The sequence below is a fragment of the Paraburkholderia caribensis genome (genome assembly GCF_002902945.1).
In the GTDB taxonomy this organism is placed as follows: domain Bacteria; phylum Pseudomonadota; class Gammaproteobacteria; order Burkholderiales; family Burkholderiaceae; genus Paraburkholderia; species Paraburkholderia caribensis.
On sequence record NZ_CP026102.1, the window covers coordinates 229,137 to 285,406 of the forward strand.

A 56,270-nucleotide genomic window follows, 5' to 3' on the forward strand; every position below is an offset into this window, starting at 1 on the left:
ATTCGCCTGCGATATCGGCGATGCGAGAAGCGTCGAAGCGGCAGCCGCAAGCGTCGAAGCAAAGCTCGGGGCAGCCGATGTGCTCGTCAACAATGCCGGCCTGTTGCGGCCGGGCGGTATCGAAGACATTGCGCTCGATGCATGGAACGCAATGCTGCAGGTCAATCTCACCGGCTACATGCTGTGCTCGCAGGCATTCGGCCGCGCGATGTTGCGCAAGGGCACGGGCAGCATCGTGCACGTTGCGTCGGTGGCTGCGCATCATCCGCAGACGTGGAGCGGTGCGTATAGCCCCGGCAAGGCGGCCGTCGCGATGCTGTCGAAGCAGATCGCGGCCGAGTGGGGACCGCGTGGCGTGCGCAGCAACGCGGTTTGTCCGGGGATGATCCGCACGCCGTTGTCGGCATCGTTCTACGAGCAAGGCGATGTCGAACAGCGGCGCAGCGCGATGACGGCAAGCCGTCGCATCGGGGAGCCGGTCGATATCGCAGACGTAGTGGCCTTTCTTGCGAGCCCGCGCGCGGGCTATGTGAACGGCACGGAACTCGTGGTCGACGGCGGGCTGGAATGCATGCTGATGGATCTGGTGCCGCGGCCCGGATTTGACGCAAAGGCCAATCCGGCGCGCTAGAGGCCAAAAGACATCTGGCAGGAGACAACCATCATGAATTCCAACACCCATTCGCCCGCGCCGTTGACGTGCGATGTACTCGTCATCGGTTCGGGCGCTGGCGGACTGTCGACGGCGATCACGGCGCGCAAGCACGGCCTCGATGTCGTCGTGATCGAAAAGGAAGCGTACTTTGGCGGCACGACGGCATTTTCGGGCGGCGTGCTGTGGATACCGGGCAACCGGCACGCGCGCGCCAACGGCGTGAGCGATACGCGCGAGGCCGCGAAGACGTACATGCGCAACGAAACAGGCGCGTTCTACGACGGAGCGGCCGTCGATGCATTCCTCGATACCGGCTCGCAGATGCTCGATTTCTTCGAGCGCGAAACGGAAGTCAAGTTCGTCCCGACGCTTTATCCGGACTATCACCCGAATGTGGGAGGTGGAGTCGATATCGGCCGCTCGGTGGTTGCTGCGCCGTTCGACGCGCGCGGGCTTGGCGATGACATTGCGCGCCTGCGCCCTCCGTTAAAGACAATCACGTTCATCGGCATGATGTTCAATTCGTCGAATGCCGATCTCAAGCATTTCTTCAACGCGACGCGTTCCATCAAATCCGCCGCCTATGTGGCGAAGCGTCTGGCGAGCCATCTGAAGGATCTCGCGCTCTACCGGCGCGGCGTGCAGATCACGAGCGGCAATGCGCTTGCGGCGCGGCTCGCTAAAACAGCACTTTCGCTGGGCATTCCGATTCACACGAATACGGCCGCGCAGGAACTCATGGTTTCGGATAAGCGTGTGACGGGTGCAATCGTCAAAGGACCGCAAGGTGAGATGCGTATTGCCGCGCGGCGTGGCGTCGTGCTTGCATGCGGCGGCTTCTCGCACGACGTCGCGCGCATTGCCCAAGCGTACCCGCATGTGAAGCGCGGCGGGGAGCATTGTTCGCCAGTGCCGAAAGGCAACACGGGCGATGGCGCACGCATGGCAGAAAGCGTCGGCGCTCGGGTGCCCATACGTTATCCGCAGCCGGCTGCGTGGATGCCCGTCTCGCGCGTGCCGATGCGCGACGGCACGTTCGGTGTGTTTCCGCATCTTCTGGACCGCTACAAGCCGGGCATTATCGGCGTGACGCGCAAGGGCAAGCGCTTTACGAACGAAGCGAATTCTTATCACGACGTTGGCGCGGCGATGATCGAAGCATGTCGCGACGAAAAAGATACGGCGATGTGGCTGATCTGCGATCACGCGACGATTCGCAAGTACGGGCTCGGTTATGCAAAGCCGGCGCCTGTGCCATTGGGGCCGCTGTTGCGCAATGGCTATCTTGTCAAAGGGCGAACGCTTGCCGAACTCGCGCAACGCGCGGGCATCGACGCCGAGGCGCTCGAAGCCACCGTGCGTATCTACAACGAAGGCGCGACACGCGGTGAAGACCCGGAGTTCGGACGCGGGTCGACATCGTTCAATCGCTATCTCGCCGATCCCGAATGCAAGCCGAATCCATGCGTCGCGCCGATAGCCCGTGGCCCTTACTACGCGCTCAAGGTCGTGATGGGCGACCTGGGAACGTTCGACGGCATCACTACGGCTGTCACGGGGGAAGTGCTGGATGCGCGCGGCGCGGTGATCGACGGGTTGTATGCAGTCGGCAACGACCGAGCCAGCGTGATGGGCGGAAATTATCCAGGCGCGGGCATCACACTCGGCCCGATCATGACGTTCGGCTACATCACGGGGCGGCGCCTTGCGGGAATTTCCGATAACGCGACGAGCGCGCAACAGAGGCGGCAATCCGAAACGGTATAGAGGACAGAACCATGAGTAGCGGCAAACCTTTTATCGACCATCGCATCTACACGATCCGGCCACGCGGCATGGCGGAGTTCATCGAGGTATTCGATCGACTGGCGATGCCCATTCAATTGAAGTACCTCGGCGCGCCAGTCGGATTTTATATGAGCGATATTGGCGCGCTCAACCAGGTCGTGCATTTGTGGGGCTACGAGAGCATTGGCGATTACGACCAGCGCCGCACCGCACGCGACGCAGACCCGGAATGGCCCGCATATTTGCAGGCATCGGCGCATCTGATCGTCGGGCAGGAGAGCAGGATTATCCGGCGCGTCGAATTCAGAACCCTTACCGCGTTGCGCTAACAGAAAAGAACAGGCAGCGACATCACAAACATGCGCGAGAAGCATCGGACGCATTCAAGGAGACACGCAATGCAGCAGCCCAAACACACCGTCGATGTGCAGGACTTTATCGACAGCCAACGCTTTTCGCCTTTTCAATGGACGATACTTGTCCTCTGTTTTCTGGTCGTCGCGGCCGATGGTTTCGACACGGCGGCGGTCGGCTTCATCGCGCCTTCGCTGGTGCAGGACTGGGGCGTTGCGCGCAGCGCGCTAGGACCCGTGATGAGCGCTGCGCTTGTCGGCCTGGGCATAGGCGCATTGGGCGCGGGTCCGCTTGCCGATCGCATCGGACGCAAAACGGTGCTGGTTTTATCGGTGTTTTTCTTTGGCCTATGGAGTCTCGCTGCGGCACGCGCGGATTCGATTGAGTCGTTGACGGCGCTGCGTTTCATGACGGGGCTTGGACTCGGCGCTGCAATGCCCAATGCGGTGACCTTGATGTCCGAATATGCGCCGGCCCGCATTCGCGCCGTTGCCGTGAATGCGATGTTCTGCGGTTTTTCGTGTGGACTTGCGATTGGTGGTGTCGCGTCCGCGTGGCTCATCCCGCATTTCGGTTGGCATAGCGTGCTCGTTGCGGGTGGTGTTGGGCCGATCGTGTTGACGCTCGTGCTCATTATGCTGCTGCCTGAATCTGCGCAGTTCATGGTGACGAGAAGGCGCGGCGACGCGCGCATCGCAAAGGTTCTTTCGCGAATTGCAAAGGATGTGCGCTTCGGTGAATGCCGGTTCGTTACGGGCGAGCCAGTCGCGGAACATCGCGGGTCTGCATTGCGCGTGGTGCTCTCGTCGCGTTTTCGCTTTGGTACGTTGATGTTGTGGCTCGCCTATTTCATGGGGCTGTTGATCTATTACCTGTTGACTAACTGGTTGCCCACGCTGTTTAAGGACACTGGGTTCTCGGGGCAAAATGCAGCGCTGATGACTTCGCTGTTTCCGCTTGGCGGCGTGCTTGGCAATCTGAGTGTCGGGTGGTTGATGGACAGGTTCAGGGCGAATCGTGTGATTGCGTGCACGTATGTCGTGGCGGCTGTGCTTGTCATGCTCGTGGGGCGCGGTCTTGGGCATCAGGTGTGGCTCGGTCTGCTGATTTTTCTGACGGGTACGGTTGTTACGTCGGCTGTTACGTCGATGTCGGCGCTGGCTGCGAGCTTTTATCCGACTCAAGGGCGGGCTACTGGCGTTGCATGGATGCTAGGCGTGGGGCGTATCGGTGGTGTCGCGGGCGCGCTGGTTGGCGCTGCGTTGATGGGGCTGGGTTGGCAGTTTGGTTCGGTGTTTAGCTTGCTTGCGGTGCCCGCGATGATTGCTGCGGTGGGGGTTTTTGCAGTGGCAGCGCGTGTGCGTGAGTCGGGTGTTGGAGCGGTCGAGTTAACGCCAGCGGTGGAGTGACGCAGTTTGGCGTAGTGTTTGTGGTTTTTTCCTGGCTTTCGCGTACTGTTTTCGGTGGCGCGGCCGGTTTGGTTTTTTGCGGTTTGTGCTGGCGTCTGCGAATTGTTTTTTGCTTTCGCGGACATCCGCGCATTGTTAGCGTGGTTTAGGCGTGGCCGGTCGGTGTTTCGGCCTTTGCTTTTCGCTGGCATCCGCGAATTGTTAGCGTGCTTCAGGCGTCGCCCCTGTGCGGGGCGGCACCTACTTTTCTTTGCCGCCGCAAAGAAAAGTAGGCAAAAGAAAGCGGCTCACACCGCCAATTCTTGACGTTTACCCACGGGCCCCCGACGTCCCCACACTTCACGCGGCAGTGCCCTGGTTGGCGCCCGTTGCCAACGCTTCGAACAGGTGCCTCACCCGCTTCGAATACCCGTACCCGGGCAAACGGCAGCGAATGGTATGCGCCGCCCAGGTGGCAAACTGTGTGTAGGTTTTCCCGACGTACACGTTCGCGCTCTTACGGGGTGGAGCGCGTGCTCAATCGGTCTGGAGTGAAGCATGTGGAGCACCGAGGGCCTACACACAGTTTGCCACCTGGGCGGCGGCGAACTGTCTGGCGCGGCATGCTGAAACGCGGGTGCGTGAAGCGGGTGAGGCGCTTAGCAAGAGCGCTGGCAACGAGCAGGAATGATGTGATTGCCGTGTGAAGCGTAAGACCCTTTGGGGGCCCTCAGGCAAGAACATGGGCTGGCGGTGTGAGCCGCTTTCTTTTGCCTACTTTTCTTTGCGGCGGTGTACAGACTGGAGACATCGCTGACAGGTGTACAGGGACATCGTTGACACTTTCGGGTAATCAAACGCCCGGATTTTCAACCATGCCCTGGGATGTAAAAGACATCATGAATCGCCGCGAAGATTTCGTCCGTGAGGCCGCCACACAGGCGCTCGCGTTCAGCGAACTGTGCCGCAAATACACGATCACCCGCCAGACCGGCTACAAGTGGCTGGCCCGTCACAGGGCGGAAGGCATCAAGGGCCTGGCCGACCGCTCCCGCCGCCCGCATCACAGTCCCAAACGCTCAGCGCAGACCATCGAGGCGCGGGTGCTCGAAATGCGCCAGGCGCACGGCTGGGGCGGGCGCAAGATCGCCCAGCGCCTGCGCGATCTGGGCGAAACACAGATTCCCGCGCCCGCCACGATCACTGAGATCCTGCGCCGTCACGGGCTCATCGATGAACAGGCGTCGCGCCAGCGCCAGCACTGGCAGCGCTTCGAGCACGAGTATCCGAACTCGCTGTGGCAGATGGACTTCAAGGGTGACTTCCCGACCCTGGAGAGCGGACGCTGCGCGCCATTGACGGTCATCGATGACCACTCGCGCTACAACGTCGTGCTGAGCGCCTGCTCGCGCACCACCACGCAGGTCGTGCAGGAAGCGCTGGAGCGGGCGTTCCGCTGCTACGGGCTGCCTTCGTGCATCAACACCGACAACGGCGCGCCATGGGGCTCGCCCAGCGCGCCGGGCCAGCTCACCGAGCTCGCGGTCTGGCTGATCCGGCTGGGCATCCATGTGAGCTATAGCCGGCCGTATCACCCGCAGACCAACGGCAAGGATGAACGGTTTCACCGCTCGCTGAAGGCCGAAGTGTTGCAGCGGCATGCGTTCACCACGCACGAGCACGTGCAGCGGGAACTGGATCGCTGGCGGCAGGTGTACAACACCGAGCGTCCGCACGAGGCACTGGGAATGGCGGTGCCGCTCACCCGCTACGCGTGCAGCCTGCGCAGGATGCCTGGGCGGCTGCCAGAGCCCGAATACCGCTGCGGCGACGCGGTTTTACGGGTCAACTCAAGCGGCGTGGTGCGCGTGCGCGGCGAGAAACTGAAGCTCTCGATCGCACTCAAGGGGCTGCAGGTGGCCGCCCGCCCGAGCGAGGACGAAGACGGTGTGATTGACATCTGGTTCGCCCATCAGCGGGTCGCAAAACTTGACCTGAAGGCAGCAAAACCCTGACCATCATGTGTCAGCGATGTCTCTGTACATGTGTCAACCATGTCTCCAGTCTGTACACGGCGGCAAAGAAAAGTAGGTGCCGCCCCGCACAGGGGCGACGCGTGAAGCACGCTAACGCATCGCGGATGCCAGCGAAAGCAAAGGCCGAAACACCGAACGGCGACGCCTGAAGCACGCTAACGCATCGCGGATGCCAGCCCAAAACCCAAAACCCAAAACCCAAAACCCAAAACCCAGAACAGCAACTCAATCACAAAGAAGCATCAACCCCAATCACCTCCACAGCCTTGCGCCGATACCCCCCCGTCGCGAGCAGGAGGCTGCGTGAATACTCACTCTCAACCTGCTGCGCGCGAACGCGCCCAATATCGAGTTCCTCAACAATCTCACCATTACGCATAATCGCGACCCGCGAACACAAAAACCCGACCACCGCGAGATTATGACTAACAAGAATCATCGTCAGATTGCGCTCCTGATGCAGGCGCTTAAGCAGGTTCAATATCTCGGCCTGCACGGAGACATCAAGTGCCGAGGTCGGCTCATCGAGCAACAGCACACGCGGCTCAACAATCAACGCGCGCGCAATCGCAACCCGTTGCCTTTGCCCACCCGACAACTGATGCGGATAGCGAAACCGAAACGACGCATTCAATCCCACTTCACGCAGCGCATTGACGATCCGCTCTTCATGCCGATCAATTCCACTGATACGCAACGGCTCGCGCAATGTCTGATCGACGGTGAAGCGCGGATGCAGCGACCCATACGGGTCCTGAAACACCATCTGCACATCGCGCTTTCGCGCCGCTTGTTCGTGCTGTGCAATACGCATCGTGCCTTGCGCAATCGGCGTAAGCCCACTCAATGCTCGCAGGATCGTCGACTTGCCGGAACCTGACTCGCCAACAAGACCGAACACTTCGCCCTGCGCAACATGAAAGCTGGCATTGCGCACCGCATCGACGGCGCCTGCAGCCGTCTTGAACCGAACCGTCACCGCATCGACGTCGATCATGCGGATGCTCCTTGCACGTCGTTGAGCCAGGCGGGATCGCGCGAGAGAACCGGCAACTCGTCGGGCGGATTGGCAAGCGGCGGGTTCGCAGCCAACAAGCCACGCGTATAAGGATGTTGCGCATGAACGAGATCGCGCGCCGCGCAGGTCTCGACGACGCGCCCCGCGTACATCACCACGACGCGGTCGCAGAACGACATCACAAGCGGCAGATCGTGGCTGATGAAGATGAGGCCAGTATCATGTTTCGCGATCATCTCGTCGAGTACGGCGAGTACCTGCATCGATACGAGCACGTCGAGCGCACTGGTCGGTTCGTCGGCGATCAACAGGCGCGGCCCCGTCGATACCATCATCGCGATCATCACACGCTGCCCCATGCCGCCCGAAAGTTCATGAGGATACGAATCCACCACGCGCTCCGGGTTGCGGATATGCACGGCTTCGAGCGCGGCGATGATCTTCTCGCGCATCGCGCGCCGGCCAAGCTTTGGCTCGTGCAGCGCAAACGCTTCGCGCATCTGCTGCGCCACGGTCATCACCGGGTTCAGCGAGTATTTCGGATCTTGCAGGATCATGCCCATCTGCTGGCCACACAGCTTCCGGCGCTGATCAGCACGCATGTCGAGCAGATCGCTTCCGTCGAAGCGCATCGTCTTCGCCGTGCAATGCGCGGCGGGCGGCAATAATCCCAGCAGTGCGCGACCCGTCAATGATTTACCCGAGCCAGATTCGCCGACAATGCCGAGCCGCTCGCCCTTGTTCAGCGTCAACGAAAGGCCGCGCACCGCTTCGTTCATCGTGCCGTCGTGAGCGCGGAACGCAATGCGCAGATCGTCGATTTCGCACAATGCGCGCGTCGTGTCGTGCGTGCTCATGTCAGTCTCCATGGCGCGGATCGAAAACGTCGCGCAATCCGTCGCCTAGCAGATTGAACGCGAGGCTCACGAGCAGAATCGCAAAGCCTGGAATGGTGGCGACCCACCACGAATCGAGCAGCACGTTGCGGCCCGAAGCGACCATGAAGCCCCATTCGGGACTCGGCGGTTGCGCGCCGAGTCCGAGAAAGCCCAGGCCCGCGACGGTCAGAATAATGCCCGCCATGTCGAGCGTCGCGCGCACGATCACCGACGACGAGCAGAGCGGCACGATATAGCGCAGCAAAATGCGCAGATTAGACGCGCCTTGCAGCCGCGCAACGTGAATGAAGTCGGTCTGTACGAGCCGCAATGTCTCGGCGCGCGCGAGGCGCGCATACGCGGGCCATGCGGTGATCGAAATGGCGATCACCGCATTGAACACACCCGGCCCCAAAGCCGCCGCGAACGCGAGCGCAAGCACGATCTTCGGAAAGGCGAGTGCGATGTCGGTCACGCGCATCAGTACGTTGTCGACCCAGCCGCCGAAAAAGCCCGCCGTCGTGCCGATCAGAAGTCCGATGGGCACGACGACCACGACGACGAGGATCGCTATGGAGAGCGTCAGGCGCGACCCGTAAATGATGCGCGAAAGAATATCGCGGCCGAGCTGATCGGTGCCGAGCCAGTGAGACGCCGAGCCGGGCGGCAACAGCCGGTCGGACAACACCTGCCTGAGCGGGTCGTGCGGCGCGATCCACGGCCCGATGATCGCGACGATCACCAGCAGCACGAGAATCGAAAAGCCGAACACCGACAGCGGATTGCCCCTGAAGCGCCGCCAGCGCCGGTATGCGAGGCCGAGCGCCGCCTGCCGGCGCGATGCGGGCGTGTCGGTCAGCAGCCATTCCTTCAAGGTCGGACGGGGCGTATTCATCGGCCAGTCCGATGTAGAGCGGTCAACAGGAGGTCGCACGTCGATAGTCTCCGTTGCATCAGCGGGCGCGCGGATCGAACACGCGATAGAGCGCGTCGGTCAGCAGATTCAACGCGATGAAGGTGATGCCGATCACGAGCGTGCTGCCAAGCACGGCATTCATGTCGGCGTTGAGCAACGCACCCGTCAGATACGAGCCGATGCCCGGCCACGCGAAGACGATTTCCGTCAACACCGAACCTTCGAGCAAGAAGCTGTACGAGAGCGCGATGACCGTGAGCAGCGGCACCGCGATATTGCCGAACGCATGCACCCACACGACGCGCCGCTCGGACAGGCCTTTGGCGCGCGCTGTGGTGATGTACTCCTGATTCAGCTGGTCGAGCATGAACGAGCGCGTCATCCGGCTCAGATATGCGACCGAGTAGTAGCCGAGTATCGCGGCAGGCAATGCGATGTGCGACAGCGCATTGAAGAACACATCCCATTCGCCCGCCATCAGCGAGTCGATCAGCAGGCTGCCCGTGCGCGGTTCGACCATGCCGTCGAATACCGGGTCGAGCCTGCCCGGTCCCGATACCCAATGCAGTTTTGCGTAGAACAGCAGCAGTCCCATCAGGCCGAGCCAGAACACCGGCACCGAACTGCCGATCAAGCCGATGAAACGCGCCACGTGATCGATCCAGCGGTTGTGCCGGACGGCCGCAATCACGCCGAGCGGCACGCCGACCAGCACGCCGATGATCGTCGACAGTGTCGCGAGTTCGAGCGTCGCGGGGAACACGCGCTTGATGTCGTCGATCACGGGGTTCGCAGTCAGCAGCGATACGCCGAGATCGCCGTGCAGCACCGCGCTCACATAAATAAAGAACTGCTCGGCGAGCGGCTTGTCGAGACCGAGCTGGATGCGCGCGGCCGCGTAGGCGCTCGCCGACGCGCGGTCGCCGAGTATGGCGAGCACGGGATCGATCGGCACCTTGCGGCCGATCACGAAGGTCACGGCCAGCAGGCCCGTGAACGTGATCGCGAGCGTGAGCACCCAGCGCAGCACGCGCAACGTCCAGCGCAAGCCCGCGCTGCGCGCGGACGCAGCGCGGATCTGGTCGATGGGAGTGATCGGTGTCGACATATCCGCCGTGCGCCTATTGCTTTTTCACGTGCAGATATGACACGAGATCGTTGATCGGGCCGACCTCGAGTCCCGACACGCCTGGACGCATCGCCACCTGCGAGACCTGCTGGAACATGATGACGAACGGCGACTTCGCGAGCATTTCCTTCTGCATCGCTTGATAGAGCTGTGCGCGTTTGCCCGGCGACGATTCGGCGAGTGCCGCGTTGGTTTCTTTCGTCAGATCGGGAATGTCCCACGAATTACGCCACGCAAGCATCTTGTACGAAGACTTGTCGGAGTTATCGGGATTCCACGCGTAGCCTTGCGCATTGCTGTGCGGATCGATGTAGTCCGCCGACCATTCGCCGATATAGATATCGTGCTGGCGCGCACGGTACTTCGCGAGCGTCTGCTTGTTGTCGCCCGGAATGATCTCGACCTTGATGCCGCCTTGCGCGAGATTGGCCTGCACGGCCTGCGCAATTTCGTTGTACGGATACGCGCTGCGTACGTCCATGGTCACGTTGAAGCCATTCGGCAAGCCGGCTTTCGCAAGCAACGCCTTTGCTTTGGCCACGTCCTGATGATACGGGTTGCTGTTCAGCGCACCGAGAAAGCCTTCCGGCAGGAACGTCTGATGAACCTTGAAGGTGTTCTTCGTCACGTTCTTCTGGATGCCGTCGTAGTCGATCAGCCATTTCATGGCTTCCTGCACTTCCGGCTTTGCGAGATTCGGGTTCTTCACGTTCAGGCCGAGGTAGAGCAGCGTGGCCTGCGGCACGGACGTCACCGTCACCTTGTTGCCCTTGGTGAGCGTGGCGAGATCGTCGGGGCTGAGATTGCGCGCGACATCCGCGTCGCCGTTTTCGAGCAGCAGGCGCTGACTCGACGCTTCCGGCACATGGCGCATCACGATGCGCTTCATTGCCAGCGGCATGCGGTAGCCGTCGTACTTTTGCAGGATGATGCTGTCGTTTGCCGTCCATTTGACGAGCTTGTATGCACCGGACCCGGCTTCGTTCGTGCGCAGCCATTCGTTGCCGAAATCATTGCCCTTCTGGTGCGACAGCAGCAGCTTCTTGTCGAGCACAGATGCGGGCCACGCGCCAAGCACGTTGAGCACGAAGGTGGGCGCGTACTTCTGGTCAGTCGTAATGCTGACGGTCGAATCGTCGATCTTCTTGACGTTTTGCAGCGCGTTGTCCTTCGTCAGGCCGATGCCTTGCAGCACGGCAGCCGCACCCTTGTCGAGCAGCACGCAGCGCTGGATCGACCATGCGACGTCGTCGGCTGTGAGCGGGTTGCCTGAATGGAACTTGAGATCCGGGCGAATCTTGAACGTGAACGTCAGTCCGTCCGGGCTGACCGTCCACGACTGCGCGACGTCGCCGTTGAATTTCGAGGGGTCTTTCAGATCGACGCGCACGAGTCGATCGTACGTGTTGGCGACATATTCCTCGGGCACCAGCTCGTACACTTCGCCCGGGTCGAGCGTCGAGAATTCGTCGAGCGTGGTGGCGATCACCAGCATGTCTTTCGGGGTGGCCGCCAATGCGGTGCTTGTTGTCGTCATCGTAAGCGTCAGGGCCGAGACAACGGCCACTGCCGCTAGCGCATTGCGCAGAACCAGATTCATACTCGCTCCGTATCGAGAGGGAACATGCGTGGGAAGGCTGAAAAAAGCGTGGATTACATCAGTTTCAACGGGCCGCTTTCGCTGTTGTCGATAATGGGCAGCGCGCGCGAACCGGGTATTTCGTAGTGCCACCACTCGCTGGCAATATGCGTGAAGCCGGCCGCGTGCATGATGCCGAGCAGCAGCAGGCGGTTGCGCTGCACATGCTGCGGCAGTCCGTTGTGAAAATGCTCGGATTCCTTGACCATTGCGTCGAAGCCCGTGCCCATATCGAGCGCTTCGCCGTGGCTGTCGATCAAGGTCAGATCGAGCGCCGTGCCGCGGCTATGATTCGAGCCGCGCCCGAGCTCCGCGATATAGGTCGGGTCGGGCAAGAAGTCCCACAGGACCTGTTGCGCTTGCGGCGGGCGGTACGCATCGAAGATACGCAGCTTCATGCCGATGCTGGCCGCGAGTTCGACCGCCTTGCGCAAGCCGGCTTCGGCGGGCGCGAGCAACAGGCAGTGCGCTTCCTTGTAGATCGGCTTGCCGGTGAAGTTATCGGCGGTGGCGTAGGCGAGGTCGAGTTCGACGCCATGCGTTTCGGGCGTGATGTGAATCAGTTGTGGGGTATCGGTCATGAGAATCAGAGGTCGAATTGATCGAGTTCGCGCTGCAACTCGCGGTTGCGCGCAACCCGTTGATCGATAGCCGGACCCAGTCGTTCGACAATCGACGTCAATAACAGATTGAATAGGCACGTAAGCGGCGCAAGCGAATCCCAGAACTGGCCAACGTCCGTCTTCACCTGAATCAGGTCGCAGGGAAACTCGCGCGCCCACGGGCAATAGAGATCGGTGACGAGTGCAAACGGCAATTCGCGCCGCGTCGCCGCTTCGCAATAGCGTCGCGCGATGCGCGAATAGGCGCGCGTGTCGGTGACGATCAGATATGGCGACGCGAACTCCGAATTGAGCGAATCGACATATGAGCCGGACATGCCGTCGGAATAGAACACGCGCGGACGCAGGTACTCCAGGTAGCTGTAGAACGCGTTGGAAATACCGCGCGTCGATTGAATGCCGAGGATGAATACAGCATCCGCCTCGGCAATGCGCTGCGCGATGCGGGCGAAAATCTCGCCTTGCGCCAGTTGATACACGTAGCGGATGGCGTCGAGTTCGAGATCGAGCGAGCGCGCGGAGGGATCGCCCGCGTCGCCTGCAGCGTTGCCGTTCGCGCCGTTGTCGTTAATGTCGTCGCGCTCGCTGCGGTAAGCGTCGAGCCGGTCGGTGATGAACCACGGGCGCGATTGCGCGCCGCGCAACTCGCGCTTCAGGTCGTCGAGATTGCGATAGCCGACGCTGCGCAGAAATCGCCCCACCGAGATCCCGCTCGTGCCCGTCTGCTGCGCAATCTGGTCCGCCGTTTCGAGGCCGAGGCGTTCGAGGTTCGCCAGCATGTAGCTGGCGATGCGCTTGGCCGTGGGCGTAAGCGTCGCGAAGCTTGCTTCGACTGTGTGGGCGAATGCGGTGGACATCGAGTGTCGTTCGGCGTTTTCTTGGTTAGTTATCTGTCATGGTCCGGCAATCTGGTATGTATATGACAAGGACAATAAAGCGAGCGCTAACTTAAAATTTTTATCGGATCTCGCAAGCTCATAGCACTTTGACCCGGAGCGCATGGAATGTCCCTCATCCGTCATCGCTTCCGGCAGCCCATCTTGCACGCGCCGCATGTCGTGCAATTCAAGGTCTGCCCCTTCACTGCCTGCTTGTTCGAATGGCGCTAAGATCGCTTCCGCAGCAACCGGTCCGTGCTTTCCGGGCACCGCGCGGGCCGGCATGACGACGGCATGACCGTCCCCGATTTCGCCTCCCGAGACAGCGGTTGCCTATCTGCCATGGCGACCGCAGTCGCTGGAAATCCCACAGTACGATCCGGTGGCGCGTCCCCGGAGCTTCCCATCAGTGTTGGAGGGCTAGACGTGAACAAACTGACGACCGCTTTTGGCGCACCCGTTGTAGACAATCAGAATATCCAGACAGCAGGGCCGCGCGGCCCGGCATTGCTGCAGGACGTATGGTTCCTCGAGAAGCTCGCGCACTTCGACCGCGAAGTGATTCCCGAGCGCCGCATGCATGCGAAGGGCTCGGGCGCGTTCGGCACGTTCACGGTCACGCACGACATCTCGAAGTACACGCGCGCCAAAATCTTTTCGCAGATCGGCAAGAAGACGGAACTGTTCGCGCGCTTCTCGACGGTAGCGGGCGAGCGTGGCGCAGCCGATGCCGAGCGCGATATCCGCGGCTTCGCCGTGAAGTTCTATACGGACGAAGGTAACTGGGATCTCGTCGGCAACAACACGCCCGTGTTCTTCCTGCGCGATCCGCTGAAATTTCCGGACCTGAACCACGCGATCAAACGCGACCCCCGCTCGGGCCTGCGCAGCGCCGAAAGCAATTGGGACTTCTGGACGCAACTGCCCGAAGCGCTGCACCAGGTCACGATCGTGATGAGCGATCGCGGCATTCCGAAGTCGTTCCGTCATATGCATGGGTTCGGCAGCCATACGTTCAGCTTCATCAACGCCGACAAGGAACGCTTCTGGGTGAAGTTCCATCTGCACACGCAGCAGGGCATCCAGAACCTGTCGGATGCCGAAGCCACGGCGCTGGTCGGCGCAGACCGCGAAAGCTCGCATCGCGACCTGTACGAATCGATCGAACGCAACGAATTCCCGAAGTGGACGATGTACGTGCAGGTGATGCCCGAAGCGGATGCTTCGAAGACCTCGTACAACCCGTTCGATCTGACCAAGATCTGGCCGAAGAAGGATTACCCGCTGATCGAAGTGGGCGTGATGGAATTGAACCGCAACGCAGACAATCATTTCGCCGATGTCGAGCAGTCCGCGTTCAATCCCGCCAACGTGGTGCCGGGCATCAGCTTCTCGCCGGACAAGATGCTGCAAGGCCGCCTGTTTTCATACGGCGACGCGCAACGCTATCGCCTGGGCGTGAATCACAGTCTGATTCCCGTGAACGCGCCGAGGTGCCCCGTGCACAGCTATCACCGCGACGGCTCGATGCGGGTCGACGGCAACATGGGCGGCGCGACGCCGTACAACCCGAATACGCGCGGCGAATGGCTCGATCAGCCGGATTTCAGCGAGCCGCCGCTGTCGATCGAAGGCGCCGCCGATCACTGGAACCATCGCACCGACGACGACTACTTCTCGCAGCCGGGCAATCTGTTCCGTCTGATGTCGCCGGAGCAGCAGCAGGCGCTGTTCGACAACACGGCGCGTGCGTTGGCGGGCGTGTCGGAGCCGATCCGGAAGCTGCACATCGAGCACTGCACGAAGGCCGATCCCGCGTATGGGCAAGGCGTGGCGGCTGCGCTCGAATCGGCGGGCACAGCGGGTGCGACGCCCAATCGCGCGCTGTGAGATGCGTTTTGCGTAGCGTTTGACGGCTGTTGCCGGTCGCGCTGAAGCTGCCCCGAAGGTCGAAAGGCCTTCGGGGTTTTTATTTCGACTGCGCGAGAGAATCCGGCGCGGAGGCGTCTTGCGACGATGATTTCCAGTCGATCGCGCATTGATCGACGAACCACGCGATGCGCGACTGACAGAACTCGAGATAGGTCCGCACGATCGCGGAAGGATGCCGATGCGACGGATACAGCAGATTGACCTGCTGATCCGGCAGCGGGTACGCGGGCAGCAGCGGGACGAGCCGCCCTTGCCGGATCGAGTCGGCGGCGAGAAAGGGCGGAATCTCGGTGACGAACTCGCCGTTCAGCGCGCGATGACGAAGCTGTGCGTAGTCGTTGGTGGTCAGCACGATATGCGGTTCGACCGTCGTCTTGCCTAGCTGCCATGTGTTGGCGTCATTGGGCGCGCGGTTCCAGAGCGCGCAGGGCAGGCGGCTGAGCGCCGCCGGTTCGCGCGGCATGCCGAAGCGCTCGATCAGTTGCGGACTTGCAACCAGCACATGACGATACGACAGCATGCGCCGCGCAACCATCGCTTCATGCGCAATCGCGCCGACGCGCAAGGCCACGTCGATGCCTTCCTCGATCAGGTCGACGCGCCGCTCGGTCGTGTACACATGCAGCCGGATGTCAGGGTAGCGGCGCTGAAAGTCGTGAAGCAGATCCCACCAGATGTCGAACGCGGGCGGCAGCGAAATGCGCAGCCGGCCTTTGAGCATGGCCTGGTCGGAGACGACGGCTTCCTCGCCGTCTTTGAGAATTTCGACGCCGAGACTTGCGTGCTGGTAGAGCCGGGCGCCCGCATCGGTGAGCCGGGTGCCGCGCGCCGATCGCTCCAGCAACTGCACGTTCAGCTCTTTTTCCAGCGCGCGAATGCGCCGGCTGATGGTGGCGAGCGGCACGCCCATCCGGCTGGCCGCGTTCATGAGACTGCCAGTCTGGACGACGCTGACAAAGATGCGGACGTCGTTGAGGTCCACCGCGTTTCACCCGAAGAGACGATGTGACCGCGATCTTAGTTCAAACGCCTGGTACTGGGGAAGAGGCGGAACCGCCAGGTGACCGGATTTTCAGTGCAGCGATGCGACGAAAATCCGCGCGACTTCTTCCAGCCCGCGGCGGTCTTCGTCGTCGAAGCGGGCCAGCACCGGACTGTCGATATCGAGCACGCCGACCAGTTCGCCACTCGCCTTTTGCAGCGGAATCACGATCTCCGAGCGCGACGCCGAATCGCACGCGATATGCCCCGGAAACGCATCGACATCCGGCACGACCTGGGTCTCGCGCGTTTCGGCTGCGCGGCCGCATACGCCGCGGCCCATCGGAATGCGCACGCAGGCTGGCTTGCCCTGAAACGGGCCGACGACCAGCTCGCCGTCGAGTGCGAAATAAAAACCCGCCCAGTTGAGCTCCGGCAAGCTGTGAAAGATCAGGGCCGACAGATTGGCCGCATTGGCGATCTGATTCGATTCGCCTTCGAGCAGCGACCGCGCCTGCGACGCCAGTTCCCGATAGAACTCGGCCTTGGGCAGCGCGGTATTGATGGTGGCGTCGAACATCGGTTGCTCTCGTGTTGGTTTCAGGAAAGCATGATTTTCGCATCAATGCGCGAAACGCGACGGCGGCCTGCTTTCATGCATGCGCTTTCATCGATCGCGGTACAGAATACGGTTGCCGGATCTTTGAAAGTCATCGCAGTCGTATTGGCAACATGAGCGGCCCGGCGCGGGCCAAAAGGACAGCTGATGCGTACACCGCTTGCGAAGTTCTCCGTGGCGCTGGGAGCCATTGCCGCGCTCTTCATCGCGCTGACGGCCGATGCGTGCACCCGCGCGCTCTATGTCGGCGACGGCAATCTCGTCATCACCGGCCGGTCGATGGACTGGTCCGAAGACATGATGTCGAACCTGTGGGTGTTTCCTGCGGGCATCGAGCGCGATGGGCGCGCCGGGCCCCGCTCGCCGCACTGGAAAGCGAAGTATGGCAGCGTGATCGTGTCGGGCTATGAGATCGGCAGCGTCGACGGAATGAACGAACGCGGACTGGTGGCGAACGCGCTCTATCTGGCGGAGACGGATTACGGCAAGCCCGACCCCGCGCGGGCGCCGATGTCGATCAGCCTGTGGGCGCAATATGCGCTCGACAACTTCGCCAGCGTCGCCGAGGCCGTCGACGTGTTCGGCAAGGAGCCGTTTCAGATCATTGCGCCGCCGCTGCCGAACGGCAAGCCGCTCACCATTCACCTGTCGCTCTCCGATGCGAGTGGCGACTCCGCGATACTCGAGTATCTGGACGGCAAGCTGGTCATCCATCACGGCAAGTCGTACAGGATCATGACGAACTCGCCCATCTACAGCGAGCAGCTTGCGCTGGACACGTACTGGCGCGGCGTCGGGGGCCTGACGTTCCTGCCCGGCACGAACCGCGCGGCCGACCGTTTCGTGCGCGCGTCGTTTCTGCTCGATGCGATTCCGAAGCAGCTCGATCCGAACTACATCGCCGGCGTGCCGAACCGTTCGTATGCGTATCAGGCCGTCGCGAGCGTGATGAGCGTGATGCGTTCCGTCAGCGTGCCGCTCGGCATCAGCACGCCGGATCAGCCGAATCTGTCGTCGACGATCTGGCGCACGGTCGCCGATCAGAAGAACCTCGTTTACTACTTCGATTCGTCGACGCGTCCCGATACGTTCTGGATCGATCTGCACAAGCTTAACCTGAAACCGGGCGCGCCCGTGCTCAAGCTCACCATTGACAAAGGCCAGGTCTATTCGGGCGAAGTTTCGGGGCGATTCGTGCCGACACCGTCGTTCAACTTCATGCCTGCGATGGGGTCGTGACGGTTTCTACTGTGATAGTCAGACGCCGATGAACTGCGCGAATTCGTCCAGCGGCGTGCGCTGCGAGCGCCACTGGTTGATCGCGGCATCCGTATCTTCGTAGCCGATCGCCATGCCGCTGAACAGCATGCGGTCGGCGGGCAGGTCGAGGAACGCGCCGATCGTCCGCGGATACTGCGCCCAGCATTCCTGTGGGCAGCTATGCAGCCCTTCTTCGCGCAACAGCAGCATGACTGTCTGCATGAACATGCCGAGATCGGCCCATTGCGGCGGGCCCATGCGCCGGTCGACGGTGCAAAACAGGGCGAGCGGCGCATCGAAGAAAGTGAAGTTGCGCGCGAATTGCGCCAGGCGCGCGGGCCGGTTTTCACGCGCCACGCCGATGCTGCGGTAAAGGTCTTCGCCCACCTGAAAGCGCCGCTCGCGATACGGCGAGTGAAGGCGAGGCGGATAGACGTTGTATTCCATCTCTTCGCCGTCCGGCGCATCGGCGACGCGTTCGCGCATGATGTGCTTGAGGCGCGCGAGTGCGTCGCCGCCTACCACGTGGATATGCCAGGGCTGCAGATTGCCGCCCGACGGCGAGCGCGCGGCGGTGGCGAGCACACGGCGGATCGCGTCGGGCGGGACAGGCGTCGAAAGGAACTGGCGAACGGATTTGCGGCTCGTGACGGCTTCACTGACGTTCACGCTGTGCTCCTCGAAGGCGTTGCATTTTGCTGGTGCGCGGTGGCGCGGATCGACACAGACCGATGATACAGGCGGCGGACATGCGGCCATTTGCCTGTCGCGCTAAAGCTTCTGTAAGACTTTGCCGTTAATGCGGGCGAAATCAGAACGACCACATAAAACGGGGAGTCGCGTTTGAACACGATGAAGCTGGCCATATCTTTCGCGGCGGGTGCCGCATTCGCGACGTTAGCCGGGTGTGTGACTAGTGAGCAGCAGATCGCCGCAGCGCCCGCGCGGCCGAGGCCGCAGCCTGCTGTCGTCGCCGTGCAGGCGCCGCCGCCACCGCCGCCTGCCGTTGTCGTGCGTGCGCCTGCGCCTGCGCAACCTGTCTATGTGTCAGCGCCGAGCGATGTTTATATTGCGGGTGTCGTGGATCGCGATGTGGTGTTTGTCGGCGGCAGCACGTATTTGTGGGTGGTGGGCCCGGATGGGAAGCGTCATCGGCATTTCTATGCGCGTGGCGACCGGCGTGCTGAAGTGTTTCGACGGCGCGAGCATTTGCGTGTGGAGATGGCACGTCGCGGTGGGCATCCGCCTGTGCATGCGGTCGTGCCGCCGCATCGCGATGAGCATCGTGCGAGGTCGGGGCCGGCGCGGGTGGCCACGAAGAGCGGGCACGATGCGGCGCCGCATGACCGCAAACATCCGCCGCACGTTGATGAGGCGCAGCAGCCGATGCATCGGCAAGGACATGCTGGGTGAGGGGCGAGGATGGTTTGGTTTTTTGCGGTTTGAGGCTTTGCGCTGGCATCCGCGAATTGCTTTTGCTTTCGCGGGCATCCGCGATGCGTTATCTAGCTTCAAGCGTCGCCCCTGTGCGGGGCGGCACCTACTTTTCTTTGCCGCCGCAAAGAAAAGTAGGCAAAAGAAAGCGGCTCACACCGCCAGTGCTAATTCTTGCCTGAGGGCCCCCAAAGGGTCTTACGCTTCACACGGCAACCACATCATTCCTGCTCGTTGCCAGCGCTCTTGCTGAGCGCCTCACCCGCTTCACGCACCCGCGTTTCAGCATGCCGCGCCAGACAGTTCGCCGCCGCCCAGGTGGCAAACTGTGTGTCGGCCCTCGGTGCTCCACATGCTTCACTCCAGCCCGATTGAGCACGCGCTCCACCCTGTAAGAGCGCGAACGTGTACGTCGGGAAAACCTACACACAGTTTGCCACCTGGGCGGCATATGCCATTCGCTGGCGCTTGCCCACGTACGGGTGTTTGAAGTGGGTGAGGCGCCGATTCGGCGCGCTGGCAACGGGCACCAACCAAGGCGCTGGTGTGTGAAGGATGGGGACGTTGGGGGCCCGTGGGCAAACGTCAAGCGCTGGCGGTGTGAGCCGCTTTCTTTTGCCTACTTTTCTTTGCGGCGGCAAAGAAAAGTAGGTGCCGCCCCGCACAGGGGCGACGCTTGAAGCAAGCTAACGAATCGCGGATGCCAGCAAAAGCAAAAGCAAAAGCAAAAGCAAAAGCAAAAGCAAAACCAAAAACCCCGACCAGCAACGCCTGAACCACACAAACAATTCGCCGCTGCCAACCCAAACACACGCGCATGCGCCAAGACGTCAGGGAAGGGCATCCGCTGACATCTTCATGCCCGGCTGCACGTTGCCGCCCAATACCGCACTAAACCGCCGCATATGCACCGCCACGCGGCGCGCATACCCTTTCCCGCCGCCGCTATAGCGCCACAGCGCGGCATCGATATCGCCGTCCGCAGCATCGAGATAACCGCGCAGAATCGACGAGCCGATGCGCACGTTGATGGCGGGATCATCGAGCTCTTTCACGTTGGAAAAAGCACGCGGATGCGCGGCGGGCAGCACCTGCATCAGCCCGCGCGCACCGAGCGTGCTCACGGCGCGCGGATCGAAGCCCGATTCGACCGCCATCACCGACAACAGCAGCACGGGCGACATCGAATAGCGGTTGGCTTCAGTCAGAACGGCTTGCGCGATCGTCAGCGCATCGGTGGCTGAAACGCGGAATTGCGCGCGTAAGGTGGCGACGATATCGGCGGGAGAGGGAAGCGCGGGCAGATCGGCGCCCTGCGTTGCCGACGACGCCTGCGGCGCGGTTTCCGCTTGTGCATGGCCGAACGGCAGCGCGCTGCATAGCGCGAGGCTCGCGGCCATCAACGCGAGCCTGATCAGCGTGTACCGCCACCGTCCTTTGGCCAGATTGTGTTGTTCCTGCATATCGTCTGATACGAGCCCGGATGCAAGCACTCTACGAATATCGCCGTCGAAATTTTCAAAAGAAACGCACAGTGCGCGTAAAAACCGCGTAAAGGCAGGTTCGCCGTGCGGACTCCGCTATAGTTGCGATTCAATCGGCAAGATGCTCAAAAACCAGATACCGGCCTTGCGCATTGCCGACACATCCGGCTCGCTATCGAGTACTTTCACCGTGCCGTCGGGCGCCGTGTCGACCCACACGATACCGCTCGTGCCGTTCGCTTTCGCGCGCAATTCGAGCCGCCATGCAATGCGATCGAGGTTCGGCTCCAGCGTATCGACAACCTGCGCGGCGGCTGGCGCGCTCTCGCAGTACACGCCAATCTCCGTGTTGAGTTCGACCGAACGCGGATCGAGATTCATCGAGCCGATAAAGATGCTGTCGCGGTCGAACACGTATGTTTTCGCATGCAGCGACGCCTTTGACGAGCCGAACAGATGCTTCTTGTCTTCCGTTTTGTCTTCCGCGACGGGTTTCAGTTCGTAGAGCCGCACACCTGCTTCGAGCAGCGCCTTGCGGTAGCGCTGATAGCCGGCATGGACGGCGGCGACGTCGGTGGCGGCGAGCGAGTTGGTCAGCACCGTGACGCGCACCTGCTTTTGCGTGAGTCCCGAGAGCCACGCGACACCTTCTTTTCCAGGCACGAAATACGGCGAGACGACGAGCATCTGTTGCGTCGGCTGCAAGTCGAGCGCCTTGAGTTGCGTCATCAGTTGGCCTTGCGAGTCGCCCGGCGCGCGCGCGATCTTCGCGGGATCGTCGTAGAGCAAAGTGGCTTTGCCCCATGAAAACACGGCATCCTGCGAATGAATGACCTGGGTGAGCCGTGCGCGCGCGTTCACGACGTAGGGGTTGCTTTCCTGCGAAGCCAGATACGCGTCGAGCTGTTTGCGTACGTCGGCCAGTGCCGCAGGGTCCGCCTTGCGGCCCATTAGCACGTCGATCGGATACGCGGCCTCGGAGTTCCAGAAAAGGTCGAATGCCGACGACACGTCATGCACGACAGGTCCATGCACGAGCACATCGAGATCGCCGAACGCGACGTCGTTCGAAGCGCCGAAGTACTCGTCGCCGATGTTGCGCCCGCCGAGTATCGCGCCCTGGTTGTCCGCGATCATCGACTTGTTGTGCATGCGCCGGTTCACGCGAAAGAACTCGGCGGCCATGCCGAGCTTCTTGAACGTACGATTGGCGACGGGGTTGAAGAGACGAATCTGCACGTTCGGATGTGAGTCGAGCGCGAGCAGCAGATTGTCGTCGGCATTGGTGCCGAGATCGTCGAGCAGAATCCGCACGCGTACGCCGCGATCGGCCGCGCGCATCACGGCAGCCGCGAGCCCGCGGCCCGTCAGATCGTCATGCCAGATGTAGTACTGCAAGTCGAGCGTGCGGTCGGCCGCTTCCGCGAGCACGAGCCGCGCGACGAGCGCATCGACGGCATCGGGCAGCAGGTGGAACGCGGTTTCGTCGGGATGCCGCTGTTCTTGCGGCGCGAACGCGATGGCGAGCCGCGTGTTCTGCGTGTCGGTGACGGCGTGCGTCTGGATGCGATCTGCCTGCGGCGGCAGACTCGCGCACGAAGTCAGCAAGGCGACGGTGAAGGCCGCGAGAAGACTTCGTAACTTGATCATGGGCGCGCTCCGCAACGGCGATGCGCGTCAGATTAACGGGACGGAACGGCCCTTACAAGTGGCGTCGCGCGGCAGTTACGAATGATAGTACCCGCGCTTCAACGCGGGCATGGCCAGCAGCGTCGAGAGGATGTCGACGACCGTCAGCGGATCGACGGGCTTTATGCATACGCCGTCGAAGCCGCCGGCGCGCAACTCGGCATAGTCATCGCCCGTTTCGCAGGCGGTGTAGGCGAGCAGCGGCACGCTCGCCATTTCAGGCAACGCTCGCAGTGTACGCGCCACCGCAAGCCCCGACAGGCCCGGCATTGCGATGTCGAGCACGACGCTGTCGGGGCGCCATTCGTTGGCGATCTTCAACGCGTCGCAGCCGTTGTACGCCACGCGTGTGTCGAAGCCGCTGTTGGCAAGAAACGCCGCGAGTGCATCGGCGGAATCGATGTAGTCGTCGACGACCAGCACACGCGGCGGCATCGAATGCGCGGCAAAGCGCGCAGCCGTCCATACGCGGCTTCGGGTTGGAGTGAAGGTTCTGTTGTGCATGCTGTCCCTCCTGCTCTTCTGGCACGGTTTCGGAAGTCTTATGGAGAAGACAGCAACAGGCATTCCACACGCCAAGCGGCGGCATTTGCATCAGATCGACGGTTGCAACGACTGAAATGGAGTGCGCCAGCGTGCAATACAACGTAAAAGGGAGGACCGAGCACGCGATTTGCCATGCTACGATTGATTCATCCGCCGGGAGAAACCCATGCCCGGATTGCATCGCACTTTCTTCGCTACAGGGGGTTTGCCGTGCATTTCGACTACAAGGGATTTCACATCGACTGCCGGGCCAGGCACGACGAGGACGGCCACTATGTCGCCCAAGCCAAGCTCACTCGCGGGGCGACGGCCAATACGCCCGCTGAAGTGCACCACTCGGGCGATATCGATTCATTCGTCGACGAATCCGACGCCATGACATGTGCGCGCACATGGGCGATCGAGTGGATTGACGAAAACTGGGATTGATCTTCCCTTTCACGAAAACCCATAAGGCACGCGTTTTGCCGCCGCACCGGCGGCGCGCAGGCGCTGCCCGTTTTACCCTTTGTTTCTCGCCTACTGAGTACTTTGGCAGGGGCATCCTGCCGATTCCCGCTCGCGTCGATTGAATGCCTGCGTAAAAACCCTAAATTGTTAAATATTGGAAGGCGGAAGCCGATATCCAGTAAATCGGAGCGAATCGGCGCGCAGAACCCGTAGACAGCGCGCGGACACCGCACGAACAACGCCTGAAACCTGAGAGCAGGCGTTTTTTTGCACAAAAAAGATTCATTGCGAAAACAGATTTTGTCGGTAAAAACCCGGGGGCCAGTAATGAAAAAGAACTTGACCATCAAGACAAGGCTGTTCGTCGGTTTTCTGTCCATGGCGGCCATCGCCGTTGTCATTTCCGTTGTTTCGCTATTCAGCCTTGCCAGCACGACGCAGGCATTCGGCCAGTACGTGCATGGCATCGACGCGCGCGCGCAGGTGGCGGCCGAGTTGCGCGCGGCCGTCGATCGTCGCGCGATCGCCGCGCGCAATCTGGTGCTCGTCACGACCCAGGCAGATTTCGACCTCGAGACGGCCGCGGTGAAACGCGCGCATGAGGATGTCGGCATCAAGCTCAAGCAGCTGAACGACATGATCAACAGCGCGAGCGACACGAGCGAAACCGCGCGTTCGCTGGCCGCCGAAATGAATCGCGTCGAAGGGCTTTATGGGCCCGTTGCGCTTAACATCGTGGGCCTCGCGCTGAACAAACATCACGATGAGGCGATCAGGGAAATGGACGACCATTGCCGTCCGCTGCTGGCCGCGCTCGTCAAGGCAACCGACGACTACGCGAGCTACACGAAGAAGCGCCAGGGCGAGATCGTGCAGAACTTCGAGGAGCGCTATGCGATGCTGCGCAACGCCATTCTCGGCGTGAGCGCGCTGGCGATACTCGCATCGCTCGTGCTTGCCATACGCATGGTGCGCTCGATCACGCAACCTATCACGCGCGCCGTCGAAGTCGCGCGCACTGTTGCGACGGGCGACCTGACAAGCCGTATCGTCGTCGACCGCGATGACGAAGCAGGCGAACTGCTGAAGGCGTTGCGCGACATGAACGACCGGCTCACCGAAACGGTCGGCCGTGTGCGATCGAGCAGCGCAAGCGTCTCCACGGCGACGAACGAGATCGCCACGGGCAACAGCGACCTTAGCCGCCGCACGGAGGCGCAGGCTGCATCGTTGCAGGAGACGGCGGCGAGCATGGAACAGTTGACCTCGACCGTCAAGCAGAACGCCGACAGCGCGCAGCATGCGAAGTCGCTGGCGTCGAACGCGTCGGAGATTTCCCAGCGAGGCAGCCACACCGTCGAACGCGTGGTGACGACGATGGAAGCGATCAGCTCCAGCTCGGGCAAGATCGCGGAGATCACCGGGATCATCGAAGGCATTTCGTTCCAGACGAACATTCTCGCTCTGAACGCTGCTGTCGAGGCGGCGCGCGCAGGCGAGGAAGGCCGCGGCTTCGCGGTGGTCGCAGGCGAAGTGCGCAGTCTCGCGCAGCGCTCGGCGCAAGCGGCAAAGGAGATCAAGGAACTGATTGCACGCTCGGTGCAAGAGATCCAGAGCGGCGCGTCTCTCGCAGATGACGCAGGCCGTACGATGGCCGATGTGAACCGGGCTGTCGCGCGCGTTTCCGAAATTATCGCGGAGATCGCTGCGGCTTCAGAAGAGCAAGGGCGAGGCATCGAACAGGTCAACCAGGCGATCTCGCAGATGGACACGGTGACGCAGCAGAACGCGGCGCTGGTGGAACAGGCTTCGGCTGCCTCGCAATCGCTGCGGCATCAGGGCCGCGAACTCGACGATACCGTTTCTTCGTTCAAGCTCGCCGTGGCTTGAACGCGGCCTTTACTAAAGCTGGACGCGACAGCTTGCAAGCGGCGCGATTCATTCGCGCTGCTCGCGTATTCGCGCAGATATCGCATCACCAGGCGATGAATGATTTCCGGCTTCACGTTTTTGCCCAAGCGACAACCGGTAAATCATCAAGTCATATATGCACTTTAGTTTCCATTCGATGTGAAAAAGAAATGCCAGGCGTATCCGTATTGCAAACAGGTTGCAGTGCGGTATAAACCTACTATGATAGGAACAACGCGCCGGTCTCGATCCAGATGCCCATAGCGCCTTGTATGACGGCGTTTCAAAGGGTTTTGTGTTGCCGAGGCCCGCGTGTCGAAGGCCGCCGGGCCGCGTCATGTGCACGGCTTGTCGGCGAATAAAGCGGCATTATCCCGGCGTCAATATTGCGCGATGAAAATCGCGTCGTTATATTTTGCGCCGGAAAACCATGCGCGGTCGTTTGATGTACTCAATTCAATCGCGCTTAACAGATGTGCACGGATGCACCGCTTTGCAGTGCGATCCGATTGCACGCGGAACCTGAGAGAGCAAACGCCGCAGCGGGCGGGGTTGAGCCATGGCGTTTTAGCGGAGAGGGCACGATGAACGCGGCATTGACCATTGAATCGTTCTGGAAGGCATTTTGCGCACGTCAGATTTCGCGTGGGGTATCGCAGGCGCAGCTTCGCGAGTCGAAGACGGCGTTCTATTCGGGCGCGGTCGCCATGTACGACATCATGATGACGGTCACCGATCCCAATCTCGATCCCATAGAAGCACACTCGATACTCGCCGCGCTCTACGACGAGCGGGAAGACTTCCTGCGCATTCACGATATGGCGGCCATCGACCGCTAGCCAGCCGTCAGGCATGACGCGCGGCATCGCGCCGCACAATCATGAATCGCTTTATTGCGCAGTTTGCTGGCGCTGGTACTCGTTCTTCTTCATCTGCAGGTACGCTTGCCTGTCCACTTCGTGCAATTGACGCGGATATTGCTCGGTCGCATCGAACCACGTGGCGAAACGCTGATCGACGCGCTTGTCGGCGGGAAGCGCAAGCGAAGCCAGGTAGGCGTCGATGGCGAGGTAATAGCGCATCGTGTTGCGTTCCACCAGCCCGCGCACTCCGCCCACATAGTCGCCCGACGCTTTGGTGAATCCCACTTTCGCACTGCCTATCGTCGCGAGATACGTCTTCATCGCGATGCGTCCTGCCGTGCCGAATCCATATGAATACGTGAGATGCAGGAACGTGTGTCCTTTTCCGATATCGACGGCTTCGAGCACGATGCGATAGTCCCTCGTGCTGAGCGGTCCCGTTGCCGCGCTCAGATCGACCTGGAAATAATCCGGGTTCGTCGCCACTGACCTGTAGTTGAATTGCACGCGGTACGTGTCGCCGAGTTCCTGCTCCGTCTTCTTGCCCACGTTCATGCTGATGGTCGCGCCGTTGCCGCTGGCGGAGGCGCGGCAGTACTTCGTGTTCAGATGCAGGATCAAGACTTCGCACCAGTTGGCCGGGCCTTGCTGCGGGTCGTTGAAGGCTCGGTTGACGGTGGCGAACGGGTAATCGACGACTGCATAGATGTCGCCCTTCAACGTGTTCGAGGTCTCTTCCGAATCCAGATGGATCGGCCGGTTGAACGCGTTCGACTTGAGTTGCGGCGCGAGCGCGTCGTATTTGTCCTTGAGCGCTGTCGCGTTGTCGTCGGCCCAGCTCAGCGCGCCGAGCGTGAGGCCCATTAGCGCGAACACAACCAGTACGAATCGCCTCGTTATCCGCATGATCCCGTGAGTGCTCATGGCACGCGCTCCCGCTGACGGCGCTGTTATTGGGCAAACGTCGCACGAATATAGCAGAGACAGCGCACCACGCCGGTCAGCCGATGAGCCGTTCGAGCATAAACGTGATTTGAACCAGCATTCACCGTAGCAACGCACGTTCCTAGAATGACTTCCATGCGCTGACCCAGTCGCGCAACGCAAAGACCTCATCAACATATGGAGAACATCATGGAACGTCTGAATCGCCAACCCGTCAGCGAAGCAACCGGCCAGGCAGCAGAACTCTTTACAGGCATCAAGCGCGCGGTCGGCATGGTGCCGAACGCTTATGCGGCCATCGGCTCGAACAGCCCGGCTGCGCTGCAGATCGTGCTCGCCACGGGCGATGCGCTCGGCAAGGGCGCGCTGTCGCGCAAGGAAGTCGAAGCAATCAAGCTCGCGATCAGCGGCGTCGCGGAGTGTGACTACTGTCTCGCTGCTCACTCGCTGGCGGCGAAGAAGGTGGGCATCGCGGCCGACGATCTCGTCGCGCTGCGCGAAGGACGCGATGCAGCCGATGCGCATCTGAATGCCATCGCCACGTTCGCGCGGACCGTGTTCACGTCGCGCGGCACGGTGCCGGCGGCAGTCGTCGATGCCGTGAAGGCGGCGGGTTACAGCGATCAGCAGATTACGGAGACGCTGCTCGCGATCGCCGACATCACGTTCACCAACCTGTTCAACCGGGTCAACGACACGACTGTCGACTTCCCGAAGATCTGAACGCGCGGCGCGTCAACGCTTCGAATCGCGGCTTTTCCCGCGGCGGGTGTTGTCCCGCCGCGGGAGTAGCCGTTCCAGGCGCACAGCGCCTGGAATCGCGCAATGGCGTAGTGCGCACGTATTTGTAGCAAGTTGATTCAGGTCTCCTGCCGCGCAGCGACGATCCGCTAGAATGAGGCTCGCTATTCACACCAAGGAGATACGCGTGAAATCAGTTGTTGCCCTGCTCGCTGCGGCCGCGCTCGCATCGGTGTCGCTCACCGCAAACGCTGCATCGACGGAGAAGTTGCCCTCTGGCGTCGTCGTCGAACACCTGACGCAGGGAAGCGGCCCGCAACCCACGGCGGCCGACGTCGTGCGCGTCAACTACCGCGGCACGCTCGCCAACGGCACCGAGTTCGACAACTCGGCCAAGCATGGCGGCCCCGCAGAGTTTCCGCTCGGCCGCGTGATCCCCTGCTGGACGCAAGGCGTCGCGACCATGAAAGTGGGCGAGAAAGCCAGGCTGACCTGCCCGGCTGCGACCGCGTATGGTTCGCGCGGCGTCGGCGTGATCCCGCCGAACAGCGATCTGACGTTCGAAGTCGAACTGCTCGCGATCGTCAAGTAACAGTAACGTTTCAAAAAAGCCGGTCTTTCAGACCGCGCAACGCCATGCGCAATCCGGCCGCCGAACGGCCGGGTTGCCCCGCCTGGCGCGCCACACCCGGCGCCCCCGTCACGCTGGCTCGACCCGGCAATTGGGACCAGACGCCTGATTATCGTTAACGCTGGCTGGCTGAACGCAAATTGGCGTGATACCTAAACGGTCTTGCGGCGAATCGGTTGGACGATTGGGATTCTGTCACCAATATGAAAAACTGTGCGCTCAGAATCCCGCTAAAAATAAAATCTGCATGACGGGGTGTAGGGTGACCAGAAAACAAAGAGTGCTGTTCCTTTGCAGGGACAACGCGACGCTCAGCATTTTGGCGGAAGCCTTGCTACGCGAGCTGGACGGATTGCATTTCGACGCATTCAGCGCAGGTCTCGAACCCGCCGACAAGGTTCAGGCGGCGGCCATGGGCGAGTTGCGCCATGGCTTTTCCAGTCTGGAGCTGCTGAATCCGAAAAGCTGGCTGGAATTCACGAGCGAATGGGCGCCGCAGATGGATTTCGTGGTGACGTTGTGCGACGAGTCGGCACGCGTCGACGCGCGCGCGTTCCATGGTGCGCCCACCTTTCGTCACTGGACGCTCACGCCGTCCGCGTACGGCGCTGCGGGCGCCGTCGAAAACGCGTTCTGGCAGATATTGAAGCGCGTCGAAGACTTCATCGCGGCCGAGCGCCGCCCGTGGCCATCGCTGAAGCTGCCCGCCGTGGCGGGCTGCACGCCGGACGCCTGCGACCTGCTGCTGAGCGGGCAGTGAGCCGCAACGCCGTTGCGGTATCGCGCGCCGCAGCGGACGCAAGCCGACGGCACATCAAGGCAGCAGGTCCCTGAATTGCTTACTCGGTCATGACAGACACGCCAGGTCAGCAACCCATTCAGGGAACGCCATGAAAGACGACACACGGACTGCGCTGCCGCACGATGGCAACGCGCAAGCCCATTTCTCGCACTACGCCGCGCCGCTGATCGACAATGCGCTAGCCTGCGCCGCTGCATTGCGCGCGGATCCCGATGCCGAAGTCCTGCACAAGCTGCGCGTTTCGCTGCGACGCCTGCGCACGTTGCTGTGGGCGTACCGGCCGCTGCTGAACGAGCAGTTCGACAACCAGCAGCGCGCGCTTTTCAAGTTCTACGCGAGCGCTGCGGGCAAGACGCGCGACTGGGACATCCTGATCGCGTTGCTCGATGATACGAAAGACGCCCCAAAGCAACCGCGCGACGCGATGCGCGCCGCCCGCTCGAAATCGCTCGACTCGAGCCGCGAGACCCTCGAACAGGCCGACGTGAAAGGCGCGTTGCGCGACACGCTCAAGGAAGCGAACCGGGAACTGAACACCGCGCACGAACGCACGCCGCTGCCGAAGTTCGCGCGCAAGCGTATCGGGGCGGCGCAGAAGTCGATGGCGAAGCGCATGAAGCGCGCCGCGCGTGCCACGCGCTCGGACTATGCGTCGTATCACGAGGTCCGCAAGGCGGGCAAAAAGCTGCGCTATCTGACCGAGTTCTTCGAGCCGATGCTGCCCAAAAAACAGCTGAAGGCAATCAAGCCGCTCAAGAAACTGCAGAAGCGCTTCGGCGCGTTGAACGACGTCGTGGCGAGCGAGCAGTTGCTGCGCGACAACCAGGCGCTGTTCGCCGACGATGCGGCCGCCGTGCACGCACTCGATGTGCTCGCGAAAGAGCGCAAGCGCCGCATGCGTGCCGCCGCGAAACTATTGTGACGCGGATGGAATGCGCTGTGAGGCTGGAACCTTACCGCCGTGACGCCGTGCGCGAGCGCAAGGTCTCGCGCACCCGCTTCGCCGCGAAGAGCGGCACATAGTCGAGGATGCGTGCGTCGCGCTCATAAGCCTGCACGGCATCGGTGTACATCTGCGAGACGACTTCTTCCGGGGCATCGGTGGATTCTGCGATTTCGTGCACGATCTTCTGCGAATCTTCCGTCTTCATGCAAGGCTCCTTGGAGTCAGTCGGCAATCTCGGTAGTCGGAACCTTGAATTGAAGGACATGCGATGCGAGTGCGCCAATAGAACTTCGCAATCGGTGGAACCGCGCGGTGGGAGGATCGGGGGCACGTGCAAGGAAAGCCTGTTTGATCATACAGATAGCGCGTGCACCCCAAACTTTTCCACAGGTCTTTCAACAGAAATTGTGGATAACATGAGCGCAATTCGGCCCCGACGGGCGCAGGGCTATTGAAGCCACTTGCGTACGTCTTTTTCCCATTCGGGGTCGCCGCAGCCCTTCGGATTTTCCGGGCCGAGCACGGTGATATAGCCTTTGCTCTTCATGCACGACTCGTAGGCGCGCACCTTGGTGCACTGCCCCGGCCCCGCGTTGCGCGAGACCGTCTTGCACTGCGCGATGGTGCGGTCCATCGGGCCGAAGTCCATGTCGTTCGCGTTGGTGGTCATCGGCGCGTCGGCGCCTGACAGCGAGAACTCGACCGGGCCGGTGTGAGTGCAGGCTGCGGTCAGCATCGCGAGCGAGGCCGCCGCGACAAGAACAGGCGCGCGCAAAATCATGTTTCACTTCCTTGTTGGTGTTGTGCGTTGAAATGTCATTCGCCGATCAGATGCAACACGATATCGCGCTCCTGCGGCCGCGCGCGATGCTCGAACAGATAAATGCCTTGCCACGTGCCCAGCGTCATGCGGCCATGCTCGACGGGTATCGACAATTGCACCTGCGTCAGTGCCGTGCGCAGATGCGCGGGCATGTCGTCGGGGCCTTCCGTGTCGTGCTCGTAGCGCTTGGGATCTTCGGGCGCGAGCATCGCGAAGTGCCGTTCGAGATCGCGCTGCACCGAAGGGTCCGCGTTCTCCTGGATCAATAGCGACGCCGACGTGTGCCGGCAGAACACCGTCAGGATGCCCGTGGCGATCGACGCGTCGCGTACGAAAGCGGCGACCTCCGTGGTGAAATCGAACAGTCCGCGAGCGCGCGCCCGCACGTTCAGATGGCGAATGGCCTGGCGCATATATCGTTCTCCGTTGTGCGATATGAAATGACGGCTAACGAAGAGTTTACCGCGAGCCGCGCTGCCGATCCCTTGATGCAAAACCGGCTATGCTGATGCTTCTGCGTCATCGCACACACGAGAAAGGAAGGCCATCATCATGGAACGCGACGAATTCATCAATGCATTGAAGCGCGAAGGCTACGCGGAAATCGCGACCGCCACGCGCGACGCGAACGGCACGGTCGACGATCATGTCCACTCGTTCGAAGCGAAGGCGTTGATTCTGCACGGCGAACTGGCGATACGCGTCGGCGCTGCGGAGCAGGTCTATAGAACGGGCGATGTATTCCATCTGCAAGCCAATGAAAGCCATTCGGAACGCTACGGGCCCGAAGGCGTTCAGTATCTGGTGGGCCGTAAATAAGCGCGAAGGTAAGCCTGAACCCAGGCAGACCGCCAGCAAGTTTCTCGTCTACCGGCTACCATTTTTTTTCGAAGCTTCGACGCGATGTACACGCGTCGATGCCAGATCGCTCATTCCGTCATCGAGGAGGTTTTGAATGCCCACGTCCACGACGCCCGTCTGGTTCATTACTGGCTGTTCAACCGGCTTCGGCAAGGAACTGGTCCGCGCGGTGCTCGAACGGGGCTGGCGCTGCGTGGCGACGGCGCGCAACGTCGCGTCGCTCGCCGATCTGGCCGAGCCCGGCAGCGACGCCGATGGGCGTCTCGCCCGCGTGAAGCTCGACGTGACGGATGCCGCGCAGATCGCCGCTGCCGTCGAGACGGCGCAACAGCGCTTTGGCGCGATCGACGTGCTGGTGAACAACGCGGGCTATGGCTATCAGTCGTCGGTCGAAGAGGGCGACGAAGCGGAGATACGCGCGCAGTTCGACGCGAACGTGTTCGGCCTGTTCGCGATGACACGCGCGGTGCTGCCGGGCATGCGCGAGCGGCGCAAGGGGCATGTGCTGAACATCACGTCGGTGGCGGGTATCGCGGGCTTTCCTGGCTCGGGTTACTACGCGGCGAGCAAGCACGCTGTCGAAGGCTGGTCCGACTCGCTAGCGACGGAAGCCGGGCCGCTCGGCATCCGCGTGACCTGCGTCGAGCCGGGCCCATTCCGCACCGACTGGGCAGGTCGCTCGCTCAGGCAGACGCCCAACCGTATTGCCGACTACGCGGACACGGCGGGCAAGCGCATGCAGGCGACGGCGCAAAACAGCGGGCATCAGGCCGGCGATCCCGTGCGTGCTGCTCAGGCAATGATCCGCATCACGGAGACCGACCAGCCGCCGCGTCATCTGGTGCTGGGCGCGTTTGGCGTCGATGCCGTTTCGAAGCGCCTGCATTCGACACTCGCCGATATCGAAGCGTGGCGCGACACGAGTGTCGGCGCGGACTTTCCGGACAGCGGGAAATAAGCTTCAGCCAGGCCGTGCAGCGTCGGGATAGTATTGCGGCGCTTCGCGGCGGTCGAACATGCCGTAGTCGCGCACCACGCGCACGCTGCGCAGCCGTGCGCCATCGGGCAATGCGAGCGCGTCTGCAAAGGCCTCGGCGGCTTGCGCATCGCGCCATGCAGTGAGCAGAACGACGTCGCCCGGCGTCAACACAGCGTCGAACGCATCCCAGGATACGAGCCCCGTTGTGTCTTCACGCAAGCCCAGCTTGCCCGCGACTTCGCGCGCGCCCGCCTGTTTCACCCAGTCCGGGTCGCGTCGCGCGTCGATCAGCACGATCGTGGTCGCGTCGCCCGTTTCTGTTTCGTCGAGTCGTTGCTCGTGCAACGTGTGACGGGCGGGCAGGCGCGTGTCGCGCGTCACCTGCCCCACGCGCAGCCGATAATCGCTAAACGTCTGCGTGCGGCCTTTTTCCTGCACGCCGTGATGCGTCGCCTGCGTGCGCCATCTCACCAGCGCTTTCTCGTCGCGCCAGCCGGACAGCGACAACAGCACGCCCTCGCGCGTGAGGCTGCCGTAGCGGACGTTATCGACGAAGCCGTCGATCTGCTCCAGTTCCGGCCTCAGCAGCTTCGCGTAACCGAGATACGCATCCCAACGGTCGGCGCGCGGTTGCACTTCGAACAGCACTGAAAACATCGTGTCCTCCACGTGAGCGAACGCGGTTCAAATCGCCGCAATGCAATCTATTTCGATGTCGAAGCGCCCCGGCCACGCGGGCACGCAGACAAAGATACGCGCCGGTGGATCGTTCGGAAAATAGCGCGCGTAAATCGCGTTGACGGCCGCGAACTGCTCGACCGACGTGCAATAGACATGGCACTTGAGCACATTGTCGAGCGACGAACCCGCCGTCTCGACGCACAGCTTCAGCTGTTCGAGCACGAGCTCGGTCTGCCGTTCGAGTGGCACGTCGGCGACTTCGCCTGTCTCGGGATCGAACGGCGGCAGGCCCGACACATAGATCGTGCCGCCGTGCCGCGTGACGGCGGAAGTGGGCGCCTTCCAGCGTTCCAGCCAGCCCGATAGCGGTTCGACCCGGATGATCTCGCGTTTCATTGCAATGCTCCGTTTGCATGATCTGGCTGTCATCGTAGCGCCGGGCGCCGCGCCGACGTTTCAGGCTGAGACGAAATGACGGTGCGAATGCGCAAATGCGCTGCTCATTTTCCTCTCATTCTTCGAGCTTACGATTCACACATCGAAAGAACCTGCAACGCGCCACACAACCCGGTGCGCTGCTCATAGAGGGGAACATCATGAACAGGTCATTCGTTACAGCATGTGCTTCGGCGCTCGTCGTCTCGCTCGCCTTGAGCGGCTGCGCAACCTTCGACGGCTCCGCCAACGTCTACAGCGCGTCGCAGGCCCAGCGCGAGGCAACGGTGCGCTTCGGCACCATCGAAGGCGTGCGCCCCGTCACCATCGACACCAGCAACGGCCAGCCCGGCTTTCTCGGCGCGCTCGGCGGCGGCGCGCTCGGCGGCATCGCCGGCAGCGCGATCGGCGGCGGACGCGGCTCGATCCTGACGGGCATCATCGGCGGCATTGCGGGCGCGGTGGCGGGCAACGAGGTGCAGAACCACTTCGAGAAGAAGCAGGGCGTCGAAATCACCGTGCGCCTCGACGACGGTTCGCTGCGCGCCATCACGCAAAGCACCGACGGCCCGATGTTCTACGCGGGCGAGCGCGTGCGGTTGCTGTCGGAAGGCGGCGTGACGCGCGTGACGCTGTAAGCGCGGCAACGCGGGCAACAAAGGCAAAGGAAGAAGGAGAGCATCATGTTCATGCGCGACGACGTGATCTACGAGTTTCATCACATCGGCATTCCGACCAGCGACGTGCGCGAAGGCGAACGCTACAGCCCGCAGTACCGGATGTACACGAGCGACAGCGATTGCAAGCTCGCGCGCATCCAGTACCACCGCTTCGAAGCCGATAGCCCGCTGCACGAACTGATGCGGCGCATGCCGCACCTGGCGTTCAAGGTCGACGATCTCGACCGCGCGATCGAAGGCAAAGAGGTCCTGCTTGCCCCGTATGAACCGATCGACGGGTTTCGCGTGGCCGCGATCATCGACGGCGGCATGCCCGTCGAACTGATCCAGACCGTCCTCGACGACGAAGAGATCTGGACCCGCGCGGTGACGGGCAGGCACGCGCGGCTGTACGCCGCGCAATACGAAGCGTGAGTTTCAGGCGGCGCGCTGCAGCCACGCGCGCCAGCCGCCGTATTGCGTGATATCGACGGCGCCTTCGAGCCCGTACGCCTCGCAAACGAAGCCGGTTTCCCAGCGCCCGTCAGCAAGCTCGACCTTGCCGAGCGCGAGCGGCGCCGGAATGCCCGCGAGGAAGGACCCTGCTTCGCTGGCGGGCAATTCCCATACTTCGACTTCGATTGCCGCGCCGTTCGCCGCATCGCGCATCATGCCGGGCCGCTGCGTTGCGCCGCCGCCCGCGAGCGCATACAGCCGGTAGCGCGGCGCGCTGGCCGTCTTCTCGACGAGCCGCGCGCCACGTGCGATCAACTGCCCGTTCAGCGCCAGCCCTTGCAGATGCGCGCCGCACACCACGAGCTTCATCCTGTCATGGCGGGCTGCATTCGAGGGCGCATTCGCATCCTGTTGCGCGCCGCCGATCAGCGGCACATTCAGCTTGCGATGCAGCGCATCGGCGACGCTCAGCAGGTATTGATCGGTGAACGCGCGGCCGAACAGCGTGACGCCCCACGGCAGCCCATTGCGCATGAAGCCGGCAGGCGTCGCGACGGCGGCGTAATCGAGCAGGTTCATGAAGTTGGTGTAATACCCGAGCAGCGAGTTAGGGCCGATAGGATCGCGCTCCAGTTCGTCGAGCGTGACGGCGCGTGGAATGGACGGCGTCAGCACGCAATCGAGTTCCGCGAGCACGGCGTCGCAACGCTGCTTCAGCGCCTGGAGCCGGTATTGCGCGCGAAATGCATCGACGGCCGTCGTGCCCGGCGCCTTGGCGAGCACGTCGCGAATCACGGGCAGCACGGCGTCGGGTTGCGATTCCATCAGCGCGCCTGCCACGCTGTAGCGCTCGGCAACCCACGGTCCTTCGTAGAGAAGTCGCGCCGCTTCGACGAAGGGCGCAAAGTCGATCTCGACGGCCTCGCCGCCGATCCCTTCTAGCGCCGCGCGCGCCTGCGCGAACAGCGCGGGGCTCTCGTCGCAGCCCGCGAATTCGAGCTGACGCGGCACGCCGAAGCGAAAGCGCGTGACGGCGCCGAACGCGGTCGCGTCGTTCCATTGCGGATTCACGCGGCTATAGGCGTCGGCGGGATCATGGCGGGCGGTGAGCGCGAGCAGTTCGCTCGCCTCGCCGGCTGTCGCGGTGAAATACGTCACGCAGTCGAGCGTGCGGCAGGCGGGCACGACGCCCGCCGTCGACAGCAAGCCCTTCGTTCCTTTGGTGCCGACCAGGTTGTTCAACGCGGCGGGCACGCGGCCCGAGCCGGCCGTATCGGTGCCGAGCGCGAAGCTCGCGACGCCGAGCGCCACCGCCAGCGACGACCCCGCGCTCGATCCGCCCGAGGGATACGCGGCATGCACGCTGTTGCGGCACTTGCCGTATGGCGAGCGCGTGCCGTTGAGGCCTGTCGCGAACTGGTCGAGGTTCGTCTTGCCGATCGGCACCGCGCCGAGCGCGATCAGTTGCGCGACGAGGGTTGCAGACTCTTGAGGCGTATACGCGAATGCAGGGCACGCGGCCGTGGTCGGAATACCGGCGAGGTCGATGTTGTCCTTCAAGGCGAACGGCACGCCGTAGAGCGGCAGCGAATCGGCATCGCGCCCGTCGAGCGCCGCGAGATAAGGCTCGATCTCAGCGTCCGACAGCAGATGAATGAACAGGTGATAGTCCGGGTTCAGCGCGGCGGCGCGCTCGCGCAATGCGCCAAGCAGCGCGCGCGGCGTCACGCGGCCTTCTCGATACGCGGCGCGCACTGCGGGAAGACGCAGATCGAATGAAGCCATGTCGGATGGTTCCTTAATGCGTTGAAGTGAGTTGTCTCATGCATGCTGTTCGATCACGACGACGCGTTGTCCCGCGCGAACGGGCGAACCCGGCGCGACGTGAATCTCGCCGACGGTGCCCGCGCAAGGCGCGATAACGGATATCTCCATCTTCATCGATTCGATCACGAGCAGCACGTCGCCTGCTTCGACAGTCGCGCCGGGCTCGACGCGCACTTGCCACAGGTTGCCGGCAATTTCGCTATCGACGGCGATCTGGCCGTCGGTGAGCGGCGCGATTTCCGCGTCGGCAGTGACGGGAGGCTCCAGCGCGTCTTCGTTGCTGCCCGCTTCGTGCCAACGCTGCCGCTCGGCCTGAAACGCGGCTTGCTGACGCGTGCGGAATTGCGCGATGTCATCTGCTTCGCGTTCGAGAAACGCCTGATAGTCGGCGAGCGACAACTCGGTCTCTTCGATCTTCAGCGGATAACGGCCAAGCGGAAACGCTTCGCGGATGCGCAGCAGTTCGTCGGCGGAGACTTCGTAGAAGCGGATCTGATCGAAGAAGCGCAACAGGTACGGACGTCCAGCGAAATCCGCGACTTCGCGATAGCGGTTCCACATCTGCAGCGTGCGTCCGACGAACTGATAGCCGCCAGGTCCTTCCATGCCGTACACGCACAGATACGCGCCGCCGATGCCGACGGAGTTCTCGGCCGTCCACGTGCGCGCCGGGTTGTACTTCGTCGTCACCAGCCGGTGACGCGGATCGAGCGGCGTCGCAACGGGCGCGCCAAGGTAGACGTCGCCGAGCCCCATCACCAGATAGCTCGCGTCGAACACGATGCGCTTCACGGCATCGATCGAATCGAGGTCGTTGATGCGGCGGATGAACTCCAGATTGCTCGGACACCAGGGCGCGTCCTTGCGCACGGTGGTCATGTACTTGTCGATGGCGAGCTGGCACGCGGGGTCGTCCCACGACAGCGGCAGATGCACGATACGCGACGGCGCCCGCAGATCTTTTTGCAGCAGCACGCGCTGCCATGTCGCCGCGACGTGATCGAGCAGCGTCGCAAGCGGCAACTGCTCCGGCTGATAGTGGACCTGCAGCGAACGGATGCCGGGCGTCAGATCGATCACACCGGGCAACTGCAACGCCTCGAGCGATTGCATCAATGCATGGCCGCGAAAGCGCAACACGAGATCGAGTTCGGACGGGCCGATTTCGAGCAGCAGATGCGTGTCGCCGGACAGTCGCGCGACGAGCCGGTCATCGCCTTCACCGACGTTGAGCACGATGGGCGACTGCAACGCCGCGCGTTCTTCGCCGGCTTGCGGAGAGCTTGCGTGCGCGGCGAGCGTGACTATTTCTTCGATACGTGCGCGTGCCGCTGCGCGCGCGGTGGCGATATCGACGGGCACGAAGCGCACCTTGTCGCCTGCCTTCAACTGGCCGATCTGCCACAGGTCCGCTTCGATCACCGTGACAGGACACACGAAGCCGCCGAGACTCGGGCCATCGGGGCCGAGAATGACGGGCATGTCGCCCGTGAAATCGACTGCACCGACGGCATACGGATTGTCGTGAATGTTCGACGGATGCAGCCCCGCTTCGCCGCCGTCGGCGCGCGTCCATTCGGGCTTCGGGCCGATCAGCCGCACGCCTGTGCGGCTCGAATTGAAATGGATCTCCCAGTCGGTGTCGAGAAACTGATCGATATAGGGCGCGCTGAAGTATTCGGGCGCGCCATGCGGGCCGTAGATCACGCGCAGCACGCGCACATCGTCGAGGCGCTGGGTGAGCGCAGCAGGCATTGAAGCGCCCGCATTGCGATCAGCGAGCGGATGAAGATGCAGCACGTCGCCCGCCCGCAGCGCGCGTCCGCCGTGGCCGCCGAACTGCCCGAGCGTGAAGGTGCTGCGGCTGCCCAGATACTGTGCGACGTCCAGCCCGCCGCGCACGCACAGATAGGCGCGCGCGCCAGCGCCGCGGATCGTGCCGAGCGCGAGGGTCGAACCGGCTGCGACGAGGAACGTCGTGTTCATCGGCTGCGGAATCTCGTCGAGCATGACGGGCAATGTCGCGCCCGTCACGGTGACGACGGCATCCGTGTTGAACCGCAACGTGGGCCCGCTCATCGTGATTTCGAGCGCGGCGGCCTGTGCGTCGTTGCCGAGCAGACGGTTGCCGAGGCGCAGCGCACGGTCGTCCATCGGTCCCGAGGGCGGCACGCCGACGGCCCAGTAACCCGGACGGCCCGGGTAGTCTTGCACGGTAGTCTGCGTGCCGCCGCTGAGCACTTCGAATGTCGATGCGCGATAACGCAGGCCTTCAAGGCAACGCGTCCACGGATGGCCGCTCGCGAATGGCGTGTCGGCAAGAATCTGCCGCAGATAGTCACGGTTCGTCTCGACGCCGTAGATGCGCGACGCTTCGAGCGCGGCGTCGAGCGCGTGGCGCGCCGCATCGCGGGTCGGTTGCCAGGCGATCAGCTTCGCGAGCATCGGATCGAACCACGGCGGCACCTCGCAACCGGCCTCGATCCATGTGTCGATGCGCAGCGCGCGGCCATCGGCAGGCGGGAACGACACGTCGGTCAGCAGCCCGGGGCAGGGCTTGAAATCGCGGCCGGGATCTTCCGCATAGAGGCGTGCCTGGATCGCGTGGCCTTGCGGCCTCAGATCGCGCGCCAACACGTCGAGCGGCGCGAGCGTGCCCGCCGCCAGTTCGATCATCCAGCGCACCAGGTCTACGCCCCACACCTGTTCGGTCACGCCATGCTCGACCTGCAAACGCGTGTTCACTTCGAGAAAGTAGAAGCGCGCAGCATCGCTGTCGTAGACGAATTCGACCGTGCCCGCCGAGCGATACGACACCGCTTGCGCGAGCCGGATCGCCGCTTCGCATAGCGCGGCTTCGACGCCGTCGGGCAGGTTCGGCGCGGGCGTTTCTTCGAGCACCTTCTGGTTGCGCCGCTGCACGGAGCAGTCGCGCACGCCGAGCGCAATGGCCGCGCCCTCGCCGTCGCCGAATATTTGCACTTCGAGATGCCGCGCTTTCTCGATGTACTTTTCGAGGAACACGCCGGCATCGCTGAAATTGTTCTGCCCGAGGCGCTTCACGTTGTCGAACTGCGCCGCCAGTTCCTCTGCCGAGCGGCACACGCGCATGCCGATCCCGCCGCCGCCCGCCGTGCTTTTCAGCATCACCGGGTAGCCGATGCGTTGCGCCGCTTCGAGCGCGGCGTCGAGCCCGTCGAGCAGGCCCGTGCCTTCGAGCATCGGCACGCCTTGTTCGGCGGCGATCGCGCGGGCCGTGTGCTTCAGACCGAAGGCGCGCAATTGCGCGGGCGTCGGCCCGATGAACGCGATGCCAGCCGCTTCGCATGCTTCGGCGAACGCCGCGTTTTCGGACAGGAAGCCGTAGCCCGGATGGATCGCCTGTGCGCCTTGCGCGCGTGCGATTTCCAGAAGCTTCGCGATGTCGAGGTAGGTGACGCTTGCCGCGCCGTCGCCGAGACTGCATGCCGTGTCGGCGAGGCTGACGTGACGGCTCGCGCGGTCCGCTTCGCTATAGACGGCGATGCCTTCGACGTTCAGTTCGCGCAGCGTGCGCAGAATGCGGCAGGCAATCGCGCCGCGATTCGCAATGAGGACTTTATCGAACATGAGTGGATGTTCAATGCGTGGGCGGGTCGTCCCGCCACGTGGGCATGCATGCCGAGGTCGTCCACGGCAGGTCGCTTCGTTTCAGTTCTTAAAAGCGGGCTGGGTGCTTCGTGTATTCCATAGCGCCGTCGATGCGCAGCAAACGCCCGGCGCGTACTTTCATCACCGTGTAGAGCCACAGACGCAGCGTGCTCAGTTCCATATCGTCAGCTCCGCGGGAGTGGGGTTATATGCGTTGCACGGATTGTTCAGTTGCGGGCAGTTCGAAATCAGCACGATCACGTCCATTTCCGCGCGGACTTCGACGTATTTGCCGGGCGCGGAAATGCCGTCCTCGAATGTGAGGCCGCCCTCGGATGTGACGGGCACGTTCATGAAGAAATTGATGTTGGCGGCGATGTCGGTTTTCGACAGACGGCCGTCGTGCGCGCAGGCGCGCAGGTAGTTGTCGCGGCAGCTGTGCATGTAGCGCTTTTCGAGCGCGTAGCGCACGGTGTTGCTTTCCTGCGCGCATGCGCCGCCGAGCGTGTCGTGACGTCCGCAGGTGTCGGCGACGATGGTCAGCATGGGGTTGCCGAGGTTCGAATAGAGCACGGTGCCCGTGGTCAGATAAAGGCTTTGCTGGCGGCGCAGCGTGCGTTGCGCGTCGTAGCGCTCGCGCGGATCGGCGAGGCTGTAGAACAGCGTGTCGATTGCCTGATTGCCTTCTACGTCGCGAATGCGCAGCGTCTGGCCGGCTTTCAGTTCCTTGAGCCATGGCTCGCCCGCAGGCAAGGTCTCGCGAAAGATCGCGTCGGCGGGGTCGAGCGTGCTGGTCGTGAGGATGGATGTCGTCATGGCGCGCGTTCCGCTCAGAGAAAGAATCGTTCGGTGTTGATGAAGCCGCGCGCGTTTTCATCGCACGACGTGCGGCAGATTTCCGCGACCTGGCTGTCGGCGGCGCGCAGCGTGAGCTTCACGGGTTTCGGTGCGTACTCGGGGTTCGGGTCGAGCGGATGCTGGATCGCCGTCAGCACGACGAGCGTGTTCATCGGCGCATATAGTTCGATGTAGTCGCCCGTTTTCGAATTGCCTTCGACGAAGCTGAGCGCGCCCGCATCCGTCACATCGACGCGGGTGAAGAGATTGAGCGTCATCAGCAGATCCGACACGCCGAGCCCCCACTTGCCGAGTTCGACGAGCAGGTTGTCGGTGCCGTTGCGATAGAACGCGTTGCGCAGTTCCTGATAGCGGCCTTGTCCGTACTTCTCGAACACTTCCGCCGCGTTCGATACACCCGCGAGACTGTCGTGCCAGCCACACGTATCCGCGACGATGGCAGCGAGCACGCGGCCCATGTCGGAATACAGGCAATGGCCTTTGGTCAGTTTGGCCGTGTGCTGGCACTTGAGCGTGTCGGGCAGATTCAGGCGCTCGCTTTTTTCGGCGGCATTGAAGAGCAGCATCGCGACGTTCGCGCCGCCGCGCGGATCGGTGATGCGCAGCAACTGTCCGCGCTTGACGATCAGCGATGCATGGCCGCCGCCGGGCACGGTTTCTTCGAGCAATGTTTCGTTCATGTGTTGTGTCCTTTCCATCATGCAGGCACGGCGAGCAGCGGCGGAATCGTCGTCGCCGCGTGCGGTTCGCGCACGCCGTTGCGTTCGAGGGGAATGTCGTAGGTGATGCGCGCGCCGTACGCCTGCGGCGCTTGCGGATCGATGCGCACCTTGTCGAACACCAGCACGCGGCTGCCGAGCGTGAAGCCTTCCTTCAGATCGTGCGTGACCATGAAAACGGTCAGCTTCGCCTCGCGCCACAGGCCCGTCAGCAGTTCGTGCATGTCGCGGCGGATGCCGGGGTCGAGCGCGCCGAACGGCTCGTCGAGCAACAGCACGCGCGGCTTCATCACCAGCGCCTGAGCGAGCGCGAGACGTTGCTGCATGCCGCCCGACAGTTGATGCGGATACTTGTCGAGCGAATCGGCGAGACCGACGCGCGCGAGCATCGCCACGGCTTCATCTTTTGCAAGGCGGCGGCGCGCGCCGAACAGGCGCCCCGTGAGCGGCGCATGCGGCAGTTCGAGGCCGAGCATCACGTTGCGCAGCACGGTGAGGTGCGGAAACACCGAATAGCGCTGGAACACGACGCCGCGATGCGGGTCCGGCTCCGGCGGCAACGGTTCGCCATCGAGCAGGATGGCGCCGCGCGTCGGACGTTCCTGGCCGAGCAGCAGGCGCAGGAAGGTCGACTTGCCGCAGCCCGACGCGCCGACCATCGAGCAGAATTCGCCCTCCGCGATGCGCAGATTGAGCCGCTCCAGCACGACCTGATCGTCGTATTGTTTCCACAGGTTGCGGATCTCGATCATGCGCGGCCTCCGTTGTACCAGGGGAACGCCCACTGCGTGAGACGGCGCAGCGCTTCGTCGATCAACCACGCGAGCAGCGTGATCCACGCGACGTACGGCAGGATCACATCCATCGCGAGATAGCGGCGCACGAGAAAGATGCGATAGCCGAGGCCATCCGTCGAGGCGATCGCTTCCGCCGCGATCAGAAACAGCCACGCCGACGTCAGCGCCAGACGCAATGCGATCAACAGACGCGGCAACAGTTGCGGCACGATCACGCGCAGAATCAGCGTCCAGCTCGATGCGCCGAGCGTTTGTGCCTTGATCCATAGCTCTTCGGGAATTTCGCGCGTGCGCTGTTGCAGATCGCGGATCATCATCGGCGTGATGCCGATCACGATCAGCACGACTTTCGACAGCTCGTCGAGGCCGAACACGATGAAGAGAATCGGCAGCACCGCAAGCGGCGGGATCATCGATATCACCGTGATGAACGGCGACAGGGTGGTGCCCGCGAGCGGAATGCTGCCCGTCACGATGCCGAACACCAGCGCGATCGCCGCGCTCGCGGCCAGCCCGATGCCGAGCCGCTTCATGCTCGACACCGTGTCGTCCCACATCATGTATTCGCCCGTGCGCTTGTCTTCGGAGAACGCGTACTCGTGCAGTGCGTCCTTCATCTGCGTGGCGCTCGGCAGCAGCTTGTCGTCGGGATTGGCCTGCAGCCGCAGCGACGAGCCGGTGAAGTACACCGCGATCAGCACGATGAAGGGTAGCAGCAACAGCATGAGACTGCCGGTGCGGCCGGGATGTCGGTTGATGAGCCGCATGGGCCTCTCCTTCAGAACGCAGCCGCGCTCACAGCTTGCCTTGCGCGGCGAGGCGCACGTACGTCGGATCGAAACGCAGCTTCAGGTTGCTCTTGCTGCCGACCACCACGTTGTTGTCGAACGCCATGCCCACTGCGCCCGCGTTCGGTGCGCCCTTGCCGAGCAGCCCGTGATCGAACGAGAACTGCGCGACGCGCGTCATGATCTTCGGCATGTTCGGGCTGGTGGCGAAATCGAGCGCCTGTTGCGGCGTGTAGAAGAGCGCCGTGGTCGAGAGTTGCGCCTTGTAGCCGGCGAGGTCGGTGCCCGATGCTTTCGCCATCTCCGTGAGCGCGGCCTGGCTGTCGGGCGACGTGCCGTGCATCGTCTGCATGATTTCGAACCATGCGCCCGTCAGCGCTTTGCCGAGCGCGGGGTTGTCATGCAGCGTCTTCGTGTTGACGACCATCATGTCCATGATCTCGCCCGGAATGCGGCTCGAATCGAACACTTCGGTGACGTTCGGTTTCGCCTTCAGATCGGCGAGCATCGGGTTCCACGTGACGGCGTTGTGCACGGCGGGCGTCGCGAACGCGCCGGAGATGTCGGCATCCGACGTGTTGACGGTCTTGATGTCGCGCTCGCTCATGCCTGCCGATTCGAGCGCGCGCGCCAGCAGATAGTGCGAGACGGAGAGTTCGACGAGATTGACGGGCTGACCCTTGAGGTCGGCGACTTTCTTGCCCACGCCCTTGATGAGCACGCCGTCGTTGCCGTTCGAGTAGTCGCTGACGATCAACGCCGTGCTGTCCACGCCGCCCGTGGCGGGAATGGTCAGCGCGTCCATGTTGGTCATCGCGCAGCCGTCGAACTTGCCGGCCGTGTACTGGTTGATCGATTCGATGTAGTCGTTCAACTGCACGACATCGACGTTGATGCCGTACTTCTTCGCCCATTTGGACATGATGCCTTGCGTTTTCGCATAGCCCCACGGCATCCAGCCGGCGTAGATGGTCCAGCAGACCTTGAAGTCCTTACGGGCTTGAGCGAATGAAGGCGTGGAAAAACACAGGGAGAGAGCGACGGCGGCAGCGGCTGCAAAACGAAGCTTGCGCATGAGGTTGACCTCGCAGGGACGGTTATCGACGGCAGGAGCGGCGCGACGCATCGCGTTCTCTCCCGGGCTTTTATCCCGCCGTGTAACCTCATCGAGGTCGACAACTCTCGGACCAGCGTCGCACACCGGATGCTTGCGTTCGCATCGATGCGGACCGGAACCCTAGTCGTCCATTTGCCAGATTGTGACTGCTAAACCGGATGCTGCACCGGCTCCTGCCTGTCACTAAGCGATAAGCATGCCATTGCCGTCTTTACTTGGATTCGGCGCTTGTCGCATGCGGTTCGTGCACAAGGTTGAAGCGCGATCGCGATCTGCGCGCGCGCGTGCGCACCAGTCGGGTGCTTCGCAAACAGGTCATTTGCCCAGTCGTTCCGCCAGCGCATAGCGGCGCATGCAGCGCTCCATGCTGTCGAGAAACGCGTGATCCGCCGCATTCATCTTGCGCTCGCGATGCCACAGCAGATGCACGTCGACATCGACGAGTCCTTCTTCGGGCGGCAGACGCCACAGGCGCTGCTGCGCGATGTCGTCGCGCACGATGTGCTCGGGCAGGCAGCCGATGCCGAAGCCCGCGAAGATCAGCCGCCGCACTTCATCGAGACTCGGCGACGACGCGACGATGCGCCCCGTGAAGCCCTTCTGGTCGCGAAACACGGTCAGCGGCGACAGGCTGTCGCCGATCTGGTCGCTCGTGAACGACACGAAGTTTTCGGCGAGCAGGTCTTCCATTGTCAATGGCGACTTGCCGTACAGCCGGTGATGACGGCCGCAGAAAATCGCATAGCGTTGGCGCAGGAAGCAGCGCATTTCCAGTTTGTCGTGCGGCGAGCGGCACAGGCCGAGGCCCGCCGTCGCCGTTTTCTGCAGCAGGGACGAGATGATGTCGGACGAGCGCATCACTTCGATCTGCAAGTCGATACGCGGATACGCGCGATGAAAGTCCGCCAGAAACTCGTCGTACACGGGCGACTCGATGCGGCTGATGGTCAACAGGCGAATCGACCCGCTGATGTCCTCGGTGCGGTCGTCGATCTCGGTTTCGAGCCGCGAGATGTTGCCGTAGATATCGCTCGCAATGCGATAGACCTCTTCGCCCGCCTGGGTCGGCGCGAAGTACGGGCCGCGCCGGTCGATCAGCTTGCGCTCCAGCGTTTCCTCCAGCCGCCGCAACGCCTGGCTCACGGCCGGCTGCGTGACGTGCAGGCGTGCCGCGGCACGGCTCAGGCTGCGCTCCTGCATGATGACGAGATAGGTGCGCAGCAGATTCCAATCGAGCCGGTCGTTCAGAAAGCGGGCGATGTCGGTACGCATCGAAGGCAACTATAAGTTGAATTTATGCGCAGAATAATAACTCGAAATTTGACTAATGTTTTCTGGCCGCCGATAAACGTCACATGCCGTGGCGCGCGACCGCCCGGAGAGAAGGGCGGCATATCCATCCCAACACCGCGCGCGAAACCACGGGTTCAACCCACGTCAGACGTGTATCAGGAGCCAGCATGACCCAAGCCATCAGTACCGCCCGTCAGCCGGGTCGCGCCGCAACGGCCGCGTTCATCGGCACGATGATCGAGTGGTACGACTTCTATATCTACGCGACGGCCGCCGCGCTCGTATTCGGCGAGCTGTACTTTCCGTCGGGCGACCGCTTCGTCAGCACGATGGCGTCGTTCGCGACCTTTGCCGTGGGCTTTTTCGCGCGGCCGCTGGGCGGCATCGTGTTCGGCCATCTTGGCGACCGCATCGGCCGCAAGAAAGCGCTGATGACCACGCTGATGATGATGGGCATTGCGACCGTGTGCGTCGGCCTGCTGCCCGACTATTCAAAAGTCGGCATGCTCGCGCCGGTGTTGCTCGTGCTGCTGCGCGTGGTGCAGGGGATTGCGGTTGGCGGCGAGTGGGGCGGCGCGGTGCTGATGGCGGGCGAACATGCGCCGCAAGGGCGCCGAACGTTCTTCGCGTCGTTTGCGCAGCTAGGCAGCCCGGCGGGACTGATTCTGTCGCTGATCGCGTTTCGCGCGGTGACCTCGATGGACAAGGCGGACTTCATGTCCTGGGGCTGGCGTCTGCCGTTCCTCGCCAGCTCCGTGTTGTTGATCGTCGGTATCGTGATCCGTCTCGGCGTGAACGAATCGCCGGAATTCCAGCGTGTGAAGGAATCGAACCGCACGGCGAAGCTGCCCATCGCCGAAGTGTTCAGCTCGGCATGGGGCCTCGTGCTGCTGTGCATCGGCACGAATACGATCGGTATTGCGGGCGTGTACTTCACCAACACGTTCATGATCGCGTACACGACGCAATACGTCGGCGTGACGCGCTCGCTGATTCTCGATTGCCTGTTCGCCGTCGCGATCATCCAGTTCGTGTCGCAGCCGCTCGCCGCGTGGCTGGCAGAGCGCATCGGCGGCGCGCGCTTCCTGAAGATCGCCGCCTTGCTCGCGATGATCTCGCCGTATCCGATGTTCATGCTCGTGCAAAGCGGCTCGGCCGTGCCGATGGTGATCGGCATCGCGATTGCCGTGGTCTGCATGGCGAGCTTCTACTCGGTGATCGCAGGCTTCGTCAGCGGCATCTTCCCGACGCGCGTGCGCTACTCGGGCATCTCGCTCGCGTACCAGGTGTGCGGCGCGGTGGCAGGCGGTCTCACGCCGCTGGTCGGCACGTGGCTCGCGCATCGCTATACGGGCCAATGGTGGCCGCTCGCGGTGTTCTATACCTGCCTCGCAGGGATTTCGCTGGTGTGCATCGTCGCGCTCGACGCACGGCGCGCGGCGCACGCGGAACAGGCTGAAGCCGTCGGCGCGCATTGAACCGAACTCACGTTGAACGACCCGGAAGACTCATGAAAGATCTGTTGCAAATCGACGGCGCGCGCCTTTGGCGAAGCCTGATGGACATGGCGCAAATCGGCGCGACGCCGAAGGGCGGCGTGCGGCGTCTTGCGCTCACCGATGAAGACGTGCGCGGCCGCGATCTGTTCGCCACGTGGTGCCGCGACGCGGGCATGACGGTGAGCGTCGATGAAATCGGCAATCTGTTCGCGCGGCGTGAAGGTGCGCAGCAGGATGCAGCGCCCGTGCTGATCGGCAGCCATCTCGACACGCAGCCGGAAGGCGGCCGCTTCGACGGCGTCTACGGCGTGCTCGCCGCGCTCGAACTCGTGCGCGCGCTGAACGACGCCAACATCGTGACGGAGAAGCCAATCGAAATCGTCTCGTGGACCAACGAGGAAGGCGCGCGCTTCACGCCTGCGATGCTCGGTTCTGCGGTGTTCACGGGTATCACGTCGCTCGACGACGCGCTGGCGAAGGAAGACGCCGATCACATCACGCTCGCCGATGCGCTGACAAAGAGCGGCTATCGCGGCGCACGCGCGGTTAAAGGCCAGGCCGTCGATGCGTATTTCGAAGCGCATATCGAACAGGGCCCTGTGCTCGAAGCGAACGGCACGACCATCGGCGTCGTGACGGGCGGCCAGGCGATCCGCTGGCTCGACGTCACGGTGACGGGCATGGCCGCGCATGCGGGCACGACGCCGATGCCGTATCGCAAGGATGCTTACTTTGCGAGCGCGCAGATGGCGACGGAGCTGGAGCGCATCGTCGAACGCTACGCGCCGCGCGGCCTCGTGACGATCGGGCAGGTTGGCATCAGGAATGCGTCGCGCAACACGATTGCAGGCGAAGTGTCGTTCACCGTCGATCTGCGTCATCACGAAGACAGCGAAGTCGATGCGATGGAGCGTGATCTGCGCGCGGCCTTCGAGCGCGTGGCGCAAGCGCGCGGCGTGCAGCTTCGCGTCGAAACGTACTGGCGCAGCCCCGCGACGCCGTTCGATAGCGCATGCGTCGATCTGGTGGCGCAAGCGGTCGAAGCGCTCGGCTATTCGAACGAACGCATCGTCAGCGGCGCAGGTCACGATGCGATTCATCTCGCGCGTTATTGCCCGACGGCGATGGTGTTCATTCCGTGCGTCGACGGACTGTCGCACAACGAGGCCGAAGACGCGCTGCCTGAAGACGTCACGCGCGGCGCGAACGTGCTGCTCAATGCGGTGCTGGCGCGCGCGGGCGCGATGGCGACGGCGGATGCGCAATAAGAAAGGATTGGCGATGAAGACTTTTTTTCACCCCGAACAACTGCTGCATCATCCGCGCTCTTATCTGTCGCGTGGCCAGATGCGTGAGCCGCAGGAAGTGCCCGAACGCGCGGCGCGGCTGGTGGCCGCGGCGAAGTCCCTGGACTTCGATGTCGTCGAACCGGCCGATCATGGCACGGCCGCCATTGCCGCTGTGCACGACATGAACTATCTGCGCTTTCTGGAAGAAGCGCACCGCGACTGGAAGAAGATGCCCGACGACTGGGGCGACGAAGTAATGTCGAACATCTACGTGCGCGATCCGAATCCGTTGCGCGGCGTGCTCGCGAAGGCGGCGCGGTATCTCGCCGACGGCAGTTGCCCCGTGGGCGCGAATACGTGGCGTGCCGCGTACTGGTCGGCGCAGAGCGCGTTGGCGGCGGCGTCGGCCGTCAACGAAGGCGCGCGCGAAACCTATGCGCTGTGCCGGCCGCCGGGCCATCACGCACGCGCCGATGCGGCGGGCGGCTTCTGCTATCTGAACAACGCGGCCATTGCGGGGCAGTCGTTGCGCAGCCGCTTCAGGCGCGTCGCGATTCTCGACACCGACATGCATCACGGCCAGGGCGTGCAGGAGATTTTCTACGGACGCGACGACGTGCTGTACATCTCCATTCACGGCGATCCGACCAACTTTTATCCCGTGGTAGCGGGCTATGAGGAAGAGCGCGGCGCGGGTTCGGGCGATGGCTTCAACGTCAATCTGCCGATGCCGCATGGTTCGTCGGAAGCGGTGTTCTTCGACAGGCTCGACGAAGCGCTGCGCGTGTTGACGCGCTTCGAGCCCGACGCGCTGGTGCTCGCGCTGGGCTTCGATATCTACAAGGACGATCCGCAATCGCAGGTGGCCGTCACGACGGAAGGTTTCGGGCGGCTCGGTGAAGCGATCGGCGCGTTGCGCTTGCCTTCCGTGATCGTGCAGGAAGGCGGCTATCACCTGGAAAGTCTCGAAGCGAACGCGCGCGCGTTCTTCGGCGGATTTATGGAGAGGCGCGGCGGTTAAGCGCGCGTTTCAGGCTCGATGTAGAAACGGCCTCGCAGCGATGCGAGGCCGTTTTTTTGTTGGGCCAGCGCGAATGCGCCAACGCAAATGCGCCAACGCAAATAAAAACGGGCGTCCGATGGACGCCCGTCGAATGCTTGCCGTCGAAGCCGATCAGCCCGGCATACGAGGCGCAGCAGCCGGCGCACGGTTGTTCGAAGCGACACCCGTATCCGTCGGCAGCGCGGAGCCCTGTGCTTGCGCAACGAGGTTTTCCGTGGCCGGGCCGATCGCGTCCGTGAAGGTCTTCGGACGCACGCCGATGGCCAGCACCAGCACGGCCATCGCGCCGAGCAGCACGAATTCGCGGCGGCCCAGATCGCGCAGGCTCGACACGCGCGTGTTCTTGACCGCGCCGAACATCACGCGCTTGTACATCCACAGCGTGTACGCGGCGCTCAGGATCAGCGTCAGCGCAGCCGTCGCGCCAACCCAGAAGTTGAAGCGGATCGCGCCCATCAGCACCAGAAACTCGCCGACGAAACCCGACGTGCCCGGCAAGCCGACGTTCGCCATCGAGAACAGCATCGCAAACGTGGCGAGCTTGGGCATCGAGTTGGCCACGCCGCCGTAGGCATCGATCGAGCCGTTCTTCGTGCGGTCGAACAGCATGCCCGTGCACAGCAGCATCGCGCCCGACACGATGCCGTACGACAGCATCTGCACCACGGCACCTTCCGTGCCCATGCGGTCGAACGTGAACAGGCCGAGCGTGACGAGGCCCATGTGCGCGACGGCGGAGTAGGCGAGCAGCTTGCGCATGTCGGTCTGCGCGAGCGCCAGCAGGCTGCCGTAGATCACCGCGACCAGCGACAGCGCGATCATCGCCGGTGCGAAGAAATGGCAGGCGTCCGGCACGATAGGCAGCGCGAAGCGCAGCAGGCCGTAGCCGCCCATCTTCAGCATGCCGAGCAGCACGGCGGCGCCCGTCGGGCCATCCGAGTGGACGTCGGGTAGCCACGTGTGCACGGGCCACATCGGCACCTTCACCGAGAAGGCCGCGACGAAGCCGATGAACACCATGATCTGCGGCATGAAGTCGAGCTTCAGCGTGCGCCACGTGGCGATGTCGAACGTGTGCGAGTGCGCCCAGAGGTAGATCAGCGCGGCGAGCATCGCGAGCGAGCCGACCAGCGAAAAGAAGAAGAAACGCACGGCTGCGTAGACGCGGCGCTTTTCGCCCCACGTGCCGATCAGCAGATACAGCGGAATCAGCGACGCTTCGAAGAACACGAAGAACAGCATGCCGTCGAGCGACGTGAACACGCCTTGCATGCAGCCGGACAGCAGCAGGAACGCGCCGTAGTACTGCGCGACGCGCGTGGTGATCGATTCCCACGACGCGATCACGATGATCAGCGTCGTCACGGCCGTCAGCACGGTGAACCACAGCGAAATGCCGTCGACCCCGAGGTGATACGAGATGCCGAACTCGGGCAGCCACGCGGACTGCTGCTCGAACTGCATCGTCGACAGCGACGAATCGAAACCCGCTACCAGCGGAATGACGGGCAGGATGCTGACGGCCGCGCCGATTAGCGCAAGCCAGCGCGTGCGGCTTTGCGCGCTGTCAGAGCCGCCGAGCAGCACGACGATACCGGCGACGATGGGGACCCAGATCAGGAGGTCGAGGACTGATGGGAGGTGCATTTGCTCTTTGATGAAACGCCTGAACGCGAATAGCAGGCCCTCGCCCCCAGGGCGAAGGATCAAAAAACCTTACATGGACATTTCGACGGACGGCCCCGAGGGGCGCGGGACGATGCGCGGCTTGCGCACGCGCGTAACCAAAACGCATGACGGTCAGGGTTAACGAGGATAACTCAAAATAATAATGTTGCGCTGCCACAAGTGCGTTTTTTATTTATTGCGGAACTCGGCATTGACATTGCTGGATGGTCCTGCGCAGGAGAAGTGCGCTGCACAAAAAAGCGGCACTGGAAGCGCTTCCACACGATGCGGCGCAATCGCGGCTTACAGGGGTTGCCCTAGATTTAAGCGTCCGTTGTTCGCTGTACGCTTAAGTCGCGAGGAGACGAACCCATGAGAAAAGTTTTCCACATCGCCGTTATTGCCGTTTTGGCTTACCTGGTTGCCGACCGGGCGCTGCTGCATGCGCAGGCGCGGGAGGCCAGCACGTTCGCCTGCGCGCAAGGTGCCGAACAGGTGAAGCTCGATGCGCTGGGCAGAGGGTTTGGCGACGCTGCCGCCAGCAGTCAGGGCGAAGCGTTCAGGTCGGGATGTCTCGTGACGGGACGTGGCCGTCCGATGGAGATGCTGGCGCGCAACTGATCAGCAGTTGATGTGCAGATAAAGCGCAGATGAAGCAGGGGAGGGAAACCGCGCCGGCCGCACGCTATGGCATGTGCAACCGGCGCGAGGATGCGCGCTTAACGCAAGGTTAGCGCGACATCATGTTCATGCTGACGTTATGCATGACCCACAGCGTACCGCCGATCACGATAACAGCCGTCAGCACGGTGAACGCAAACGCGGTCACGTTCCAGCGCTGACCCGACGACGTGTTCATGTGCAGGAAGTACACCAGGTGCACGATGATCTGCACGAGGCCGAGACCGGCGATCGCGTAGAGCGCCTGCGTGCCCGTCGCCCAGCCCGCCAGCACCACGCCGAATGCGGCTGCCGTCAGAATGACGGACAGCACGAACCCGATCATGTAGCTGCCGAAACTGCCGTGGCTTTCGTCCCCGTGCGCCGAATGTGATGAGTGAGAATGGCTGCTCATTTAGATCACGCTCGCAAGATAGACAAACGAAAAAACACCGATCCACACGATGTCCAGGAAGTGCCAGAAAAGGCTCAGGCACGTCAGACGGCGCAGTTCGCGCTCACCCAGAGCGGGCGCGCGCACCACCTGAATCATCATCACCAGCATCCACACCAGACCCGACGTGACGTGCAGGCCGTGCGTGCCGACCAGCGTGAAGAACGCCGACAGGAACGCGCTGCGGTCAGGACCCGCGCCGTCCGCGATCATGTGCGAGAACTCGCGGATTTCCAGCGCGACGAACGATGCGCCCAGCACGAACGTCACAGCCAGCCAGAACAACGTGGTGCTCTTGTTGTTCTTGTGCGCGCCGAGCATCGCGAAACCGTAGGTGATACTCGAGAACAGCAGGATCGCCGTTTCGATCGCCACGCCCTGGATCTCGAACAGATCCTTGCCGCTCGGACCGCCCGCGAACTGGTGGCTCATCACTGCAAACGTCGCGAACAGCGCCGCGAACAGAATGCAGTCGGTCATCAGGTACAGCCAGAAGCCGAACACGGAATTGGACGGAGCGTGTTCCGCGTCGTGATGATGCGGGTCCGCAACAATAGCTTTTTGTAGCATCAGGCAATCTCCTCAGCTTCGGGCAGTTGCTTGGCGATCGCCGCGCCCGAACCAGCGCCGTTACGTTCTTCCATCATGCGAACGGTTTCGGCGGGGATGTAGTAGTCGGTGTCGTTATCGAAGCTGCGTGCGATCCACGTACCGATCGCGCCGATAAAGGCCGCGATAGCCAGCCACCAGATGTGCCACGTCAACGCGAAGCCCAGCGCGAGGCTGAACACGCCGATGAAGAAACCTGCGCTGGTGTTCGACGGCATGTGAATGTCGCGGTAGACGGGCTTCTCGACATTGCCGCGTTGCTTCATGTCGTGGAATGCATCCAGTTCATGCACGACAGGCACGGTCGCGAAGTTGTAGATCTGCGGCGGCGAAGTCGTCGCCCATTCGAGCGTACGGCCGTTCCACGGATCGCCCGTCAGGTCGCGGTTTTCCGGCTTGTTGCGGTCGCGGATCGAGACCACGAGTTGCAGCAGCTGGCAGGCGATACCGATTGCGACGAGCACGGCGCCCAGTTCGGCGACGAGCAGCCACGGGTGCCATGCCGGGTTGTCGTAGTGGTTCAGACGGCGCGTCATGCCCATGAAGCCGAGCACGTACAGCGGCGTGAACGCAACCCAGAAGCCGATCTGCCAGAACCAGAACGCAGCCTTGCCGAGCTTCTCGTTCAGCTTGAAGCCGAACGCCTTCGGGAACCAGAAGTTCATGCCGGCGAGGTAGCCGAACAGCACGCCGCCGATGATCACGTTGTGGAAGTGAGCAATCAGGAACAGCGAGTTGTGCAGCACGAAGTCCGCGCCCGGAATCGCCATCATCACGCCCGTCATGCCGCCGATCGTGAACGTGACCATGAAGCCGATCGTCCACAGCACGGGCGTCGTGAACTCGATGCGGCCCTTGTACATCGTGAACAGCCAGTTGAACACCTTCACGCCCGTCGGGATGGCGATGACCATCGTCGCAATGCCGAAGAACGCGTTGACGTCGGCGCCCGAACCCATCGTGAAGAAGTGGTGCAGCCACACGAGGAACGACAGCACCATGATCGCGCACGTTGCGTAGACCATCGTCTTGTAGCCGAACAGCGGCTTGCGCGCGAACGTCGAGATGACTTCCGAGAAGATACCGAACGCCGGCAGGATCAGGATGTAGACCTCAGGGTGGCCCCATGCCCAGATCAGGTTCAGGTACAGCATGGCGTTGCCGCCGGCATCGTTCGTGAAGAAGTGCATGCCGAGGTAACGGTCCAGGCCGAGCAGCGCGAGCGTGACGGTCAGGATCGGGAACGCGGCCATGATCAGCACGTTCGTGCACAGCGCAGTCCACGTGAAGACAGGCATCTTCATCAGCGTCATGCCGGGTGCGCGCATCTTGATGATCGTGACGAAGAAGTTCACGCCCGTCAGCAAGGTGCCGATACCCGACAGCTGCAAGCTCCACAGGTAGTAGTCGACACCGACGCCCGGGCTGAACTGCAGCTCCGACAGCGGCGGGTATGCGAGCCAGCCCGTTTGCGCGAATTCGCCGACCAGCAGCGAGATGTTGATCAGGATCGCGCTGATCGCCGTCATCCAGAACGACAGCGAGTTCAGGAACGGGAACGCGACGTCGCGTGCGCCGATCTGCAGCGGCACGATCAGGTTCATCAGGCCGACCATGAAGGCCATCGCCATGAAGAAGATCATGATGACGCCGTGCGCCGTGAAGATCTGATCGTAGTGGTGCGGCGGCAGATAGCCAGGCGCGTGATACGCGAGCGCGAGCTGCGTACGCATCATGATCGCGTCGGCGAAGCCGCGCAGCAGCATGATCATCGCAACGACGATGTACATCACGCCGAGCTTCTTGTGGTCGACCGACGTGAGCCATTCGGTCCACAGGTAACGCCACTTGCCGAAATACGTGATTGCGCCGAGCACGGCCAGCGCGCCGAGAATCATCCCGGCGCCTGCGACCACGATGATGGGTTCGTGGTACGGAATGTCTTCCAGGGTTAATTTACCGAACATGCTTACCCCTTGGTCCCGTTAGGTGCACAGTTCACGTCTTTCATGTTGTCGATGACGTGACCGTTGTTGTAGCGGGCAACAATGTTGTTGAAGAGCTTGGGATCGACCGACGAGAAGTACGACACGGAGGCCTTTTCTTCCGGCTTCGCCACTGCGTAATAGCGATCCATGGAGAGGTGGTCCGTCGATGCGCGTGCTTTCGCGACCCATGCGTCGAAATCTTGCTGCGACTCGGCGAGCGTGCGGAACTTCATGTCCGAGAAGCCCTTGCCGCTGAAGTTGGCCGAGGTGCCGGCGTAATCGCCCGCTTCTTCAGCCAGCAGATGCAGACGCGTCTGCATGCCTGCCATCGCGTAGATCTGGCCGCCCAGTTGCGGGATGAAGAACGAGTTCATCACCGTGTCCGACGTGATGCGGAAATTCACCGGGGTGCCCACGGGAATCGCCAGCTGGTTCACGGAAGCGATGCCGAGATCCGGATAGATGAACAGCCACTTCCAGTCGAGCGCGACGACTTCGACATTGATCGGCTTCACGTTCGATTCGAGCGGCTTGTACGGGTCGAGCTCATGCGTGCTCTTCCACGTCAGGACGGCGAGGAA

Annotated in this window: 56 protein-coding genes and 1 riboswitch (2 of these 57 cut by a window edge); of the genes, 22 read left to right on the forward strand and 34 right to left on the reverse strand. The window is 62.5% G+C overall.

All coding sequences use genetic code 11. The features are described 5' to 3' along the window. The 5 genes from C2L66_RS17410 to C2L66_RS17430 all read left to right on the forward strand — a co-directional run. Window positions 1–631: the 3' portion of an SDR family NAD(P)-dependent oxidoreductase gene (locus C2L66_RS17410; RefSeq protein WP_060606976.1), read on the forward strand. The gene continues 200 nt to the left of window position 1, outside the view; 631 of the gene's 831 nt are visible here — the last part of the coding sequence; its start codon lies off the left edge, out of view; the stop codon is at window positions 629–631. 33 nt (window positions 632–664) lie between these two features. Next, on the forward strand, window positions 665–2,422 hold the full coding sequence (locus C2L66_RS17415) for an FAD-dependent oxidoreductase (protein ID WP_060604253.1): 1,758 nt from the start codon (window positions 665–667) through the stop codon (window positions 2,420–2,422). An 11-nt stretch (window positions 2,423–2,433) separates the two neighbouring features. Then, entirely contained in the window at window positions 2,434–2,772 is a 339-nt protein-coding gene (locus tag C2L66_RS17420) for an NIPSNAP family protein (protein WP_054933025.1), read from the forward strand. 69 nt (window positions 2,773–2,841) lie between these two features. After that, window positions 2,842–4,206: an MFS transporter gene (locus tag C2L66_RS17425; RefSeq protein WP_060604250.1), complete on the forward strand. Its 1,365-nt coding sequence runs from the start codon at window positions 2,842–2,844 to the stop codon at window positions 4,204–4,206. A gap of 854 nt (window positions 4,207–5,060) precedes the next feature. Then, window positions 5,061–6,200 (forward strand): IS481 family transposase, encoded by a 1,140-nt coding sequence (locus C2L66_RS17430; RefSeq protein WP_060600163.1) that lies wholly within the window; start codon window positions 5,061–5,063, stop codon window positions 6,198–6,200. Between the two features lie 250 nt (window positions 6,201–6,450). Here C2L66_RS17430 and C2L66_RS17435 read toward each other — a convergent pair whose 3' ends face one another. The 7 genes from C2L66_RS17435 to sapR are packed head-to-tail and all read right to left on the reverse strand — an operon-like array spanning window position 6,451 to window position 13,281. After that, entirely contained in the window at window positions 6,451–7,218 is a 768-nt protein-coding gene (locus tag C2L66_RS17435) for an ABC transporter ATP-binding protein (protein WP_060604247.1), read from the reverse strand. Then, the gene (locus C2L66_RS17440) at window positions 7,215–8,096 is read right to left on the reverse strand and encodes an ABC transporter ATP-binding protein (protein ID WP_060604244.1); all 882 of its coding nucleotides are present in this window, start codon (window positions 8,094–8,096) and stop codon (window positions 7,215–7,217) included. The genes C2L66_RS17435 and C2L66_RS17440 overlap by 4 nt, the downstream gene beginning before the upstream one ends. Window position 8,097: 1 nt before the next feature. After that, entirely contained in the window at window positions 8,098–9,012 is a 915-nt protein-coding gene (nikC, locus tag C2L66_RS17445) for a nickel transporter permease (RefSeq protein WP_054933021.1), read from the reverse strand. Window positions 9,013–9,070: 58 nt separating this feature from the next. Beyond that, entirely contained in the window at window positions 9,071–10,141 is a 1,071-nt protein-coding gene (locus C2L66_RS17450; RefSeq protein WP_060604241.1) for an ABC transporter permease, read from the reverse strand. 13 nt (window positions 10,142–10,154) lie between these two features. Further along, complete coding sequence (locus tag C2L66_RS17455; RefSeq protein ID WP_060604238.1) at window positions 10,155–11,762, reverse strand: ABC transporter substrate-binding protein; 1,608 nt, start codon at window positions 11,760–11,762, stop codon at window positions 10,155–10,157. Between the two features lie 53 nt (window positions 11,763–11,815). Continuing rightward, window positions 11,816–12,382: a D-alanyl-D-alanine dipeptidase gene (ddpX, locus tag C2L66_RS17460; RefSeq protein WP_054933018.1), complete on the reverse strand. Its 567-nt coding sequence runs from the start codon at window positions 12,380–12,382 to the stop codon at window positions 11,816–11,818. A 5-nt stretch (window positions 12,383–12,387) separates the two neighbouring features. Further along, the gene (gene sapR, locus C2L66_RS17465; protein ID WP_054933017.1) at window positions 12,388–13,281 is read right to left on the reverse strand and encodes a sap1 transcriptional regulator SapR; all 894 of its coding nucleotides are present in this window, start codon (window positions 13,279–13,281) and stop codon (window positions 12,388–12,390) included. Between the two features lie 447 nt (window positions 13,282–13,728). Between sapR and C2L66_RS17470 the strand changes: the two genes are divergently transcribed. Beyond that, window positions 13,729–15,192 carry a catalase gene (locus C2L66_RS17470; protein ID WP_060604235.1) on the forward strand — a complete coding sequence of 488 codons (1,464 nt, stop codon included), beginning with the start codon at window positions 13,729–13,731 and terminating at the stop codon, window positions 15,190–15,192. A gap of 79 nt (window positions 15,193–15,271) precedes the next feature. Here the strand turns inward: C2L66_RS17470 and C2L66_RS17475 are convergent, their stop codons facing one another. Further along, entirely contained in the window at window positions 15,272–16,216 is a 945-nt protein-coding gene (locus tag C2L66_RS17475) for a LysR family transcriptional regulator (RefSeq protein WP_060604232.1), read from the reverse strand. Window positions 16,217–16,306: 90 nt separating this feature from the next. Continuing rightward, entirely contained in the window at window positions 16,307–16,795 is a 489-nt protein-coding gene (locus C2L66_RS17480) for a GAF domain-containing protein (protein ID WP_054933014.1), read from the reverse strand. 186 nt (window positions 16,796–16,981) lie between these two features. Here C2L66_RS17480 and C2L66_RS17485 point away from each other — a divergent pair, with 186 nt between their 5' ends. Beyond that, window positions 16,982–18,073, forward strand: coding sequence for a linear amide C-N hydrolase (locus tag C2L66_RS17485; protein ID WP_060604229.1), 1,092 nt, complete (start codon window positions 16,982–16,984; stop codon window positions 18,071–18,073). An 18-nt stretch (window positions 18,074–18,091) separates the two neighbouring features. Here C2L66_RS17485 and C2L66_RS17490 read toward each other — a convergent pair whose 3' ends face one another. From C2L66_RS17490 to C2L66_RS17510, 6 genes are all read right to left on the reverse strand, one after another. Then, window positions 18,092–18,763, reverse strand: coding sequence for a nitroreductase (locus tag C2L66_RS17490; protein ID WP_060604226.1), 672 nt, complete (start codon window positions 18,761–18,763; stop codon window positions 18,092–18,094). A gap of 378 nt (window positions 18,764–19,141) precedes the next feature. Beyond that, window positions 19,142–19,498: a hypothetical protein gene (locus C2L66_RS41430; protein WP_176056864.1), complete on the reverse strand. Its 357-nt coding sequence runs from the start codon at window positions 19,496–19,498 to the stop codon at window positions 19,142–19,144. A 615-nt stretch (window positions 19,499–20,113) separates the two neighbouring features. Continuing rightward, on the reverse strand, window positions 20,114–20,308 hold the full coding sequence (locus C2L66_RS41435; RefSeq protein ID WP_148654595.1) for a hypothetical protein: 195 nt from the start codon (window positions 20,306–20,308) through the stop codon (window positions 20,114–20,116). 50 nt (window positions 20,309–20,358) lie between these two features. After that, window positions 20,359–20,991 (reverse strand): transglycosylase SLT domain-containing protein, encoded by a 633-nt coding sequence (locus C2L66_RS17500; RefSeq protein ID WP_233444992.1) that lies wholly within the window; start codon window positions 20,989–20,991, stop codon window positions 20,359–20,361. 117 nt (window positions 20,992–21,108) lie between these two features. After that, window positions 21,109–22,662, reverse strand: coding sequence for a phospholipase D family protein (locus C2L66_RS17505; RefSeq protein WP_060604220.1), 1,554 nt, complete (start codon window positions 22,660–22,662; stop codon window positions 21,109–21,111). Window positions 22,663–22,737: 75 nt separating this feature from the next. Then, the gene (locus C2L66_RS17510) at window positions 22,738–23,205 is read right to left on the reverse strand and encodes a response regulator (protein WP_054933003.1); all 468 of its coding nucleotides are present in this window, start codon (window positions 23,203–23,205) and stop codon (window positions 22,738–22,740) included. Window positions 23,206–23,457: 252 nt separating this feature from the next. Between C2L66_RS17510 and C2L66_RS17515 the strand changes: the two genes are divergently transcribed. From C2L66_RS17515 to C2L66_RS17525, 3 genes are all read left to right on the forward strand, one after another. After that, window positions 23,458–23,676 carry a hypothetical protein gene (locus tag C2L66_RS17515; RefSeq protein WP_060604217.1) on the forward strand — a complete coding sequence of 73 codons (219 nt, stop codon included), beginning with the start codon at window positions 23,458–23,460 and terminating at the stop codon, window positions 23,674–23,676. 348 nt (window positions 23,677–24,024) lie between these two features. Further along, complete coding sequence (locus tag C2L66_RS17520) at window positions 24,025–25,587, forward strand: methyl-accepting chemotaxis protein (RefSeq protein ID WP_082433963.1); 1,563 nt, start codon at window positions 24,025–24,027, stop codon at window positions 25,585–25,587. Between the two features lie 605 nt (window positions 25,588–26,192). After that, window positions 26,193–26,447, forward strand: a complete 255-nt coding sequence (locus tag C2L66_RS17525) for a hypothetical protein (RefSeq protein ID WP_060604214.1) — start codon at window positions 26,193–26,195, stop codon at window positions 26,445–26,447. A gap of 51 nt (window positions 26,448–26,498) precedes the next feature. Here the strand turns inward: C2L66_RS17525 and C2L66_RS17530 are convergent, their stop codons facing one another. After that, a complete protein-coding gene (locus C2L66_RS17530; RefSeq protein WP_054933000.1) occupies window positions 26,499–27,395 on the reverse strand; it encodes a hypothetical protein in 897 nt (298 codons plus the stop codon). A gap of 210 nt (window positions 27,396–27,605) precedes the next feature. On the opposite strand from C2L66_RS17530, the gene C2L66_RS17535 reads away from it, so the two are divergent. The 4 genes from C2L66_RS17535 to C2L66_RS17550 all read left to right on the forward strand — a co-directional run bounded on the left by C2L66_RS17535 (window position 27,606) and on the right by C2L66_RS17550 (window position 30,512). Next, the gene (locus C2L66_RS17535) at window positions 27,606–28,139 is read left to right on the forward strand and encodes a carboxymuconolactone decarboxylase family protein (RefSeq protein ID WP_036002142.1); all 534 of its coding nucleotides are present in this window, start codon (window positions 27,606–27,608) and stop codon (window positions 28,137–28,139) included. A 205-nt stretch (window positions 28,140–28,344) separates the two neighbouring features. After that, the gene (locus C2L66_RS17540; protein WP_054933007.1) at window positions 28,345–28,749 is read left to right on the forward strand and encodes an FKBP-type peptidyl-prolyl cis-trans isomerase; all 405 of its coding nucleotides are present in this window, start codon (window positions 28,345–28,347) and stop codon (window positions 28,747–28,749) included. 286 nt (window positions 28,750–29,035) lie between these two features. Then, entirely contained in the window at window positions 29,036–29,548 is a 513-nt protein-coding gene (locus tag C2L66_RS17545) for an arsenate-mycothiol transferase ArsC (RefSeq protein WP_054932999.1), read from the forward strand. 130 nt (window positions 29,549–29,678) lie between these two features. Further along, window positions 29,679–30,512, forward strand: a complete 834-nt coding sequence (locus C2L66_RS17550; protein ID WP_060604211.1) for a CHAD domain-containing protein — start codon at window positions 29,679–29,681, stop codon at window positions 30,510–30,512. A gap of 31 nt (window positions 30,513–30,543) precedes the next feature. On the opposite strand, the gene C2L66_RS17555 is transcribed toward C2L66_RS17550, so the two are convergent. From C2L66_RS17555 to C2L66_RS17565, 3 genes are all read right to left on the reverse strand, one after another. Continuing rightward, a complete protein-coding gene (locus C2L66_RS17555; protein ID WP_054932997.1) occupies window positions 30,544–30,741 on the reverse strand; it encodes a DUF3562 domain-containing protein in 198 nt (65 codons plus the stop codon). A 243-nt stretch (window positions 30,742–30,984) separates the two neighbouring features. Then, complete coding sequence (locus C2L66_RS17560) at window positions 30,985–31,317, reverse strand: hypothetical protein (RefSeq protein ID WP_054932996.1); 333 nt, start codon at window positions 31,315–31,317, stop codon at window positions 30,985–30,987. Window positions 31,318–31,352: 35 nt separating this feature from the next. Beyond that, entirely contained in the window at window positions 31,353–31,772 is a 420-nt protein-coding gene (locus tag C2L66_RS17565) for a secondary thiamine-phosphate synthase enzyme YjbQ (RefSeq protein WP_054932995.1), read from the reverse strand. Between the two features lie 139 nt (window positions 31,773–31,911). Here C2L66_RS17565 and C2L66_RS17570 point away from each other — a divergent pair, with 139 nt between their 5' ends. Next, on the forward strand, window positions 31,912–32,178 hold the full coding sequence (locus C2L66_RS17570; RefSeq protein WP_060604208.1) for a cupin domain-containing protein: 267 nt from the start codon (window positions 31,912–31,914) through the stop codon (window positions 32,176–32,178). Between the two features lie 136 nt (window positions 32,179–32,314). Continuing rightward, window positions 32,315–33,178: an oxidoreductase gene (locus tag C2L66_RS17575; RefSeq protein ID WP_054932993.1), complete on the forward strand. Its 864-nt coding sequence runs from the start codon at window positions 32,315–32,317 to the stop codon at window positions 33,176–33,178. A 3-nt stretch (window positions 33,179–33,181) separates the two neighbouring features. Here C2L66_RS17575 and C2L66_RS17580 read toward each other — a convergent pair whose 3' ends face one another. After that, entirely contained in the window at window positions 33,182–33,856 is a 675-nt protein-coding gene (locus C2L66_RS17580; RefSeq protein WP_054933006.1) for an antibiotic biosynthesis monooxygenase family protein, read from the reverse strand. Between the two features lie 27 nt (window positions 33,857–33,883). Further along, the gene (locus tag C2L66_RS17585; protein WP_054932992.1) at window positions 33,884–34,276 is read right to left on the reverse strand and encodes a RidA family protein; all 393 of its coding nucleotides are present in this window, start codon (window positions 34,274–34,276) and stop codon (window positions 33,884–33,886) included. A 200-nt stretch (window positions 34,277–34,476) separates the two neighbouring features. On the opposite strand from C2L66_RS17585, the gene C2L66_RS17590 reads away from it, so the two are divergent. After that, window positions 34,477–34,953: an outer membrane lipoprotein gene (locus tag C2L66_RS17590; protein WP_060604205.1), complete on the forward strand. Its 477-nt coding sequence runs from the start codon at window positions 34,477–34,479 to the stop codon at window positions 34,951–34,953. Window positions 34,954–34,998: 45 nt separating this feature from the next. Next, window positions 34,999–35,409 (forward strand): VOC family protein, encoded by a 411-nt coding sequence (locus C2L66_RS17595; protein WP_060604201.1) that lies wholly within the window; start codon window positions 34,999–35,001, stop codon window positions 35,407–35,409. A gap of 3 nt (window positions 35,410–35,412) precedes the next feature. On the opposite strand, the gene atzF is transcribed toward C2L66_RS17595, so the two are convergent. The 8 genes from atzF to C2L66_RS17635 all read right to left on the reverse strand — a co-directional run bounded on the left by atzF (window position 35,413) and on the right by C2L66_RS17635 (window position 46,438). Then, window positions 35,413–37,215 carry an allophanate hydrolase gene (gene atzF, locus C2L66_RS17600; RefSeq protein WP_060604199.1) on the reverse strand — a complete coding sequence of 601 codons (1,803 nt, stop codon included), beginning with the start codon at window positions 37,213–37,215 and terminating at the stop codon, window positions 35,413–35,415. A 36-nt stretch (window positions 37,216–37,251) separates the two neighbouring features. Then, window positions 37,252–40,866: an urea carboxylase gene (gene uca / locus C2L66_RS17605; RefSeq protein WP_060604196.1), complete on the reverse strand. Its 3,615-nt coding sequence runs from the start codon at window positions 40,864–40,866 to the stop codon at window positions 37,252–37,254. 192 nt (window positions 40,867–41,058) lie between these two features. Continuing rightward, window positions 41,059–41,703 (reverse strand): urea amidolyase associated protein UAAP2, encoded by a 645-nt coding sequence (locus C2L66_RS17610; RefSeq protein ID WP_035999893.1) that lies wholly within the window; start codon window positions 41,701–41,703, stop codon window positions 41,059–41,061. A 14-nt stretch (window positions 41,704–41,717) separates the two neighbouring features. Next, a complete protein-coding gene (locus tag C2L66_RS17615) occupies window positions 41,718–42,425 on the reverse strand; it encodes an urea amidolyase associated protein UAAP1 (RefSeq protein WP_060604193.1) in 708 nt (235 codons plus the stop codon). Between the two features lie 17 nt (window positions 42,426–42,442). Then, a complete protein-coding gene (locus C2L66_RS17620; RefSeq protein ID WP_060604190.1) occupies window positions 42,443–43,216 on the reverse strand; it encodes an ABC transporter ATP-binding protein in 774 nt (257 codons plus the stop codon). Continuing rightward, on the reverse strand, window positions 43,213–44,028 hold the full coding sequence (locus tag C2L66_RS17625; RefSeq protein WP_035999901.1) for an ABC transporter permease: 816 nt from the start codon (window positions 44,026–44,028) through the stop codon (window positions 43,213–43,215). The genes C2L66_RS17620 and C2L66_RS17625 overlap by 4 nt, the downstream gene beginning before the upstream one ends. A 28-nt stretch (window positions 44,029–44,056) precedes the next feature. After that, window positions 44,057–45,124, reverse strand: a complete 1,068-nt coding sequence (locus C2L66_RS17630) for a putative urea ABC transporter substrate-binding protein (protein WP_054932984.1) — start codon at window positions 45,122–45,124, stop codon at window positions 44,057–44,059. Window positions 45,125–45,181: 57 nt separating this feature from the next. Next, a riboswitch (guanidine-I (ykkC/yxkD leader) is annotated at window positions 45,182–45,301 on the reverse strand. 180 nt (window positions 45,302–45,481) lie between these two features. Then, window positions 45,482–46,438, reverse strand: coding sequence for a LysR family transcriptional regulator (locus tag C2L66_RS17635; protein WP_035999905.1), 957 nt, complete (start codon window positions 46,436–46,438; stop codon window positions 45,482–45,484). A 188-nt stretch (window positions 46,439–46,626) separates the two neighbouring features. Here C2L66_RS17635 and C2L66_RS17640 point away from each other — a divergent pair, with 188 nt between their 5' ends. The 3 genes from C2L66_RS17640 to C2L66_RS17650 are packed head-to-tail and all read left to right on the forward strand — an operon-like array spanning window position 46,627 to window position 50,268. Continuing rightward, complete coding sequence (locus C2L66_RS17640) at window positions 46,627–47,937, forward strand: MFS transporter (protein WP_060604187.1); 1,311 nt, start codon at window positions 46,627–46,629, stop codon at window positions 47,935–47,937. A 32-nt stretch (window positions 47,938–47,969) separates the two neighbouring features. Then, window positions 47,970–49,226 (forward strand): Zn-dependent hydrolase, encoded by a 1,257-nt coding sequence (locus C2L66_RS17645; protein ID WP_060604184.1) that lies wholly within the window; start codon window positions 47,970–47,972, stop codon window positions 49,224–49,226. Window positions 49,227–49,239: 13 nt separating this feature from the next. Then, window positions 49,240–50,268 (forward strand): histone deacetylase family protein, encoded by a 1,029-nt coding sequence (locus tag C2L66_RS17650; RefSeq protein WP_060604180.1) that lies wholly within the window; start codon window positions 49,240–49,242, stop codon window positions 50,266–50,268. Window positions 50,269–50,421: 153 nt separating this feature from the next. Here C2L66_RS17650 and C2L66_RS17655 read toward each other — a convergent pair whose 3' ends face one another. Continuing rightward, the gene (locus C2L66_RS17655; RefSeq protein WP_060604177.1) at window positions 50,422–51,957 is read right to left on the reverse strand and encodes a complex I subunit 4 family protein; all 1,536 of its coding nucleotides are present in this window, start codon (window positions 51,955–51,957) and stop codon (window positions 50,422–50,424) included. 393 nt (window positions 51,958–52,350) lie between these two features. Between C2L66_RS17655 and C2L66_RS17660 the strand changes: the two genes are divergently transcribed. Beyond that, window positions 52,351–52,599, forward strand: a complete 249-nt coding sequence (locus C2L66_RS17660; protein WP_054932979.1) for a hypothetical protein — start codon at window positions 52,351–52,353, stop codon at window positions 52,597–52,599. Between the two features lie 109 nt (window positions 52,600–52,708). On the opposite strand, the gene cyoD is transcribed toward C2L66_RS17660, so the two are convergent. The 4 genes in view from cyoD to cyoA are tightly spaced (at most 2 nt apart) and all read right to left on the reverse strand, a layout consistent with a single transcriptional unit that may run on beyond the window. Next, window positions 52,709–53,053: a cytochrome o ubiquinol oxidase subunit IV gene (gene cyoD / locus C2L66_RS17665; protein WP_035999922.1), complete on the reverse strand. Its 345-nt coding sequence runs from the start codon at window positions 53,051–53,053 to the stop codon at window positions 52,709–52,711. After that, on the reverse strand, window positions 53,054–53,662 hold the full coding sequence (cyoC, locus tag C2L66_RS17670; RefSeq protein WP_007743998.1) for a cytochrome o ubiquinol oxidase subunit III: 609 nt from the start codon (window positions 53,660–53,662) through the stop codon (window positions 53,054–53,056). Next, complete coding sequence (cyoB, locus tag C2L66_RS17675; protein WP_054932978.1) at window positions 53,662–55,668, reverse strand: cytochrome o ubiquinol oxidase subunit I; 2,007 nt, start codon at window positions 55,666–55,668, stop codon at window positions 53,662–53,664. The genes cyoC and cyoB overlap by 1 nt, the downstream gene beginning before the upstream one ends. Window positions 55,669–55,670: 2 nt before the next feature. After that, a protein-coding gene (gene cyoA, locus C2L66_RS17680; protein WP_054932977.1) for a ubiquinol oxidase subunit II crosses the window boundary here: on the reverse strand, window positions 55,671–56,270 show its 3' portion. Its footprint extends 303 nt past the window's final position; the window shows 600 of its 903 coding nt (coding positions 304–903); its start codon lies beyond the right edge, outside the window — the gene reads right to left on this strand; its stop codon occupies window positions 55,671–55,673.

Excerpts from the sequence above, each read along its gene's own strand:
- C2L66_RS17625 (WP_035999901.1), bottom strand. The coding sequence starts at position 44,028 with ATGCGGCTCATCAACCGACATCCCGGCCGCACCGGCAGTCTCATGCTG.
- C2L66_RS17575 (WP_054932993.1), top strand. The coding sequence starts at position 32,315 with ATGCCCACGTCCACGACGCCCGTCTGGTTCATTACTGGCTGTTCAACC.
- C2L66_RS17620 (WP_060604190.1), bottom strand. The coding sequence starts at position 43,216 with ATGATCGAGATCCGCAACCTGTGGAAACAATACGACGATCAGGTCGTG.
- C2L66_RS17590 (WP_060604205.1), top strand. The coding sequence starts at position 34,477 with ATGAACAGGTCATTCGTTACAGCATGTGCTTCGGCGCTCGTCGTCTCG.
- C2L66_RS17635 (WP_035999905.1), bottom strand. The coding sequence starts at position 46,438 with ATGCGTACCGACATCGCCCGCTTTCTGAACGACCGGCTCGATTGGAAT.
- C2L66_RS17570 (WP_060604208.1), top strand. The coding sequence starts at position 31,912 with ATGGAACGCGACGAATTCATCAATGCATTGAAGCGCGAAGGCTACGCG.
- C2L66_RS17660 (WP_054932979.1), top strand. The coding sequence starts at position 52,351 with ATGAGAAAAGTTTTCCACATCGCCGTTATTGCCGTTTTGGCTTACCTG.
- C2L66_RS17535 (WP_036002142.1), top strand. The coding sequence starts at position 27,606 with ATGGAACGTCTGAATCGCCAACCCGTCAGCGAAGCAACCGGCCAGGCA.
- C2L66_RS17550 (WP_060604211.1), top strand. The coding sequence starts at position 29,679 with ATGAAAGACGACACACGGACTGCGCTGCCGCACGATGGCAACGCGCAA.
- C2L66_RS17485 (WP_060604229.1), top strand. The coding sequence starts at position 16,982 with ATGCGTACACCGCTTGCGAAGTTCTCCGTGGCGCTGGGAGCCATTGCC.
- cyoB (WP_054932978.1), bottom strand. The coding sequence starts at position 55,668 with ATGTTCGGTAAATTAACCCTGGAAGACATTCCGTACCACGAACCCATC.
- atzF (WP_060604199.1), bottom strand. The coding sequence starts at position 37,215 with ATGGCTTCATTCGATCTGCGTCTTCCCGCAGTGCGCGCCGCGTATCGA.
- C2L66_RS17650 (WP_060604180.1), top strand. The coding sequence starts at position 49,240 with ATGAAGACTTTTTTTCACCCCGAACAACTGCTGCATCATCCGCGCTCT.
- C2L66_RS17435 (WP_060604247.1), bottom strand. The coding sequence starts at position 7,218 with ATGATCGACGTCGATGCGGTGACGGTTCGGTTCAAGACGGCTGCAGGC.
- C2L66_RS17615 (WP_060604193.1), bottom strand. The coding sequence starts at position 42,425 with ATGAACGAAACATTGCTCGAAGAAACCGTGCCCGGCGGCGGCCATGCA.
- C2L66_RS17510 (WP_054933003.1), bottom strand. The coding sequence starts at position 23,205 with ATGCACAACAGAACCTTCACTCCAACCCGAAGCCGCGTATGGACGGCT.
- C2L66_RS17530 (WP_054933000.1), bottom strand. The coding sequence starts at position 27,395 with ATGAGCACTCACGGGATCATGCGGATAACGAGGCGATTCGTACTGGTT.
- C2L66_RS17425 (WP_060604250.1), top strand. The coding sequence starts at position 2,842 with ATGCAGCAGCCCAAACACACCGTCGATGTGCAGGACTTTATCGACAGC.
- C2L66_RS17555 (WP_054932997.1), bottom strand. The coding sequence starts at position 30,741 with ATGAAGACGGAAGATTCGCAGAAGATCGTGCACGAAATCGCAGAATCC.
- C2L66_RS17560 (WP_054932996.1), bottom strand. The coding sequence starts at position 31,317 with ATGATTTTGCGCGCGCCTGTTCTTGTCGCGGCGGCCTCGCTCGCGATG.
- nikC (WP_054933021.1), bottom strand. The coding sequence starts at position 9,012 with ATGAATACGCCCCGTCCGACCTTGAAGGAATGGCTGCTGACCGACACG.
- C2L66_RS17415 (WP_060604253.1), top strand. The coding sequence starts at position 665 with ATGAATTCCAACACCCATTCGCCCGCGCCGTTGACGTGCGATGTACTC.
- C2L66_RS17525 (WP_060604214.1), top strand. The coding sequence starts at position 26,193 with ATGAACGCGGCATTGACCATTGAATCGTTCTGGAAGGCATTTTGCGCA.
- C2L66_RS17440 (WP_060604244.1), bottom strand. The coding sequence starts at position 8,096 with ATGAGCACGCACGACACGACGCGCGCATTGTGCGAAATCGACGATCTG.
- C2L66_RS17505 (WP_060604220.1), bottom strand. The coding sequence starts at position 22,662 with ATGATCAAGTTACGAAGTCTTCTCGCGGCCTTCACCGTCGCCTTGCTG.
- C2L66_RS17420 (WP_054933025.1), top strand. The coding sequence starts at position 2,434 with ATGAGTAGCGGCAAACCTTTTATCGACCATCGCATCTACACGATCCGG.
- C2L66_RS17520 (WP_082433963.1), top strand. The coding sequence starts at position 24,025 with ATGAAAAAGAACTTGACCATCAAGACAAGGCTGTTCGTCGGTTTTCTG.
- ddpX (WP_054933018.1), bottom strand. The coding sequence starts at position 12,382 with ATGACCGATACCCCACAACTGATTCACATCACGCCCGAAACGCATGGC.
- C2L66_RS17480 (WP_054933014.1), bottom strand. The coding sequence starts at position 16,795 with ATGTTCGACGCCACCATCAATACCGCGCTGCCCAAGGCCGAGTTCTAT.
- C2L66_RS17450 (WP_060604241.1), bottom strand. The coding sequence starts at position 10,141 with ATGTCGACACCGATCACTCCCATCGACCAGATCCGCGCTGCGTCCGCG.
- C2L66_RS17630 (WP_054932984.1), bottom strand. The coding sequence starts at position 45,124 with ATGCGCAAGCTTCGTTTTGCAGCCGCTGCCGCCGTCGCTCTCTCCCTG.
- C2L66_RS17640 (WP_060604187.1), top strand. The coding sequence starts at position 46,627 with ATGACCCAAGCCATCAGTACCGCCCGTCAGCCGGGTCGCGCCGCAACG.
- C2L66_RS17580 (WP_054933006.1), bottom strand. The coding sequence starts at position 33,856 with ATGTTTTCAGTGCTGTTCGAAGTGCAACCGCGCGCCGACCGTTGGGAT.
- C2L66_RS17455 (WP_060604238.1), bottom strand. The coding sequence starts at position 11,762 with ATGAATCTGGTTCTGCGCAATGCGCTAGCGGCAGTGGCCGTTGTCTCG.
- cyoD (WP_035999922.1), bottom strand. The coding sequence starts at position 53,053 with ATGAGCAGCCATTCTCACTCATCACATTCGGCGCACGGGGACGAAAGC.
- C2L66_RS17655 (WP_060604177.1), bottom strand. The coding sequence starts at position 51,957 with ATGCACCTCCCATCAGTCCTCGACCTCCTGATCTGGGTCCCCATCGTC.
- C2L66_RS17595 (WP_060604201.1), top strand. The coding sequence starts at position 34,999 with ATGTTCATGCGCGACGACGTGATCTACGAGTTTCATCACATCGGCATT.
- sapR (WP_054933017.1), bottom strand. The coding sequence starts at position 13,281 with ATGTCCACCGCATTCGCCCACACAGTCGAAGCAAGCTTCGCGACGCTT.
- C2L66_RS17500 (WP_233444992.1), bottom strand. The coding sequence starts at position 20,991 with ATGCAGGAACAACACAATCTGGCCAAAGGACGGTGGCGGTACACGCTG.
- C2L66_RS17545 (WP_054932999.1), top strand. The coding sequence starts at position 29,036 with ATGACGGGGTGTAGGGTGACCAGAAAACAAAGAGTGCTGTTCCTTTGC.
- uca (WP_060604196.1), bottom strand. The coding sequence starts at position 40,866 with ATGTTCGATAAAGTCCTCATTGCGAATCGCGGCGCGATTGCCTGCCGC.
- C2L66_RS17645 (WP_060604184.1), top strand. The coding sequence starts at position 47,970 with ATGAAAGATCTGTTGCAAATCGACGGCGCGCGCCTTTGGCGAAGCCTG.
- C2L66_RS17585 (WP_054932992.1), bottom strand. The coding sequence starts at position 34,276 with ATGAAACGCGAGATCATCCGGGTCGAACCGCTATCGGGCTGGCTGGAA.
- C2L66_RS17430 (WP_060600163.1), top strand. The coding sequence starts at position 5,061 with ATGCCCTGGGATGTAAAAGACATCATGAATCGCCGCGAAGATTTCGTC.
- cyoC (WP_007743998.1), bottom strand. The coding sequence starts at position 53,662 with ATGCTACAAAAAGCTATTGTTGCGGACCCGCATCATCACGACGCGGAA.
- C2L66_RS41430 (WP_176056864.1), bottom strand. The coding sequence starts at position 19,498 with ATGTCCTTGCCGATGCATCGGCTGCTGCGCCTCATCAACGTGCGGCGG.
- C2L66_RS17610 (WP_035999893.1), bottom strand. The coding sequence starts at position 41,703 with ATGACGACATCCATCCTCACGACCAGCACGCTCGACCCCGCCGACGCG.
- C2L66_RS17565 (WP_054932995.1), bottom strand. The coding sequence starts at position 31,772 with ATGCGCCAGGCCATTCGCCATCTGAACGTGCGGGCGCGCGCTCGCGGA.